Genomic DNA, 56409 nt, shown 5'->3' on the forward strand with positions numbered 1-56409 from the left:
GGCGGCCAGCGCCGCGCCCTTCATCTCCAGCGCGTCGGTGATCACCGTGCCGGTGAAGCCGTACTCGACGCGCAGCAGGTCGTGCAGGACGGCCCGGCTGAACGTCGCCGGCCCGTCGGCGGTCAGCGCCGGCACCCGGATGTGCGCGGTCATCACGGCGCGCACTCCGGCGTCGATCACCGCGGCGAACGGCGGCAGGTCCCGCTCCCGCAGCACGGCCGGCGGCACGTCGACGGTGGGCAGCTCGTGATGCGAGTCGGCGACCGTGGCGCCGTGCCCGGGGAAGTGCTTCGCGCAGGCGGCCACGCCCACCGACTGGAGGCCGGCGACCGCGGCGGCCGAGTGGACCGCCACCCGCTTCGGGTCCGCGCCGAACGAGCGGGTGCCGATCACCGGGTTCTCGTCGGCGGTGTTCACGTCGACGGTGGGCGCCAGGTCGAGGGTGATGCCGACGGCGGCCAGTTCGGCGCCGATCGCCGCGTACACCGCACGGGTGAGGTCCGGGTCGTCGACCGCGCCGAGCGCGGCGTTGCCCGGGTACGGGCTGCCGGTGGCGTGGGCCAGCCGGGTGACGTCCCCGCCCTCCTCGTCGATCGCCAGGATCACGTCCGGGCGACCGGCGCGCAGCGCGGCGGTGGACGCCGCCAGCTGGGCCGGGTCGTGCACGTTGGTGCCGAACAGGGTGTGCCCGGCGAGGCCGTCGGCGAGCAGGTCGACCGCCCAGTCCGGCGGGACCGGGCCGGCGTACGCGGCCAGCAACGTGCCCAGCGCGAGCCGACGGAGTCCTGGATCCAACCCCACTTGTGCCCCTTTCCCTGCCGGATCGTCCGACCTCTCTCGGAACGGGGTGGCCGATACGCTAACGGCCACCCTTCGGCAGGCGTTTTATGGTTAGAAACCTTACTGAAAAATCGAGGACCTTGGCATGAGTGCGACCCGGCTGCCCGGCACCCCCCGACTCCTTCGGGCGCTCAACGACCGCGCGGCGCTGGAACTGCTGCTCGAGCGCGGGCCGCTGACCCGGGCCCGCATCGGCGAGCTGACCGGGCTGTCCAAGGTGACCGCCTCCCAGCTCGTCGAGCGGCTGGAGGAACGCGGCCTGGTCGCCCGGGTCGGCGAGCAGGCCGGCGGGCGGGGCCCGAACGCCCAGCTCTACGCGGTGCGCCCGAGCAGCGCGTACGTGGTCGGCGTGGACGTCGGCGCGGAGCGGGTGGTGGCCGCCTGCGCCGACATCACCGGCGCGGTCCTCGGCCGGGTCGAACAGTCCACCCGGGACACCGACGACCCGGTGGGCGTGGTGCACAACGCGGTGGTGCGGGCCGCCAGCAGCGCCGGGGCGGAGCTGTCCGCGGTCCGGCGCGTCGTGCTGGGCACGCCCGGCCTGGTCGACCCGCAGACCGGCGACATCACGTTCGCGTTCAACCTGCCGCGTTGGCACAGCGGCCTGCTCGCCGCGCTCCGCGAGGACCTGGACACCCCGGTCGTCTTCGAGAACGACGTGAACCTGGCCGCGGTGGCCGAGGCGCAGTCGGGCGCGGCCCGGGACACCGCCGACTTCGTGCTGGTCTGGGTGGACGCGGGCGTCGGCCTGGCCATCGTGCTGGGCGGCCGGCTGCACCACGGCAGCAGCGGCGCGGCCGGCGAGATCGGCTACCTGCCGGTGCCCGGGGTGCCCATCCCGCGCGACGTGTCCCGGCGCGCCAAGCCGGCGTTCCAGCAGCTCGCCGGCGCCGACGCGGTCCGCGCGGTGGCCGCGGAGCACGGATTCGCGACGCCGGACTCGGCCGAGCAGGGCGTCGCGGCGGCCCGGGCGGCCGAGGCGGTCGGTGCGGCCATCGCCGCCGGCGACGCCGGCGGCCCGGTGCTCGACGAGTTGGCCCGGCGGCTGGCTCTCGGTGTGGCGAGCACCTGCGTGGTGCTCGACCCGCCGCTGGTGGTGCTCGCCGGCGCGGTCGGCCGGGCCGGCGGGGCCGCGCTGGCCGAACGGGTGCAGCAGGAGGTCGCCGCGATCACGCTGGTCCGGCCGCGGGTGGTGAGCACCGGGCTGACCGAGGAGCCGATCCTGCGCGGCGCGCTGCGCACCGCGCTCGACGCGGTCCGCGACGAGGTGTTCGGCTCGACGGTCGGCTGAGTGCCCTGTCCACCCGGTCGCCATGTGAAGGAATTCTTCACCCTGTCGAACAGGACTGCAAGGAGTTGCCGGCGTGGCCCGCTCGCCCGGGCCGCGCCGGCACGCTCAGATCAGGTCACGCCGACGGAACACCGCGAACGCGGCCGCCACCAGCGCGCCGGTCAGCGCGACCAGGACCACCAGCCCCGACGGCCAGCCGAGCGTGTAGGAACCGTCACAGAACCCGGAGATCCCGGCGCCGCAGGCGCTGTCGTCCCAGAACCGCACCTCGCCGGCGAGCCACGCCCCCAGATAGCTGGAGAGCATGAACCGGTCCGGCCGGGCGACCTGGAGGATCTGGAACACCAGCCGCGCGCCCAGCTCCCACACCACCACGTACGCGGCCACCGTGCCCAGCGCCGCCGAGGTGTGCCGGCCCAGCGTGGCCATGGCGAACCCGAGCGCCGCGGCGAGCAGCACGAGCACCAGCCCGCGTACCCAGACCGCGCCGAGCGACGCCCAGAACTCGCCGCCCATCCGGCCGGTCAGGCCGGACGCCTGACCGATCAACCAGAACGCGCCCAGATAGGCCACCGACGCCAGCGCGGAGAGCCCGAGCACGCCGCCCAGCAACGTGCCGAGCTTCGCGGCGAACACGGTCGGCCGGCGCGGCCGCCACAGCAGCAGGTTGACCACCCCGCCCGAGTTCAGGTCCGCCCCGATGTAGGAGGCGCCGACCAGGAACCCGAACAGCGCCAGGAACGCGATCAGGAAGTAGAGCAGCGGCTCGGCCTCCTTCGCGAAGACGAAGACGCCGCTCAGATAGTCGGACGCGGTCGGCAACTGCTCCGACCGGGCCGGGTCGATCTGGGCGCAGTCACGCGGCACGTAGTCGTTCTCGTCCGGGGTGACCGTCCCCGCCTTGATCTGCACGCAGCGGTCGTGCGCCAGCTCCAGTCGCTGGACCTCCTGCGCGGCCTGCGACTGGGCCCGGCTCAGCTCGACCGCGCTGGGCCGGTGTGAACCACCGAGCGTGGTCACCACCGTCACCGCGAAGGCGACCGCCAGCAACACCACCATGAGCTGCACGAAGCGCCGGGCGGCCAACCGCTCCAGCTCGGCACGGACCAGGTTCACGCGTCCACCTCCCGGCCGTCGGAGACGTCCAGATCGATCACTCCGTCGTGTGCCGGCGCGCCGTCCACCTGGCGCGGCACCGCCACCGGCCCGTGGCCGCCGGTCAACTCCAGGAAGACGCTCTCCAGGTCGGGCCGGAGCGGGATCAGCTCACGCACCCACAGGCCCTGCTCGCCGAGCGTGCGGCTGATCGTCTCGGGATTCTCCACCCCGGTCACCACCAGGTGCTCGGCCTGCCCGGTCACCGACAGGCCGGCGCGGCCCAGCAACTGCGCGGCCCGCTCCGGCTCGGCCACCCGGACCTGCCACTGGTGCTGGTCGAAGCCGGCCAACACCTCGTCCACCCGCCCGTACGCGACCCGCCGGCCGCGGCTGACGATCGTCACGTGGTCGCAGATCAGCTGGATCTCGGCGAGGATGTGGCTGGAGAGCAGCACGGTCACCCCGGACGCGGCGAGCGACCGGGTCAGGTCCCGCATCTCCCGGATGCCGGCCGGGTCGAGCCCGTTCGCCGGCTCGTCGAGGATCAGCAGCTCCGGATTCTTCAACAGGGCCGAGGCCACCGCCAGCCGCTGCTTCATGCCCAACGAGTAACCCTTGACCCGCTCCTCGCCCCGCTCCCGCAGGCCGACCTGCTCCAGCACCTCGTCCACCCGGCCGGTGGGCACGCCGCCGGCCACGGCCAGCAGGCGCAGCGTCCGGTGGGCGGTGAAGTTGCCGAAGAACTGCGGGCTCTCCACGATCGCGCCGACCCGCCCGGCGACCTCGGGCAGCCGCTCCGGGGAATCCGCGCCCAGCACCCTCATCCGGCCGGAGTCGGCGCGCACCAGCCCGAGCAGGGCCCGCAGCGTGGTCGTCTTACCCGAGCCGTTCGGCCCGAGGAAGCCGTGCACCTGACCCGCCTCGACCAGCATGTCGAAACCGTCGACGGCGACGCGGCGCCCCTGACGCAGGGTGTGGAACGTCTTGCGGAGACCGGCGATCTCGATGACCGCGCTCATCCGCCCGCCTCCCGGCAGCGGTCGGGCATCTGACGTCCTTCCGAAGCGGTGACCAACGACACGGCGCCCCACCCTATGGCCGCGACGCCGCCCGTGGGGGGCGACGGGCCGGTGCGTGGTTGGATGGGGCGGTGACTGGTGACCTGATCCCCGGCGCCGCCGGCGCTCCCGCCCCCTCGACCGTGGACGCGGATCTGGTGGTCAGCCTCGACGGGGTCGGCGTCACGCGCTCCGGCACCGCGCTGGTGCGCGACGTCGACTGGCGGGTCGAGCTGGACGAACGGTGGGTGCTGCTCGGCCCGAACGGCGCCGGCAAGACCACCCTGCTCAACCTGGCCGCCGGCCGGCTGCACCCGAGCCACGGCGTCGCCCACGTGCTCGGCGAGCGCATCGGCCGCACCGACGTCAACGAGCTGCGGACCCGGATCGGCCTCTCCACCGCCACCCTCGCCGAGCGGATCCCCGCCGAGGAGCGCGTCACCGACGTGGTGGTCACCGCCGCCTGGTCGGTGGTCGGCCGCTGGCGGGAGAGCTACGACCGCACCGACGAGGCACGTGCCGCCGCGCTGCTCGGCCAGCTCGGCGTGGGCCACCTGGCCGACCGCGCGTACGGCACGCTCTCCGAGGGCGAGCGCAAGCGGGTGCAGATCGCGCGTGCCCTGATGACCGACCCGGAGCTGCTGCTGCTCGACGAGCCCGCCGCCGGGCTCGACCTGGGCGGGCGGGAGGACCTGGTCGCCCGGCTCGCCGAGCTGGCGTACGACCCGGACGCACCGGCCATGGTGCTGGTCACCCACCACGTGGAGGAGATCCCGCCCGGCTTCACCCACGCGTTGCTGCTGCGGGAGGGTGGCGTGGTGGCACAGGGTCTGCTCGCCGACGTGCTCACCGCCGACAACCTGTCCAAGACCTTCGGCCTGCCGCTGCTCGTCTCCCGCGCCGGCGACCGTTGGACCGCCCGCGCCGCCTGAGCCGACGGGACGCCCACCGTGCCGCAGACCCGAGTCGCCGTCGTCGGCAGCGCCAACATGGACCTGGTCGGGACCGCCACCGCGCTGCCCCGGCCGGGTGAGACGGTGCTCGGCACCGACTTCGTCATGCTCCCCGGCGGCAAGGGCGCCAACCAGGCCGTCGCCGCGGTCCGCGCCGGCGCGTCCTGCGTCTTCCTCGGCGCGATCGGGTCGGACGCGTTCGGCGTCACCCTCCGGGCCCGGATCACCGCCGCCGGCGTGGACACCGCCCACCTCCGGGTGGCGTACGGCCCGTCGGGCGTCGCCCTGATCATGGTCGGTGGCGCGGGGGAGAACGCCATCCTGGTCACCCCCGGCGCGAACGAGGCGTTCACCGGCCTGACCGAGGACGAGCTGGCCGCCGTACGCGAGGCGGACGTGCTGGTCGCGCAGCTGGAGGTGCCGGTCGAGACGGTGACCGAGGCGGCGCTGGCGGCCCGGTCGGCGGGCACCCGGGTGGTGCTCAACGCGGCGCCGGCGCGGTCGCTGCCGGCCGAGCTGCTGGCCGCGACCGACCTGCTGGTGGTCAACGAGCCGGAGGCACAGGCGCTGACCGGCCGTGGCCGGGACGAGCCGGCGGCGCTGCTCGACCTGGTGCCCCGCGCGGTGCTGACGCTCGGCGGCGACGGCGCCTGGTACGTCGACCGGGACCGGGCGCCGATGCACGTGCCCGCCGTGCCGGTGGACGTGGTCGACTCCACCGCGGCCGGGGACGCCTTCACCGCCGCGCTCGCCGTGGCCTGGGGTGAGGGGCGGGACCTGGCCGACGCGGTGCGCTGGGCCTCGGCGGCCGGGGCGGCCTGCGTCCGCAGGCTCGGCGCCTCGGTGGCGCTGCCGCACCGCGCCGAGATCGACGCGCTGTTCGCCCGGGGTTGAGCCGACCCTCGCTGTTAACAGGGGGCCCCGCCTCTACCGAATGCGTTAAGAGGGGGCCCCGCCTTACACCCCTTCGGCGCGCTCGCCGCGGCGGCGCAGCATGCCGAGGCCGGGGATGCCGGCCACCGCGAGCTTGAGGTCGCGGGTGACGTCCAGCAGGTCGTGCAGGTCCGGGCCGACCCGGTCCAGCGTGGCCAGGATCGGCAGCACGTCCGAGGTGAGGTGCTCCTTCAGCTTCGGCAGCTCGTCGACCAGCCGGATCGCGGCGGTCACCTCCTCCGGGCTGAGCTGCTCGACGAAGCGGGCCGCCATCGGCGCGGCCCGGCGCAGCGTCGCCTCGTACGCCGCCAGCAGCTCGGTCGCCGTGCCGGCCGCCACCTCGGCGGTGGCCACCGTGCCGGCGGCCCGCACCGCCACCGTGTCCGCCTCGGCGACCACGCCGGCCGCCGCCCGGGCCACCCGGTCGGCCTCGCCGACCACCGTGCCGGCGGCGGCGGAGACCCGTTCCGCCTCGCCGACCACCACCGCGGCCGCGGCGGCCACCTCGGTCGCGGTGTCGATCGCGGTGGTGGCGGCGGCGCTGATCACACCCACCTCGCGTACCGCGGTCTCCGCGTCGGTGAGCACCCGGTCGGTGCGGTCGAGCGTGCCCTCGATCCGGTCGACCACCCCGTTGATCCGCCGGACCAGCGCCTCCACCTCGTCGAGCACGGCGAAGGCGCGGGCGGGCACGGCGGCGAGCGCGGTGGCCGAACCGAACGCCTGGTCCAGGGCGGAACGGGTGAGGCCGACGACGGCGCCGGGCCGGGGAAGTGGGATCGCCATGCCCACCAGTGTGCGTCGTGCCGGCCAGCCGTGCCCGGCGGCGCACGTCCCGCCGGGCCTCCCGCGACACGGGCGCGCCGCGTAGGGTGCCGGCATGTCCGCCCCCGGCCCGGCCCCGCGGCGACTCCTCGCGTTCGGCGCGGTCGCCCTGCTCGTCGCCGTGCTCGGCGCCCTGCTGCTGGTCCGCGCGGACGCCGGCCTGGACACCCGGCGGGCGACCGTCGCCGGGGTGCCGCTCACCGAGGTACGCCACGCCGGGCAGAGCGGCGAGCTCCGACCAGGGGTGGTGATCGCGCACGGGTTCGCCGGCTCCGCCCGGCTGATGCGTCCGCTGGCCGACTCGGTGGCCCGGCACGGCGCGGTCGCGGTGCTGCTCGACTTCGCCGGGCACGGCGCGAACCCCGCCCGGCTGCCCGGGGCCGGCCGGGACGACGAGCGGGCCCGGGCGGTCCTCTCGCACGACCTGGACGTGGCGCTGGCCTGGCTGCGGAGCCGGCCCGGCGTCGACCCGGACCGGATCGTGCTGGTCGGGCACTCGATGGGCGCCGGCGCGGTCACCCGCTACGCGGTGGCCCACCCGGAGATCGCCCGGACGGTGGCCGTCTCCCTGCCCGACGCGGGCGACGTGCCGGCCGGCTGGGCCGGGAACCTGACGCTCGTGGTGGGCGGGCTGGAGTTCCCCGACTTCCGGCGGGCTGCCGAGGAGGCGGCGCGCGGCGGGCCACCGGGGGCGCGGGAGCGGGTGGTGGCGCCGGGCACCGAACACATCTCGGTGCTGTTCGCGCCGCGTACCCACGACGCGGTGGTCGCCGCCCTCCCGGGCCGGCCCGGCGGTCCGGCGCCGGCCCCGCTGACCCGCCCGGCCGCCACGGCACTGCTGCTGCTCGGGCTGGGGCTCGGCTTCGTGCCGCTGGCCGGGCTGCTGCTCCGCCGCCGGCCGGATCCGTCGACCGCCGCGACGCCGGGCGGCCCGGCGGTCAGGACGGCGGGCGGGCCCGCGGACCCGACCGGCGGGTAGCGTCCCCGGCCTGGGCGGTGGCTCGCGGTGGCGATGCCGGCGGCCGGGCTCGGCGCGGCGCTGGCCGCCCCACTGCCGACCGCCCGGCTGCCGCTCGCGGTCGGCGGACACGTCGCCGTGTTCCTCCTGCTCACCGGCGTGCTGCTGGCCGGCGCGCACCTGTTGTTCCGGCCGGGTCGACCACCGGCCGGCGACACCGTCGGGCCGTTGCGCGCCGCCGTGCCGGCGGTGGTGCTCCTCGGGTACGCGGCAGCGGCCGTCGCGCTGCCGCTGCACCTCGGGTTCACCTCGGCCGCGCCGGTCGGGGCCCGCTGGTGGCTGCTGCCCCTGGTGGCACTCTGCTGCCTGGCCTTCCTGCTCGGCGCCGAACTGGTCGCCGAGGGCCGGGGCGGGCGCTACGCGGCGATCGGCGGGATCGCCGTGGTGGTGCTGGCCGGGGCTGCGGTGACCGGCCTGGCGCCCGGGTTCGTGCTGCTGGTGGTGCCGCTCTTCGCGGCGCTGGTGGCCTGGCAGGCGGCCTGGGCCGGGGTGCTGCGCCGGCGGGGCGCGCCGTGGTGGCTGCCGGCGGCCGTCGGCGCGGTGCTGCTCGCCTGGCCGGTCGCCACCACGTTGCCGCTGACCTGAGCCGGGGCGGGCGCCTCGCCCCGGCCCGTGGCCTCAGCGCACGCCCTCGAAGACCACCTGCGGGTCGGTGCGGGCCGGGTCGCCCCAGACCGCGTCGTCGTAGGCGGTGTCGCCGGCCAGGTGCCGCAGGAACCACTCGGTGAGTAGCCGGCGGGTGAGCTGGAGCTGGGCGGGGCGGCTGATCGAGCCGCTGTCGCAGAAGAGCGAGCCGCTGTCCATGAAGCCGCAGTGCGAACCGCCCCTGATCGTCCGGAGCTGCTTGACCGGGGGCTTGGCGGCGTAGATGGGGCGCTGGTGATCGGCGGGGGGTGCGATGCCGTCCCGGTCCCCGGAGATCAGCTGCACCGGGACGGTGAGGGTGGCGGCGGCCGCGACGGCGGACGGGTTGGTCTCGGCGGCGGCCAGGTTCGCCACCGTCACCACGCGCGGGTTGCGGGCCGCGGCCAGGATGCTGGCCCCGCCGCCCATGGAGTGCCCGGACAGGCCCAGCCGGGCGACGTCCACGTGCCCGGCGAACCGGGAACCGCTCGTGGTGTCCTGCGCCACGGTCCAGGTCAGCGCCGCGTTGAGGTCGTCGGCGAAGGCGCTGTGGTTGGGCGACAACCCGCCCTGCGAGGTCGGGGCGACGACGATGAAGCCCCAGGTCGCCAGGTGCGACAGCGTCGAGGAGTACTTCGACACGGACTGCAGGAAGCCGTGGCCGAACGCGATCGTCGGGAACCGCCCGGCGGCGACCGGCTGTCCGTTGCCGGCGGCGGTGGCCGGGTAGGTGATCCGGGCCGAGAAGGAGCGCCCGGCGGCGCTGACGGTGGCGTCGACGTAGCCGGCCGCGTACCGGCCGGGGGCGGACGGGTCGGCCGAGGTCGTGGCGCCGGCCTGGGCCCCGGTCGCCGGCAGCGCCAGGCTGAGCGCCGCCGCGACCGCGACGGTGAGTCTCCGCAACATGTCACCCTCCTGCTGATCGATGGACATGAACGTCCACTCAGGAGAGCAAAGACGGGCGTCCGGGGTAACAACCCGATTGGTCCATCGCGGGGGCGTTATGACCTGGCGACCCGCAGCGCCCACCAGATCAGCGGGGCCTGCATCGGCACCCGGCCGTAGGCGATCGCCCGCTTCACCGGCCGGCGCCGGCGCCAGTCCCAGGCCATCTGCGCGTTCGCCGGCAGCACGGCGGCGAACAGCGCCGCCGCGGCGAGGCCACCGGACCGGCGGGTCGCCGGACGCGCCACCGCCGCGGCCACGGCCAGCTCGGCCACCCCGGAGGCGTACGTCCAGAAGCGGGCCGGCCCGGGCAGGACGCGCGGCACGATCGGGTCGTAGAAGCCGGGCCGGACGACGTGGGTGACGCCCGCGGCGGCGAGCAGCCCGGCGAGCGCGACGGCCTCGCCGCGACGGTGGGTCATCGTCGGTCTCCCTGTTGTTCGACGGCGCGTTGCACGGCCCGGTAGATCTGCCCGAACCGTAGCGCGTCGGGCGTGCGGACCAGCATCGTCTCCCGCCCGTGCACCTGCACCCACAGCTCATGCACCCGGTTGCCGCGCTCGTAGGAGCGGTCCAGCCAGCCGAGCGGCACCTCCAGGAACGGGGTGAGCGCCAGCCCGACCACCACGAACGCGGCCACGATGATCAGGGCCAGCTTCCAGTCGCCGCGGTCCTGCGCCGCCCAGGCCAGCGACAGTACGCAGACCAGCGCCACCAGCGGCGGCAGCGACAGCAGCAGGACCAGTACGCCCCGCCCGAGCACCCGGCCCCGTACCGCCGCCGTGGTCCGGCCCCGGGCGTGCCAGACGAAGGTGACGTCGGCGAGCGGGACGACCTGCCCACCGGCGTGGATGGCCTGCGAGGTGACCTGTACCGCGTCGTCCCGGTAATAGAGGGTCATAAATCAGCGTACCCACTCGGCGTGCGCGGGCGGAACCTGTCGGTAGCGTGGCCGGTATGGCGGACTCCGACGAGCGGGCGCGCAACATCGAGGTGGTCCGGCGTTACCTGCGGACCTTCGTCACGAAGGACCTCGCCGAGCTGGCCGAGGTGGTGGACGAGGACGTGGAGATCTACGGTTCCGGCGCGGCGGTGCGCGGCCGCCGCTACCCGGAGGCGGCCGTCTCGTCACCCGGCCTCACCGTGCTCGACCAGCAGATCGTGGAGATCTTCGCGGCCGGTGACCGGGTGGTGGTGTCGGTGGCGCAGACCTACCGGCGGGACGCGACCGGGGCGACCACGGTGCAGAGCGCGTGCAAGATGTACCGCCTGGCCGGCGGCCGGATCGTGCAGTTCTGGGGCGAGCAGGACACCTACGGCCTGCTGCGCGGGCTGGGCCTGCTGCCGGACGAGCCGATCGAGTTCTGAGCCGGCGCGGCGGCGGGCGCCCGCTCCATGGCCCGCTGCACCGCCCGGTAGATCTGGCCGAAGCGCAGCGCGTCGCCGGTGCTCAGCAGCCGCACCGGCCGCCCCTGCCAGGTCGCCCACATCTCCCACTCCCGGCTGCCCCGCACGTAGGAGCGGTCCAGGTGCTCGAAGAGCACGTCGGCGAGCGGCCCGACGGCGAGGCCGACCAGCACCGAGGCGCCGACGATGGCGATGGTGACGGTGAGCGAGCGGTGCAGCCAGACCGCGAGCGCGATGCCCAGCAGCGCGGCCACCAGCGGCCCGGCGAGTGCCGCGCCGATCGCGCCGCGGCCGGCGAGCACCCGCCACGAGCGGCTGCCCCGCCGGTGCCAGACCATGGTCAGCTCGGCCAGCGGCCAGCTGCGGTCGTCGACCCGCAGGGCGGTGGAGGTGACCCGGACCGACCGGTCGTCGTAGTAGGTGGTCATGGCCTCACTCCCGGTGTCCGGCGTCTACCGCACTGTCTACCCCAACGAGGCGGGTCGTAAGGTTGGCACGCGACTTCGACGAGGAAGTGAGGGCAGCGTGGGCGAGTTCGTCAGGCTGGAAGTGAAGGACGGCGTCGGCACCATCCGGTTGGAGCGACCGCCGATGAACGCGCTGAACACGCAGGTCCAGGAGGAGTTGCGCGCCGCCGCGGCGGCGGCCACCGCCGACGCCGAGGTCCGCGCCGTGATCGTGTACGGCGGGGAGAAGGTCTTCGCGGCCGGCGCGGACATCAAGGAGATGGCCGACATGTCCTACGTGGACATGGCGGAGCGGGCCGCCGACCTCTCCAGCGCGCTGGGCGCGATCGCCCGGATCCCCAAGCCGGTCGTCGCCGCGATCACCGGGTACGCGCTCGGCGGCGGCTGTGAGCTGGCGCTGGCCTGCGACTGGCGGATCGTGGCCACCGACGCGAAGCTCGGCCAGCCGGAGATCAAGCTGGGCGTGATCCCGGGCGCCGGCGGCACCCAGCGGTTGGCCCGGCTGGTCGGTCCGGCCCGCGCCAAGGATCTGATCATGACGGGCCGGATGGTGGACGCCGAGGAGGCGCTGCGCATCGGTCTGGCCGACCGGGTGGTTCCGGCCGCCGAGGTCTACGACGCCGCGCTGGCGTACGTGAAGCCGTTCCTGACCGGGCCGGTGCAGGCGCTGCGGGCGGCGAAGGTGGCCGTCGACGCGGGTCTGGACATGGATCTCACCTCCGGCCTGGCCTGGGAGAGCCAGCTCTTCGCGGCGCTGTTCGCCACCGACGACCGGCGCGAGGGCATGGCCGCGTTCGTGGAGAAGCGCAAGCCGGGCTTCACCGGGCGCTGACGCGAGGGCTGTTCACATCTCGTCTACCGGCCAGTAGCGTGTGACTCCGGTCGCGCGACGAAGGGGAGTGGCATGACGGAACACGTCGAGGGGCACGGCGGCGAGCTGGCGCTGGCGGCGCTGCGCGCGCACGGCGTACGGGAGATGTTCACGCTCTCCGGCGGGCACGTCTTCCCGCTCTACGACGCCGCGCACAAGGCCGGTTTTCCGCTCTACGACGTGCGGCACGAGCAGTCCGCCGTGTTCGCCGCCGAGGCGGTGGCCAAGCTCCAGCGCCGCCCCGGCCTGGCCGTGCTCACCGCCGGCCCCGGCGTCACCAACGGCGTCTCCGGGCTGACCAGCGCGTTCTTCAACGCCTCGCCGGTGCTGGTGATGGGCGGGCGGGCCCCGCAGTTCCGCTGGGGCTCGGGCAGCCTCCAGGAGATGGACCACCTGCCGCTGGTCGCGCCGGTGACCAAGCACGCCGAGACGGTGTTCAGCGCCGACGACATCCCACGGGCGGTCTCCGCGGCGCTGACCACCGCGCTCACCCCGCACCGCGGCCCGGTCTTCCTGGACTTCCCCCTCGAGGCGGTCTTCTCCGTCGGCGACGCCGACCTCCCGGCGGTCGCCGCCCCGGCGCCGATCGAGCCCGACCCGGACGAGGTGGCGAAGGCGGCCGGCCTGATCGCCGGCGCGTCCCGGCCGGTGATCATCGCCGGCTCCGACGTGTACGCCGGGGACGCGGTCGACGCGCTGCGCGCCGCCGCCGAGTCCCTCCAGGTGCCGGTGTTCACCAACGGGATGGGCCGGGGCGCGCTGCCGCCGACGCACCCGCTGTCGTTCGCCAAGGCCCGCCGGGTCGGGCTCAAGGGCGCCGACGTGGTGGTGGTGGTCGGCACGCCGCTCGACTTCCGGCTCTCCTTCGGCGACTTCGGCGACGCGACAGTCGTGCACGTGGTGGACGCGCCCAGCCAGCGCGCCGGGCACGTGCAGCCGGCCGCCGCGCCCGCCGGCGACCTGCGCCTGATCCTCGGGGCGTTCGCCGAGCACCGCGGCGACCGGGCTGACCACGCCGACTGGATCGCCGAGCTGCGCACCGCCGAGGACGCCGCGAAGGCCCGCGACGCCGAGGAGATGGGCGCCGAGACCGACCCGATCCGGCCGGCCCGGGTCTACGGCGAGCTGCGCAGGGTGCTCGCCCCGGACGCCATCACCATCGGCGACGGCGGCGACTTCGTCTCGTACGCCGGGAAGTACCTCGAACCGGCCCAGCCCGGCACCTGGCTCGACCCCGGCCCGTACGGCTGCCTCGGCACCGGCATGGGCTACGCGATGGGCGCCCGGGTCAGCCACCCGGACCGGCAGATCTGCGTGCTGATGGGCGACGGCGCGGCCGGCTTCTCGCTGATGGACGTGGAGTCGCTGGCCCGGCAGAACCTGCCGGTGGTGATCGTGGTCGGCAACAACGGCATCTGGGGGCTGGAGAAGCACCCGATGCGCGCCATGTACGGCTACGACGTGGCCGCCGACCTCCAGCCCGGGCTGCGCTACGACCGGGTGGTCGAGGCGCTCGGCGGCGCGGGCGAGACGGTGGAGAAGGCCGCCGACCTCGGCCCGGCGCTCGGCCGCGCGTTCGACGCCGGCGTGCCGTACCTGGTCAACGTGCTGACCGACCCGACCGACGCGTACCCCCGGTCGTCGAACCTGGCCTGACCGCGACGCCGCACGGCCGCTCGCCCGGGTGACCGGCGGCGGCCGTCGCGGCGCTCAGACCTCCGGGCGGTCCCGGTCGTCGGGTCGGTCGCGCAGCTCCTCCTCGCGGCGGCGCAGGTCGTCCTCCCAGCGCTGGAGGCGCTCCCGGTCCTCGTCGCGGGAGCGCTTGTCGAGCGAGGCGAGGAAGTCCGGGTCGTCGTCCGGCGCGACCGGGCGGCGGGCCGGTGCGGCGGGCCCGCCGGACGCGGCGACGCCGCCCGGCCCCGTGGCGCGCTCCCGCCCGGCCACGAACCAGGCGATCGAGCCGACCAGCGGGAAGAAGAGGATGACCAGCACCCAGACCAGCCGGGGCAGCACCTTGACCTGCTCGTCCTCGGCGGAGAGGCAGCTGATCAGCGCGCAGACGGCGAGCACGACCTGGACCAGGAACAGCAGTACGTAGAGGCGGGCCATGCCCCATGATGGCGCACCGGGCGTGCCTAGTGCACCCTCCCGAGCACGTGCGCCACACCGAGCAGGGCCAGGGCGGTCGCGCCGAGCGCGGTGAGCGGCATCGCGGCCCGCCCGAGCCGGCGCGGGCCGGCCCCGGTGGCGCGCCGCCAGGCGGCGGCGAGCACGACCAGCCAGACCACGACCGCTAGCCCCGCCAGCACCGCGTCGACGACGCGACCGGTGAACGCCGGCCGGAGCTGGAGCAGCAGCACCACGGTCAGGGTGAGCAGGGTGCGCCGCCAGGCCAGGCGGGTGCGTTCCGCGGGCAGCCCGGAGTCGGCGTTCACCGCGGACCTCGCGGCGTGGTCACCCGGCACCCCGGAGCAGCACGGCGCCCACCAGCAGCAGCGCGCCGACCGCGACGATCAGCGCCAGCACCGCCGGGAAGCGGGACGCCGGCAGTTCCTCGCCCAGCCGGATCGCGCGTTCGGTGCGGGCCCAGTGGTCCACCGCCCGGATCGACACGGTGGCGCCGAGCAGCAGCAGCCCGACGGCGAGCGCCTCGCGCAGATGGGCCAGGGGCAGCGGGGGCAGGAACTGCGCGGCGGCCAGCCCGCCCGCGACCAGCGCCAACCCGGTCCGCAGCCAGGCCAGGAACGTCCGTTCGTTGGCCAGCGAGAACCGGTAGTCCGGCGGGGTGCCGACGGAGCGTACGTCGCGCTGGTCGAACCAGTGCCTGATCGACTCCCTCACGGCGCCGATTATCCGCTTGGCTGCCGGCCTAGCCTGGGGGGATGACCGATCTTGACGCGCGTGCCCTGCGCGAGGCCTACGACAGCCAGATCCGCCCGGAGCTGCCGAACCCGGTGCCGGCCGGGGTGACCATCGAGCGGGACGGCCCGCTGTTCCGGGTGCTCGGCCTGGACCAGCGCGGCTTCCTCACCTACCGCACGCTGGACGGCCTGGCCGGCGCCGAGCTGGACGCGCTGATCGCCCGGCAGGTCGAGGTCTTCCGGGCCCGGGGCGAGGCGGTCGAGTGGAAGCTCGCCGGCCACGACGAGCCGGCCGACCTGGGCGACCGGTTGCGCGCCGCCGGCTTCGTCCCGGAGGACCAGGAGACCGTCGTGGTCGGCCCGGTGGCGCCGCTGGCCGCCGCCGTCCCGGTGCTCCCCGAGGGGGTACGCCTGCGTGAGGTCTCCAGCCGGGCCGACCTGGAGCGGATCGCCGCCATGGAGGAGGAGGTCTGGCACGACGACCGGAGTCACCTGGTGACCGGGCTGGCCCGCGAGATCGAGGCCGATCCCCAGTCCATCGTGATCGTGGTCGCCGAGGCCGGTGGGACGGTGGTCAGCGCCGGCTGGGTCCGCTTCGAGGGCGACACCGGCTTCGTCAGCCTCTGGGGCGGGTCGACGCTGCCGCAGTGGCGGAAGAAGGGGATCTACCGGGCGTTGGTGGGCCACCGGGCGCGGCTGGCGCAGCAGCGCGGCAAGACGTTGGTGCAGGTGGACTGCTCGCCGGACAGCCGGCCCATCCTGGAGCGGCTCGGTCTCGTTGCGGTCACCACCACCACGCCCTACGTCTACACTCCGTGATCATGGACCGGTTGACGGCGGACGAGCAGCTCACCCTCAAGACCGGCGCGTTCGGGGCGGTCTTCCTGGTCTCCAACGCGGTGCCGGGGGTGCTCGGCATGGTGCGGGAGAGCATCGCCGCGTCCGGGGCGCTGGCCGACGCCGGCGGCGTGGTCAAGGAGGCGCTCACCACCGGCCCGCTGCCGCAGCTGCCGCGCGACTCCGCGTTGGAGATCGAGTCGGTGGTGCTGCCGGCGCTGGGCCGGGCGGTGCAGATCCTGCGGGCCAAGTCGCCGGGGGACGTCGAGGCGTACCGGTCGGTGGTGCTGGCGGCGGCGGACCGGGTGGCGCAGGCGCACCGGGGGATGGAGCCGGCCGAGGCGGCGGCGATCGACAAGATCCGGGTGGCCCTGGCCGAGGCGGCCTGAGCGCCGCCGGGCTACGGTGAGTTGCGTCACTCCGGGCCCACGGGGAGTCGATGCTACTTGCGGGTAACATTGGCCCGTGGGCAAGTGCACAGCGTCCCGCGGTTGACCGAGCGTTAAGTCACGCGGGAGGCTGCGCCCGTGACCGGGCGAGTGATCGCTACACCAAACAGGAGGGTCGTCGAAGCGCGATGAACATCGTCGTACTCGTCAAGCAGGTGCCCGATTCGGGCGCGGACCGCAACCTGCGTCCTGACGACAACACCGTCGACCGCGGCTCGGCGAACAACGTCATCAACGAGATGGACGAGTACGCCATCGAAGAGGCGTTGAAGATCAAGGAAGCGCACGGCGGCGAGGTCACCATCCTGACCATGGGTCCGGACCGGGCGACCGAGTCGATCCGCAAGGCGCTCTCCATGGGGCCGGACAAGGCCGTCCACGTCGTCGACGACGCGCTGCACGGCTCCTGTGCGGTGGCCACCTCCAAGGTCCTCGCGGCCGCCCTCGGGCAGCTCAACGCCGACCTGGTCATCTGCGGCGCCGAGTCCACCGACGGTCGGGTGCAGGTCATGCCGCACATGATCGCCGAGCGGCTGGGCGTGGCCGCGCTGACCGGCGCGCGCAAGCTCACCGTGGACGGCGCGACCCTCACCGCCGAGCGGCAGACCGAGGAGGGCTACGAGGTGGTCACCGCCTCGACCCCGGCCGTGGTCTCCGTCTGGGACACCATCAACGAGCCGCGCTACCCGTCCTTCAAGGGCATCATGGCCGCGAAGAAGAAGCCGGTGCAGACGCTCTCCCTGGGCGACCTGGGCGTGGCCCCGACCGAGGTGGGCGTCGACGGCGCCACCAGCGCGGTGCTGGAGCACACCAAGCGTCCGCCGCGCTCCGGCGGCGAGAAGATCACCGACGAGGGCGAGGGCGGCGTCAAGCTGGTCGAGTTCCTCGCCACCGAGAAGTTCGTGTGAGAGGTCTGGACATGTCTGAGGTTCTCGTCGTCGTCGAAGCCACCCGGGAATTCGGCGTCAAGAAGGTCACCCTGGAGATGCTCACCCTCGCCCGCGAGCTGGGCACCGTCAGCGCGGTCGTGCTCGGCGGCGCCGGCGCCGCCGAGGCGCTCGGCGCCAAGCTGGGCGAGTACGGCGCGGAGAAGATCTACGCCGCCGAGGGCGAGGAGATCGACGGCTACCTGGTGGCCCCGAAGGCCACCGTCGTCGCCGAGCTGGTCAAGCGGGTGCAGCCGGCCGCCGTGCTGCTCGCCTCCTCGCAGGAGGGCAAGGAGATCGCCGCCCGCCTGGCGGTCAAGCTGGACAACGGCATCCTGACCGACGTGGTCGGCCTGGCCGCCGACGGCACCGCCACCCAGGTCGCGTTCGCCGGTTCCACCATCGTCAAGTCCAAGGTCACCAAGGGCCTGCCGCTGGTCACCGTCCGGCCGAACTCGCTCAACCCGAGCCCGGCGGCGGCCACCCCGGCCGTCGAGCAGCTCACCGTGTCGGTCACCGACGCGGACAAGCTGGCCAAGGTCGTCGAGCGGGTCGCCGAGCAGAAGGGCTCCCGCCCCGAGCTGACCGAGGCCTCGATCGTCGTCTCCGGCGGCCGCGGTGTCGGCAACGCCGACAACTTCAAGCTGGTCGAGGAGCTGGCCGACCTGCTCGGCGGGGCGGTCGGCGCGTCCCGCGCGGCGGTCGACTCCGGCTTCTACCCGCACCAGTTCCAGGTCGGTCAGACCGGCAAGACGGTCTCCCCGCAGCTCTACGTCGCGCTCGGCATCTCCGGCGCGATCCAGCACCGGGCCGGCATGCAGACCTCGAAGACCATCGTCGCGGTGAACAAGGACGGCGAGGCGCCGATCTTCGAGCTGGCCGACTACGGCGTGGTCGGCGACCTGTTCAAGATCGTCCCGCAGGCCGCCGAGGAGATCCGCAAGCGCAAGTGACGAGCGGTCGCGGAAAAAGGCCGCCGCCCGGTGATCCGGGCGGCGGCCTCTCCACGTGGGAGCTGATCGGCGGGCCGGGGAGCTGAGCCGGCCCGCCGATCAGCCCGTCAGGGTGCCCCTCAGCAAACTGTCGCCGGAGTGGGCGGGCTTGTTGTCGTACTGCTCGGCGCTGACGTCGACGACGGAGAAGGTGCTCAGGTCCACGTTGCGGGGGATCGGCAGCAACGCGTCCCCCGATCCGTTGCTCAACGTGCCCACCGAGAACATCTCCATCGTCTTCGGGTCGATCAGCCAGACCTCGTAGTACCCCGGAACGCTCGGGAGATTCGCCACATGCAGATGCAGTTGGTTGTCACCGAGCACCCGGGCGTCGCCCGAGGCGTCCTTCGGGGTCGAACCGAACGCGGCCAGCGGCGCGCTGGCCAGCACCGTCGGCTGTGGTGCGGACTCGTCCCCGCCGGTGCCGAGCACCACGGCGGTGCCCACCACCCCGATGATCGCGGCGGCGGTCGCGGTGACCGCGGTGCTCGCCCAGCGGGGCCACCGGCGGCCGCGGCGCGGACGGGTCGCGACGGCCGGCTCACCGACCACGTCGCCGTCGCGCGGTGGCCGGCGACCGTTCAACGTGGGCAGTTCCTCGGCGGCCCGGACCTCGGCGACGATGCCCTGCCAGAGGTGCTCCGGCGGATCGGGCAGCTCGGTCAGGCCCTGGGTGCCGGCGCCGAGCCCGGCGACGTGCTGAAGCGTCTCCAGCTCGCCCCGGCAGTGTGCGCAGGTGTCGAGGTGGGTGGATTCCCCGTCGGCCGCCTCGCTCTCACCGAGCGCCAGAAAGACCAGCCGGTCGTGGTCCAGGTGCTGCACCGTCCACCTCCCATCTGCGTTTCAGGCTCTGCATGCCGCGTCGGATGTGGCTCTTGACCGTGCCGAGCGGCACACCTGTCACGGCCGAGATCTGTTGGTGTGTCAGGTCGTCGTAGAACGCCAGCTCCAGCATCCGCCGTTGCTCGTCGGGCAGCCGGGCCAGCTCGTCGGCGACCACCAGCCGGTCGACCACGGTGTCGGGGTCGGGGCCGGTGTCCACCGGCTCGGGCAGTTGCTTGACCGTCTCGACCACCCGGTTCTCCCGGGCGGAGGCCCGGATCCGGTCGACCACCTTGCGCCGCCCGATCCCGAGCAGCCAGCCGATCAGTGAGCCCTTCGTCGGGTCGAACGTCTCCCGACCGAGCCAGGCGGCGACGAACGTCGCCTGGGTCACGTCCTCCGCGTCGCTCCGGTTCGCCAGCGTCGAGGCGGCCAGGTGCAGCACCGCGCGGCCGAACCGGTCGTACGCCTCTCGCAGGGCGACCTCGTCGCCGGCTCGGAACCGCATCGCCAGATCGTCGTCTTTCGGCGGCTCGGGTCCCTGCCTCGCCGCCGTCACCGGGCGGCTCGCCATCCGTGGGGCATGCCGAACTGTAACTCCCACCGCCCCCGCCCCACTCTCCCGGTGTGTGCCGTGCAACGCCCGTCACCTCCTCTTCGTCGCCGGAGGGCCGGCCGGATGCGTCCGGCGACGGAAAAAGAAAACGGATCCGGAGCGCATCCGGCGGCGTCCGGGCCGGCGTAACCCGTTCTGCAAGCCAGGCCTGACGAATCAGCACCAATCACCAGGAGGCAGACAATGCAGCTCGCCATGTTCCGTCGGGTCGCCGCGGGCGGCGCGGTGGCCGCCCTCACCTTCGCCGGCGTCGGCGCCGCCACCATGAGCCCGGCCTACGCCGCCTCGTCGAAGGTCTCCGTGGTCCACGGCATCCCGGACACCCCGGTCGACGTCTACGTCAACGGCAAGAAGACGTTGAACAACTTCAAGCCCGGCGACGTGGCCGGCCCGCTCACCCTCCCCGAGGGCGAGTACGACATCGCGCTGACCAAGCCCGGTGAGGCGATCGACAAGGCGATCCTCAAGGTCGACGACGCCGAGGTGCCGGGTGGGGCGAACATCAGCCTCGCCGCCCACCTGAGCGCCGACGGCAAGCCGCAGATCACCCCGTTCGTCAACGACGTGTCCAAGGTGGGTGCCGGCAAGGCCCGGCTGATCGTGCGGCACACCGCCGCCGCGCCGGCCGTCGACGTGCGGGCCGGTGGCAAGCCGGTCTTCGAGGGCCTGACCAACCCGAAGGAGGCCAAGGCGGACGTGGCCGCCGGCACCGTGAAGGCGGACGTGGTGCTCGCCGGCACCGACACCGTCGCGATCGGCCCGGCCGACCTGAACCTGAAGGAAGGCACCGCCACCATCGTCTACGCGATCGGCTCCGCCGACGCCAAGAACCTGGACCTGGTCGCGCAGACCATCAGCGGTCTGCACTCGGCGCCGGGCGGCGTGCCCAGCGGCACCGGCGGCCAGGCCGGCACCGGCGTGGACACCTGGTGGTACGTGCTGGCCGGTGCCGGCGTGCTGCTGCTGGTCGGCGGCGGGGCGCGGGCGGCCACCGCCCGGGCCGGTCGCCGGTGACGGTGCGCAACCGCGGGGCGCTGGCGGCGATGACCGCCGGCGCCGCCGCGCTCACCGTGGCGGCGCTGGTGGCGTGCGGATCCCAGCCCGCGGAGGACGTCGGCGGCGACGAGGCGGCGGCGCTGGCCAGTGCCACCCCCAGCGCGACGCCGGCGGCGACCACGACCGGGGACGCGTCGGTGCCGGTGAACGCCGGCACACTGCCGGCGGACGCCACGATCGTGCCACCGGTACGGCTGAGCATCCCGCCGATCAAGGTCACCGCCTCGGTCGACCCGGTCGGCATCAACGACCGCACCAACGAGTTCGAGGTGCCGCCCAGCGTGGACCAGGTCGGCTGGTACCGCTACGGGCCGGGCCTGGAGGCCGGTGCCGGCTCGGTGGTGATCGCCGGGCACGTGGACAGCGCCGAGCAGGGCAAGGGGGCGTTCTTCCGGCTCCGTGAGTTGGGTCGGGGGGACACCCTGACCGCCACCGGCTCGGACGGCATGGAACGCCGCTACCGGGTGGTGGCCCGGGAGGAGTACACCAAGACCAAGATCCCGCTGGAGCGGTACTTCGCCCGCGACGGCAAGCCGCGCCTGACCTTGATCACCTGCGGCGGGCCGTTCGACCCGAAGACCCGGCACTACCGGGACAACATCGTGGTCACCGCGGTTCCCGCGTGAGGTGCTCGACCGCCCGTCCCGCCCCGGTGCGGGACGGGCGGTCCGGCCAGCGGTGGGCAGTCCTGCGGCCGTTAGGCTGAACGGTGATGGCATACCTGGATCACGCGGCGACGACCCCGATGCTGGACGAGGCACTCGAGGCGTACGTCGCCACCGCCCGCGAGGTGGGCAACGCGTCGTCGCTGCACGCGGCGGGTCGCCGTGCCCGGCGTCGGGTGGAGGAGTCCCGCGAGCGGGTGGCCGCCGCGCTCGGCGCCCGCCCGTCCGAAGTGATCTTCACCGGCGGCGGCACGGAGAGCGACAACCTCGCCGTGAAGGGCATCTTCTGGGCCCGCCGCGACGCCCGGGCCGAGCGGGTCCGGGTGGTCTCCAGCGCGGTCGAGCACCACGCCGTGCTGGACTCGGTGGACTGGCTGGTCGAGCACGAGGGCGCGCAGGTCGGCTGGCTGCCGGTCGACGAGACCGGCCGGCTCGACCCGGAGCTGCTCCGCGCCGAGCTGGCCGGAGACGGCGACCGGGTGGCGGTGGTGACCGCGATGTGGGCCAACAACGAGGTCGGCACCGTCCAGCCGGTGGCCGAGCTGGCGGCGGTCGCCGCCGAGCACGGGGTGCCGTTCCACACCGACGCGATCCAGGCGGTCGGCCAGGTGCCCGTCGACTTCGCCGCGAGCGGGGTGTCCGCGCTCACCGTGACCGGCCACAAGCTCGGCGGGCCGACCGGCGTGGGGGCGCTGCTGCTGGCCCGCGACGTCGCCGCGACGCCGCTGCTGCACGGCGGCGGCCAGGAGCGCGACGTCCGCTCCGGCACGCTGGACACCGCCGGCATCGTCGCGTTCGCGGTGGCCGTCGAGGCCGCGGTGAAGGGCCAGCAGGAGTACGCGGCCCGCGTCGCCGCGCTCCGCGACGAACTGGTCGAGCGCGTCCGGCGGGCGGTGCCCGAGGTGGTCTTCAACGGCGACCCGGCGGACCGGCTCCCCGGCAACGCGCACTTCTCCTTTCCCGGCTGCGAGGGGGACGCGCTGCTGCTGCTCCTGGACGCGCAGGGCATCGCCTGCTCGACCGGGTCGGCCTGTTCGGCGGGTGTGGCCCAGCCCTCGCACGTGCTGATGGCGATGGGCGCGGACGACGACCGGGCCCGCTCCTCGCTGCGCTTCACGCTCGGGCACACCAGCACCGGCGCGGACGTCGACGCGCTCATCGCCGCGCTGCCGGCCGCCGTGGAGCGGGCCCGGCGCGCGGCCGCCCTCCGTACTCCCCGCTGAGCCGGATACCCTCGGTGTCGAGGACGAGGGGAGTCGGCTGGTGAGGGTTCTGGCGGCGATGTCGGGCGGGGTGGACTCCGCCGTCGCGGCGGCGCGGGCGGTGGAGGCCGGGCACGACGTGACCGGGGTGCACCTGGCGCTGGCGCGCAACCCGCAGACCTACCGCACCGGCGCCCGGGGCTGCTGCACGCTCGAGGACTCCCGCGACGCCCGGCGCGCCGCCGACGTGCTGGGCATCCCGTTCTACGTGTGGGACATGGCGGACCGGTTCCACGACGACGTGGTCGACGACTTCGTCGCCGAGTACGCCGCCGGGCGTACCCCGAACCCGTGCCTGCGCTGCAACGAGAAGATCAAGTTCACCGCGGTGCTGGACCGCGCGGTCGCCCTGGGCTTCGACGCGGTGGTGACCGGCCACCACGCCCGGCTCGGCCCCGACGGCCTGTTGCGGCGCAGCGTCGACCCGGCCAAGGACCAGTCGTACGTGCTGGCGGTGCTGACCCGCGCCCAGCTCGACCGGTCGATCTTCCCGCTCGGTGACTCCACCAAGGCCGAGGTGCGCGCGGAGGCCGCCCGGCGCGGCCTGGCGGTGGCCGACAAGCCGGACTCGCACGACATCTGCTTCATCGCCGACGGCGACACCCGGGGTTTCCTGGCCGAGCGGCTCGGCGAGGCGCCGGGTGAGGTGGTGGACGCGCTCACCGGCGCGGTCGTGGGCAACCACAGCGGCGCCTACCAGTACACCGTCGGGCAGCGGCGCGGGCTGCACCTGGACCGTCCCGCGGCGGACGGCCGGCCCCGCTACGTGCTCTCCATCACGCCGAAGACCAACACCGTGACGGTCGGTCCGGCCGAGGCGCTGGAGGTCTCCTCGGTGCGGGCGACCCGCCCGGTCTGGACCGGCGGGCCGCGACCGGACGGGCCGATCGAGTGCGAGGTCCAGCTGCGGGCGCACGGCGACGTGGTGCCGGCCGCCGTCGCGGTGGACGCCGACGCGCTGCACGCCGCGCTGCGCCGCCCGCTGCGCGGCGTCGCCGCCGGTCAGGCGATCGTGGCGTACCGGCCGGACCCGGCCGGCGACGTGGTCCTCGGCTCCGCCACCATCACCGCCTGACGCTCCGCCGCGTGCCCGCGCCGCTTCGTGCCCGCGCCTAAGGGTTCCGCTACCGGAGGTGCTCGGGGCCGATCTGCCGAAACGGCGGAGACGGACCCCGCCCGCGAGTGCCTACAAACTTGATGGCGCGGATGACTCACCCGACGAACGACGGTCGCACCTCCGTCGCCGTGAACCCGCGCCTGGACCGTTTCCCGCCGAGTCATCCACGCCATCAAGTTTGTAGGCACTTGGTGGGTCGATGCCGCTGCCTCCACGGTGTCGGTCATCCGCCCAAACCTCGCGCTGCCCGCGCTGCCCGCGCTGCCCGCGCTGCCCGCGCAGACGTTGCCGCCCGTGCCGCGGGCGTCGCTCGTGCCGTGCCGTGCCGGCTGGGCGGGTCGGCACGGCGGATAGGCTGCGGCGGTGACTGATCAGCAGTGGCCCTGGCCGGCCGGCGCGGCGACCGGGATCGGTTCGCTGCCCGGCACCGACATCGCCGAGGCGCAGCGGATCGTGCTCGGCGAGCTGCCCGCCCTGCCGCACCTGCCGGAGCTGCCCGCCCGAGGCCCCGGCGCGGACCTCGTCGGTCGCACCGCCGGCCTGCTGGTCGAGCTGCCGGTCGAGCTGTACGCGGCCCGGTGGCGGATCGCCCCACGTCCCGGGCGGGACCTGCGCCGCGCGCGCGACCTCATGGAACGTGACCTCGACCAGCTCGCCGAGCAGGCCGAGGAGTACGCCGGCCCGGTCAAGGTCCAGGCCGCCGGTCCGTTCACCCTGGCCGCCACGCTGGAACTACCGATCGGTGGCCGGATGCTGCGCGACCCGGGCGCGGTGCGCGACCTCGCCGGGTCGCTCGGCGAAGGGTTGCGGGGGCACGTGGCGGCGGTGACCCGACGGCTGCCCCGCGCCTCGGTGCTGCTCCAGCTCGACGAGCCGTCGCTGCCGGCGGTGCTGGCCGGCCGGGTGCCCACCGAGAGCGGCTTCGGCACCCACCGCGCGGTGGAGCCGGAGGTGGCCCGTGCGCTGCTGCGCGACGTGCTCGACGCGGCCGGGGTCCCCACGCTCGTGCACTGCTGCGCGCCGGACGTGCCGCTGGAACTGGTCCGCTCCGCCGGCGCCGCCGGTGTCGCCCTCGACCTCTCCCTGGTCACCGACCTGGACCCGCTCGGCGAGGCGATCGACGCCGGGTTCGGGCTGCTGGCCGGCGCCGCGCCGACGCAGCCGTCGGCGTCCGGCCGGGCGCCGACGTCGGCCGAGGTCGCCGACCGGGTGAGCCGGGTCTGGGACCGGCTCGGCTTCCCCCGGCGCCGGCTGGCCGAGCAGGTGGTGGTCACGCCCGCGTGCGGCCTGGCCGGGGCCACCCCGGCGTACGCCCGGGCGGTGCTGGCCGCCTGCCGCGATGCCGGCCGGCGGCTCGCCGAGGCGTGACGTTTCCTGTCGCACTCCGGGGGCAGGATGACTCACATGATCGGACGACTGCGTTCCACCGTGATCGACTGCCCCGATCCGCGCGCGCTGGCCGGCTTCTACGCGGAGCTGCTCGGCCTGCCACTGATCGAGGAGAGTTCCGAGGGCGACGACTGGGTGGTGCTCGGCGGTCCGCCGGGGCACCAGCCGCGGCTGGCCTTCCAGAAGGCGCTCGACCTGCGCGCGCCCGCCTGGCCCGACCCGGAACGGCCGCAGCAGTTCCACCTGGACGTGACGGTGGACGACATCGAGGCGGCCGAGAAGGCGGCGCTGGCCCTCGGTGCCCGGCGGCTGCCCGGTGAAGGCGACGGCTGGCGGGTCTACGCCGACCCGGCCGGCCACCCGTTCTGCCTCTGCTGGGACTGAACGCGCGCCGGTTGCGCGGCGGGTGCATGATCACCACCGTGATCCCCTCGACCGACCGTCGCGCCGCCGGCTCGCTCTTCGGGCTGGCCTACGGCGACGCCCTGGGCAAGCCGACCGAGTTCCTCACCGTCGCCGAGATCGTCCGGCGCTACGGCCCGAGCGGCCCGCGCGAGCTGGAGGGCGACCCGGCGCAGGTCACCGACGACACCCAGATGGCGCTGGCCGTGGCGTGGGCGCTGCACGACGCGCCCGCGCTCACGGCGGAGGCGGTCGAGCCGCTGCTGCGGCAGCGCTTCGTCGACTGGTCGGTCAGCCCGGAGAACAACCGTGCGCCGGGCATGACCTGCCTGCGCGCCTGCGCCGAGCTGGGCCGGGGTGCCCGGTGGCAGGAGGCCACGGTCGCCGACTCGAAGGGCTGCGGCGCGAACATGCGGGTCACCCCGGTCGGGCTGCTCGACGTCGACCTCGACACGCTGGCCGGGCTGGCCCAGCTCCAGGCCGGCCTCACCCACGGCCACCCGACCGGGCTGGCGGCGAGCGAGCTGACCGCGTACGCGGTCCGGCTGTTGCGCGACGGCGCGGCGCTGCCGGAGCTGCCCGGCCTGCTCACCGCGCGGGCCCACGAGCAGCGCACCGTCTACCGGGGCGACTGGCTCGGTGACCTGTGGCGGCGACCCGGAGTGCCCACCGCCGCCGAGTTCATCGCCGAGGGCTGGGACGACTGCCTGCGGGTGTTCGGCCGGCTCGACGCCGCACTGGCCCGCCCGGACGACGGCGGCGACCCGTGCCGGCTCACCGGCGAGGGGTGGATCGCCGAGGAGGCGCTCGCGACCGCGCTGCTCTGCGCGCTGCGGCACCCGGACGACCCGGTCGCCGCGCTGGCCCGGGGCGCCACCACCGCCGGCGACTCCGACTCCATCGCGGCGCTGGCCGGCGCGTTCGTCGGGGCCGCGCACGGCATGACCGCCTGGCCGGCGGCCTGGTCCGGCCGGATCGAGTACGCCGACCAGCTCACCGCCCTGGCCGCCGCGCTGGACTGAGCGCCCGCGCCGCTAGGCGGTGAGGTGGGGCAGGCGGCGCACGCCGCGCCACACGCCGGCGTCGCAGTCGCCGGCCTTGTCCGCGAACGCGGTCAACGCCACCGGGATCGGCTCGCTGACGTCCAGCCAGCTGTCGTGCTCGGCGTCGGCGTCCCAGCTCCGGGTGGGGATGGACACATGGTCGTCCCGGTCCGACTTGTCCTGACTGGTGATCTTCAGGACCTCGGCGTCGGCCCCGTCGACCCGCAGCACCAGGCAGGGACGCACCTTCGAGCCGGTGCCGTCGGCGTAGGGCACGTCGGCCCACCAGATCTCGCCCGGTCGCGGGCGGTCCCGGTCCGGCCGCCCGGCGTCGCGCGGCCGGGGCGGGGCGCTGGTCCGGCCGCCGGCGGACCGGCCACCGCTGGTCCGGCCGCCACGGGGCCCGCTCCCGGGTCGGTCGCCGCCGGCCCCCGGCCGCCGGCGGTCCCCGGCGCGCCCGGGCCGGCCGGCCTCGGACGATCGGTCGGCGGACCGGCGGCGCCACTCGCTCCACAACCAGCCCGCCGCCACGCAGGCCACGATCACCAGCGCCCAGATCAGCCCGTCGCGCATCCGTACCCCGCCTTCCGTCCGTTTCGGCCCACCGCCGCCGCCGCGATCGTCGCACGGCCGGGGCTCGCGCGCTCTGCCGGCGCGGGACGCGCCGCTCCGCCGCCGGGCCGCTGCTCAGTGCAGGTGGCCGGACGGGTGTCACAGCCGACCGCTACGGTTCGGGGGTAGCGCGAGCACGGGAGGTCGACAGCGGTGTCCGAAGGCGGCGTGTCCGAAGAAGCGGTTCCCCAGACGGTCGACGCCGCCCAGGAGGCGGCGGCCGGCGCCGAGCCGCCCCCCGAAGCCCGGGAGCGGCACGCCACGTTGAGCCAGGAGCTCACCGAGCACCAATACCGCTACTACGTGCTGGACGCGCCGACGATCGCCGACGCCGAGTTCGACCGGCAACTGCGTGAGCTGGAGGCACTGGAGGCGGAATACCCGGCGCTGCGCACCCCCGACTCGCCCACCCAGCGGGTCGGCGGCACGTTCTCCACCGACTTCACCACGGTCACCCACGCCGAGCGGATGCTCTCGCTCGACAACGCGTTCGCCGACGAGGAGTTGGCCGCCTGGGCCGAGCGGGTCGAGCGGGACGCCGGCGGCCCGGTGCCCTACCTGTGCGAGCTGAAGGTCGACGGGCTGGCCATCAACCTGACCTATGAGAAGGGCCGGCTGGTGCGGGCGGCCACCCGCGGCGACGGCCGCACCGGGGAGGACGTCACCGCCAACGTGCGCAGCATCCGGGGCGTGCCGGCGCGACTCACCCCGACCGACGACTTCCCCGACGTGCCGGAGCTGCTCGAGGTGCGCGGCGAGATCTACTTCCCGGTGGCCGGGTTCGCCGACCTCAACGCCAGCCTGGTCGAGCAGGGCAAGGAGCCGTTCGCCAACCCGCGCAACGCCGCCGCCGGCAGCCTCCGGCAGAAGGACCCGCGGGTCACCGCCTCCCGGCCGCTGCGCATGGTCGTGCACGGCATCGGCGCCCGCAAGGGCTACCGGCCGGCCGCGCAGTCCGCGGCCTACGCCGCGCTCAAGGCGTGGGGGCTGCCCACCAGCGACCGCTGGAGGGTGGTGGACGACCTGGCCGGGGTGGCGGAATACATCGCCTGGTACGGCGAGCACCGTCACGACGTCGAGCACGAGATCGACGGCGTGGTGGTCAAGGTGGACCCGGTCTCCATCCAGGGCCGCCTCGGCTCGACCAGCCGCGCGCCGCGCTGGGCGATCGCCTTCAAATACCCGCCGGAGGAGGTCAACACCAAGCTGCTCGACATCGACGTCAATGTCGGGCGCACCGGCCGGGTCACCCCGTTCGCGGTCCTGGAGCCGGTCCGGGTGGCCGGTTCCACCGTCGCGCTCGCCACCCTGCACAACGCCCGCGAGGTGGAGCGCAAGGGCGTGTTGATCGGCGACACCGTGGTGCTGCGCAAGGCCGGCGACGTCATCCCCGAGGTGCTCGGCCCGGTGGTGGAGCTGCGGCCGGCCGACGCCCGGGCGTTCGTCATGCCGTCCACCTGCCCGGCCTGCGGCACCCCGCTGGCGCCGGCCAAGGAGAGCGACGTCGACATCCGCTGCCCCAACTCGCGCAGTTGCCCGGCGCAGTTGCGGGAGCGGGTCTTCCACCTGGCCGGCCGGGGCGCCTTCGACATCGAGGTGCTCGGCTACAAGGGCGCCGCCGCGCTGCTGGACGCCGGCATCATCACCGACGAGGGTGACCTGTTCGCCCTCGACGCCGAGCGGTTGAGCCGGTCGCCGTTCTTCGTCAACAAGGACGGCACGCTCGGCAGCAACGCCACCAAGCTGCTCGACAACCTGGCCGTGGCCAAGGAACGCGACCTGTGGCAGGTGCTGGTGGCGCTCTCCATCCGGCACGTCGGCCCGACCGCGGCCCAGGCGCTGGCCCGGCACTTCCGGTCGATCACCGCGATCGAGGAGGCCACCGGGGAGGAGCTGTCCTCGGTGGACGGCGTCGGCCCGACCATCGCCACCAGCATCAAGGAGTGGTTCGCCGTCGACTGGCACCGCGACGTGGTGCGCAAGTGGGCCGAGGCGGGCGTCCGGATGGTCGAGGAGGCCGGCGACGAGGGGCCCCGGCCGCTCGACGGGGTCACCGTCGTGGTCACCGGCACGCTGGCCGGGTTCAGCCGTGACCAGGCCGCCGAGGAGATCCAGAACCGGGGCGGGAAGGTCACCGGGTCGGTCTCCAAGAAGACCGGCTTCGTGGTGGTCGGCGACAATCCCGGCTCGAAGGCCGACAAGGCGGCGACGCTGAAGCTGCCGATCCTCGACGAGGACGGGTTCCGGGTGCTGCTGGATTCCGGTCCGGAGGCCGCCCGGGCGGTGGCCCGGGTGGAGGGCTGAGAGCCGCACGCGGCGTATACCAACTTAATTACGACTACGACCGATTCGTGGCTGTCGTGTCGGGGAAAGTGGCTGGGAGGGCGTTTCATTGGCGTACGGCGTGTGACGGCGCGCGCCACGACCGCTCCCGGGAGGTGCGATGGCGACCGGCGACCCACGCAACTCCGTCCCGCCCGGGCGGGCCCGGCCGTTCTTCGGCTTCGTCGGTGCGGTCGGTGCGGTCGCCGTACTCGTCGCGGCCGGGCCGCTGGCCGCGCTCCCGGACCGACTGACCGAGCTGCCGGTCGCGTTCTGGACCATGGCGGCGCTCGCCGTCGCCTGCGACGCCCGTCCGTTCGTCCCGCCGGGGCGGCGGCAGACCTCGGCGCTCTTCCCGTCCACCTGCTTCACGTTCGCCATCCTGCTCGGCTGGGGTCTCGGCCCGGCCGTGGCGGTGCAGGCCGTGGCGGTGGCCGTGTCCGGCTGGCGGCTCGGGTACGCCGCCTGGCGCACCGGCTTCAACGCCGCCCAGTACGCGTGCGCGCTCGCCGCCGCGTACGCGGTCAGCCGGCTCGGTGCCGGCGAGCTGTTCGGCGGCGGCCGGTTGCACTGGACCGACGTGGCGGCGTTGGGCGGTGCCACGGTGGCCTGGTTCGCGGTCAACTACGGCCTGGTCAACTCCGCCATCCGGCTGCGGTTCGGCGACCGGTGGTGGCCCAGCGTCCGGCTCGGGTTGGCCTACGAGCTGCTCTCCACCGGGTCGCTGCTGTTGCTCGCGCCGGTGCTGGTGGCCGCCGCCCGGGTCAGCGCGGCGCTGATCCCGCTGGTGCTGGTGCCGCTCTTCGCGGTCTACCGGATGGCCCGGCTCTCCGCCGAACGGGAGCAGCTCGCCGACGTCGACCCGCTCACCGGGCTGCCCAACCGCAAGGCGCTGCTCACCGAGGTCGCCGAGCAGGTGCACCTGCACGGCGAGCGGGCCGCCCGGGGCGAGCCGGACGCCCACCTGGCCCTGCTGTTGCTCGACCTCGACCGGTTCAAGCACGTCAACGACGCGCTCGGGCACGCGGTGGGCGACCGGCTGCTGGTCGAGGTGAGCGCCCGGCTGATCGACGTGGCCGACGAGGGCGAGCTGGTGGCGCGGCTCGGCGGTGACGAGTTCGCCATCGTCGTACCCCGGTTGGCCGGTGTCGAGGAGGCCCGCGAGCGGGCCGACCGGGTCGTCGCCGCGCTCGCCGAGCCGGTGCCGCTGGACGGGCTGCCGCTGGACGTCGGCGGGTCCATCGGCGTCGCGCTCTTCCCCGACCACGGCGAGGACTTCGCCACCCTGATGCGGCACGCCGACGTCGCCATGTACGACGCCAAGCACCGCAACGACACCGTGGCGGTCTACGCGCCGGAGTCCGACCACAACTCGGCCGAGCGGCTGAGTCTCCTGGCCGACCTGCGTCGGGTGCTGGAGTCCCCGCACCCGACGCCGGCCGGCGAGCCGGCGGGCGTACGCGGGGGCGATGGTGCCGTGCTGGCGCCGAGCCTGCCCGCCGCCCGGCCGGCCCACGACGAGCGTCGGGCCCACGAGGAGCGGCCGGCACGCGACGACGGCCCCGGCGGGGTGCGGCCCGGTGGCGGGCCGGCCCGGTGGCGGCTGCGACGTCGCCGGGAGCGTGTCGACGCGCGACCCGACGACGATCTGATCGAGCGGATCCTCACCGGCGCCGACCCGATCCGTCGCCGGGCCGCCCGCGGCGGCGCGCCCACCGGCTCGGCCGGCTCGGGAAGCGTCGACACCGCGCCGAGCGAGGTCGTCGCGCCGGCTGCCCATCCGGCCCGGTCCGCACCGGCCGTGGCCGCTGCTACGGCCGCGCCGGCCGTACCCGTGGACACCGTGCCGGTCACGGCGGCGCCGGCGGCCGACGGTGCGGAGGCCGGCGGGTGGACGGGCGGCGAGCCGACCGCACCCGGCGTCGTGCCCGCGGTGACCGGCGCCCGACCCGGCCCGCACGACCTGGACGACCCGGCCGGCGACCCGGGCGAGATCACCATGTACTACCAGCCGCAGATCGCCATCGCGACCGGCGAGGTGGTCGGCGTGGAGGCGCTGTTGCGCTGGCGGCACCCGCGCCGGGGCATGGTCGACCCGGGGGAGCTGATCCAGGTCGCCGAGCAGAGCGCGGTGATGCGGCTGCTCACCCGCCGGGTGGTGGACGACGTGGTGGAGCAGCTCGCCAAGTGGTCGGCGGCCGGCCTGACGCTGCGCGCCGCGCTCAACGTGAGCGTGCGGGACCTGCACACCGGTGAGATCGCCGACCAGATCGCCGACCGGTTGACCCAGTACGGTGTGCCGCCGGAGCGGCTCCAGGTGGAGATCACCGAGGGCGCGTTGATGGCCGACCCGAGGCGGGTGCTGGCCAGCATCACCCAGTTGCACCGGATCGGGGTGGGTATCGCGCTCGACGACTTCGGCACCGGCTACTCCTCCCTGCAACACCTGCGCCGGCTGCCGCTGTCCGAGGTGAAGGTGGACCGGTCGTTCGTGCTGGGCATGGCGGACGACCCGGACGACGCGGCGATCGTCCGCTCGATGATCGAGCTGGCCGGCGCGCTCGGGTTGCGGGTGGTGGCCGAGGGCGTGGAGGACGAGCGCACCTGGCGGCTGCTGCACGCCGCCGGCTGCGACGTGGCACAGGGCTGGTTCCACGCCCGGCCGATGCCGGCGGAGGACCTCGTCACCTGGCTGTCGCGGTACCGCCCGGTCCGCCCGGTGGCGGCGGAGGCCGACGGTCGGGACGCCCCGGCGGCGGAGGGGGAGTCGAAGGCGTCGTCGTGACGGCGGGACAATAGACTCGCACCGGTCACCGCGCGTCATCGTTCACCGTCGCGCGCGGCCGGCACGCCGAAGACGTCTCAGGACAGCCACGAAGGGGGCACCCGATGGCCGCCATCTCCCGCGAGGAGGTCGCGCACCTCGCGCGACTGTCGCGGCTCGCCGTCACCGAGGAGGAGTTGGACACCTTCGCCGGTCAGCTGGACGTGATCCTCCAGTCGGTCGCGCAGGTCGGCGAGGTCGCCGCGGCGGACATCCCGCCGACGTCCCACTCGGTGCCGTTGACCAACGTGCTCCGCGAGGACGTGGTGACGCCGAGCCTGACCCCGCAGGAGGCGCTGTCGGGTGCGCCCGACGCCGAGGAGCAGCGGTTCCGCGTCCCGCGGATCCTGGACGAGGATGTGGCCTCATGACCGATGTGACAAAGCTCAGCGCCGTCGAGATCGCCGGGCTCGTCGCCAACGGTGACGCCTCCGCGGTCGAGGTCACCCGCGCCCACCTCGACCGGATCGGCGCCGTCGACGACCGGGTGCACGCGTTCCTGCACGTCGACACCGACGGCGCGCTGGCCGCCGCGAAGGCGGTGGACGAGCGTCGGGCCGCCGGCGAGGAGTTGGGCCCGCTGGCCGGCGTGCCGGTCGCGGTCAAGGACGTGCTCGCCACCAAGGGCGTGCCGACCACCGTCGGGTCGAAGATCCTCGAAGGCTGGCGTCCGCCGTACGACTCGACGATCGTCGAGCGGCTGCGGGCCGCCGGCACGGTGATGCTCGGCAAGACGAACATGGACGAGTTCGCGATGGGCTCCTCCACCGAATACTCCGCGTACGGGCCGACCCGCAACCCGTGGGACACCGAGCGCATCCCCGGCGGCTCCGGCGGCGGCAGCGCCGCGGCGCTGGCCGCGTACGAGGCGCCGCTGTCGATCGGGTCGGACACCGGCGGCTCGATCCGCCAGCCCGGCGCGGTCACCGGCACCGTCGGCGCGAAGCCCACCTACGGCGGCACCTCCCGCTACGGTCTGGTGGCGTTCTCCTCGTCGCTGGACACGCCCGGCCCGTGCGCGCGCAACGTGCTGGACGCCGCGCTGCTGCACCAGGTGATCGGTGGCCACGACCCGCGCGACTCCACCTCGATCCCGGCCCCGGTGCCGGACGTGGTGGGCGCCGCGAGGCTCGGCGCGAGCGGCGACCTGACCGGCGTGAAGCTCGGTGTGGTCACCGAGTTCACCGGCGAGGGCGCCGAGCCGGGCGTGATGGCCGCGTTCCGGGAGTCGGTCGAGGCGCTGGCGAAGCTGGGCGCCGAGATCGTCGAGATCTCCTGCCCGCACTTCAAGTACGCGCTGCCGGCCTACTACCTGATCGCGCCGAGCGAGTGCTCCTCCAACCTGGCCCGCTTCGACGGCGTCCGGTTCGGCCTGCGGGTCGGCGACGACGGCAACCGGTCACTGGAGGAGGTCATGTCGCTGACCCGCGAGGCCGGCTTCGGCCCCGAGGTGAAGCGCCGCATCATGATCGGCACGTACGCGCTCTCGTCGGGCTACTACGACGCCTACTACGGCCAGGCGCAGAAGGTCCGCACGCTGATCACCCGCGACTTCACCAGCGCGTTCGAGCAGGTGGACGCGCTGATCTCGCCGACCACCCCGTTCGTGGCGTTCCCGATCGGCGCGCGCACCTCGGATCCCTACCAGATGTACCTGGCGGACCTCTTCACCATCCCGACGAACCTCTACGGCGGCCCGGCCATCTCGGTGCCGTGCGGGTTGTCCGAGGGGCTCCCGGTCGGCCTGCAGATCATGGCCCCGACCATGGCCGACGACCGGATGTACCGGGTCGCCGCCGCGCTGGAGTCGAGCGTCGGCACGTTCACCCCGCCGGCTCTCTGAGTCCACCACCGATCGGCGTCGACGGATCTCCGTCGGCGCCGGTCGGCGTCTGCGGCTGTACCGGCGCCGCGTCGAGGTAGCGGCGGGCCTCCCGGACGCCGCGCCACCGAACCCACGCCAGGCTCGACCAGCACACGGCGAGCACGCCGGCGGTCAGCCGGCTGGCCCACCGGTCGGCGCCGGCGACCACCGACACCTGGAATGCCGCCAGCACCGCGTAGAGCCACACGTACCAGCGCTGACCGAGCCGGCGGCGGGCCTCCCGGCGGGCGGCGACGTCGACGGCCGGATCGGTCGCTCGACCCGCGCGCAGGGCGTCCCGCGCCGCGGCGGTCGGGCTTCCGGCGGAGGTACGCATCCGCGGCACCAGCCGCCGGCCGAGCAGCAGCGCCGCCCCGGCGCCGACGACGGCGGGTAGTGCCGTGAGGGCGACCATGGCGAGCACGTCCTGGAAGTCGTACCCGCCGTCCGCCACCCAGATCCCGGTCAGCAGCGCGGGCAGGCCGAGCGCCACCGCCCCGGCCACGACCACCACGCCGGTCGTCACCGGCCCACTGCTCACCGGCCCCTCTCCGCCTCGGTGCATCGGGCTCACCGTCGGTTCCGCGACCGACGCGTCACCGCCAGGGCGACGGTGATCGCGATCAGGCCGGGCACCACGGTGCCGACCGCCATCGCGACCAGGTTGTCAGGATCGCGGTCGTCACCAGCCACCCAGTACCCCCAGCTGAGCAGCATGGCCAGCAGCCACACCGCCGCGACCGCCAGCACCACGACACCGGTCCGCTTCGCCCGCGACGGGTCGTCCGGCCGTACCGTCGAGTCGTCCCCCGTATTCGTCATGGTCGACACGTACCCCCGGGTCGTTTTTTCCATGCTGGCGCGGCGCGCCTCCGCGCGGCGATCTCGAAGCCCGGCAGCGGGGTGGCCGGAGCACCCGATTAGGCTGGAACGGTTCTGTCCGGATCGCGCCTGGAGCTCAGATGACGACGACACTGCCCGCGTACGACGAGGTCGTCGCGCGCTACGAACCGGTGATCGGCCTGGAGACCCACGTCGAGCTGGGCACGAACACCAAGATGTGGTGCGGCTGCCCGACCGACTTCGGCGGCGAGCCGAACACCCGGGTCTGCCCGGTCTGCCTGGGCCTGCCCGGTTCGCTGCCGGTGGCCAACAAGGCGGCGATCGAGGCGACGATCCGGATCGGCCTGGCGCTGAACTGCTCCATCGCCGAGTGGTGCCGGTTCGCCCGGAAGAACTACTTCTACCCGGACATGCCGAAGAACTTCCAGATCAGCCAGTACGACGAGCCGCTCTGCTTCGACGGCTACCTGGACGTCGAGGTGAACGGCGAGCTGGTGCGCATCGGCATCGAGCGGGTGCACCTGGAGGAGGACACCGGCAAGACGCTGCACGTCGGCGGCGCCACCGGCCGTATCCACGGCGCCACCGAGTCGCTCGTCGACTACAACCGGGCCGGCATCCCGCTGGTGGAGATCGTCACCAAGCCGATCCCCGGCACCGGCGCGCTCGCCCCGGAGATCGCCCGGGCGTACGTGGCGGAGCTGCGCGACGTGGTCCGCTCGCTGGGCGTCTCGGACGTGCGGATGGAGGAGGGCTCGCTGCGCTGCGACGTCAACACCTCGCTGAACCTGCCGGGCGAGGAGTGGGGCACCCGCACCGAGACCAAGAACGTCAACTCGCTGCGCTCGGTGGAGCGGGCGGTCCGCTCGGAGATGCTGCGCCAGGCGTCCGTGCTCGACGCGGGCGGCCGGATCGTGCAGGAGACCCGGCACTTCCACGAGGACACCGGCGACACCACCTCGGGCCGGTCCAAGGAGACCGCCACCGACTACCGCTACTTCCCGGAGCCGGACCTGGTGCCGCTCGCGCCGGACACCGCCTGGGTGGCCGAGCTGAAGGCCGCCCTGCCGGAGCTGCCGCGGCTGCGCCGCAAGCGGATCCAGCAGGACTGGGGCCTGTCCGACCTGGACATGGAGTCGGTGGTCAACGCCGGCGCGGTCGAGCTGATCGAGGCGACCGTGGCCGCCGGGGCCACCCCGGCCGCGGCCCGCAAGTGGTGGCTGGGCGAGCTGTCCCGCCGGGCCAACGAGACCGGCGTGGAGCTGGCCGACGTGGGCGCCACCCCGGCGCAGGTCGCCGAACTGCAGGGCCTGGTCGACGCCGGCAAGCTCAACGACAAGCTGGCCCGGGCCGTGCTGGAGGGCGTGGTGGCCGGTGAGGGCTCGCCGACCGAGATCATGACCAACCGCAACCTGGAGGTCGTCTCCGACACCGGCGCGCTCACCGCCGCCGTGGACGAGGCGATCGCCGCCAACCCCGACATCGCCGACAAGATCCGCAGCGGCAAGGTCGCGGCGGCCGGCGCGCTGGTGGGCGCGGTCATGAAGACCACCCGCGGCCAGGCGGACGCGAAGACCGTCCGCGAGCTGATCCTGGAGCGCCTCGGCGCCGCCTGACATGTGTTAATAGGGGCCCCCGCCTATGCAGAATGCGTTAAGCGGGGGCCCCGCCTTACCCCCACCCCTACAGGGCGTCAACGGCGACGCCTCGGATGGAGCAAGCGTGAACGACGACGTCCTCGACGAGATCCAGCGCCGGGTGCTCTGGCTCGCCACCCGCATCGTCGACGCGGCCAACCACGACCGGGACACCGGCGACGGCGTGAAGGTCGGCGGCCACCAGGCCTCCAGTGCCTCGCTCGTCACCGCGATGACCGCGCTCTGGTTCCAGCACCTCGACGCCGAGGACCGGGTCGCGGTGAAGCCGCACGCCTCCCCGGTGTTCCACGCCATCCAGTACCTGCTCGGTAACCTGGACCGGTCCTACCTGCCGACGCTGCGGGCCCGCGGCGGCCTCCAGTCGTACCCGTCGCGCACCAAGGACCCGGACCAGGTGGACTTCTCCACCGGCTCGGTCGGTCTGGGCGCCGCCGCGCCGCTGTTCGCCGCCGTCACCCGCCGCTACGTCGACGCGCACTTCGGCGAGCGGCCGCACTCCCGGTTCGTCGCGCTGATCGGCGACGCCGAGCTGGACGAGGGCAACATCTGGGAGGCGGTCGCCGACCCGGCCACCACCGGGCTGGGCAACGTGATGTGGCTCGTCGACTTCAACCGGCAGTCGCTGGACCGGGTCGTCCCCGGCATCCGGATCAACCAGTGGCGTGGGCAGTTCGAGGCCGCCGGTTGGCACGTCGTCGAGGTCAAGTACGGCCGCAAGCTCGCCGAGGCGTACGCCCGGCCGGGCGGGACGGCGTTGCGCGACTGGATCGACCTGATGCCGAACGAGCAGTACCAGTCGCTGTTCGGCCTCGCCGGGCCGGCCCTGCGCAAGCAGTTCCTGGACGGCGCGCCGGCCGAGGTGGCCGCGTTCGTCGCCGACATCGCCGACGACGAGCTGGGCCCGCTCGTCACCGATCTGGGCGGGCACGACGCGCAGGCGATGCTCGACGCGTACGCCCAGTGCGACGCGGTCACCGACCGGCCCAGCGTGGTCTTCGCCTACACGGTCAAGGGCTGGGGCCTGCCGATCGCCGGCAACCCGCGCAACCACTCGGCGCTGCTCAGCACCGAGCAGGTGGACGCGCTGCGGGCGGCGAACGGCCTGACCGCGCAGACCGAGTGGGACCGCCTGGACCCGGCGTCGCCGGCCGGCATCCGGGCCGGCGAGCGTCGGGAGGCGCTGTCCCGCGCGCCGCGCGAGCGGGCGCTGGGCGTCACCGTCCCGGAAACCACCCGGGTACGCGCCAACAAGCCGGTCTCCACCCAGGAGGTCTTCGGCCGGGTGCTGGTCGACCTGGCCCGGGATCCGCAAGTGGCGCCCTACCTGGTGACCACCGCGCCGGACGTGGCCACCTCGACCAACCTGGCCGGGTTCATCAACAAGACCGGCGTGTTCGCCCCGACCGAGCAGCGGTCCTGGACCGAGGACCGGATGCTGCGCTGGACGGAGAGCCCCGCCGGGCAGCACATCGAGCTGGGCATCTCGGAGATGAACCTGTTCCTGCTGCTGGGCCAGCTCGGCCTGTCGTGGGACCTGTCCGGCCAGCCGCTGCTGCCGGTCGGCACGGTCTACGACCCGTTCGTGCTGCGGGGGCTGGACGCGTTCCTCTACGGCACCTACTCGGGCTCCCGGTTCGTGGTGGCCGGCACGCCGTCCGGCATCACGCTGGCGCCCGAGGGCGGCGCGCACCAGTCCACCATCACCGCCTCGGTCGGCCTGGAGCTGCCCGGCGTGACGTTCCTGGAGCCCGCGTACGCCGGCAGCCTCGACTGGCTGCTCTGCGACGCGCTCGGGCAGATCGCCGGCGGCGGCGCGCCGGCCGCCACCGCCGCGCCGGCCGAGGACGGGGCGTACTACTTCCGGCTCAGCACCCGGCCGATCGACCAGGCGCCGTTCGAGGCGGCCCGGGCCCGGCTCGGTGACGCGGTGCTGCGCCGGCAGGTGGTGGCCGGGGCGTACCGGCTGGTCGACGCGCACCAGGCGTACCCCGAGTTGGCGGACGCCCCGGTGGTGCAGCTCGCCGCGTCCGGCGCGGTGCTGCCCGAGGCCCTGGCCGCCGCCGCGGAGCTGGCGGAGGAGGGCGTCGCCGCGCACGTGGTCGACGTGACCAGCCTGGACCGGCTCTACCGGGCGTGGCAGCGGACGCTGCGCCAGGGCGTGCGGACCGCCACCGTGCCGAGCGTGCCCGGCGCGCTGCGGTCGGCCTTCGCCGACCGGGTGCCGGTGGTGACCGTGCACGACGCGGCGTCGCACGCGATGGCCTGGTTGGGTTCGGCGGTGGGGGCGCCGGCGGTGCCGCTCGGGGTGGACGAGTTCGGCCAGTCCGGCACCGTCCGGGAGCTGTACGAGCTGCACGACCTGCTGCCCGGCAGCATCGTCAACGCCGCGCTGGCCGCGCTCGCCCTGCGCTGAGTCAGCTGGGCGTCGGCGCCGGGGTCGCGCTCGTCGAGGGCGACTCCGGCGCCCCGCGCGTCGGTGTCGGGGTGACCGGCACCTCGTCGCCCTTGGCCGGGTCCCGGATCACGTGCCGTTCCAGGTTGACCTGCGACTGGCCGGTGCCGCCCACGGTGATCTCGTCGTAGGCCTGGAGCAGCTTCTGCTGGTCGAGGTAGAGCACCGTCATGGTCAACGGGGTGGGTTTCTCGCCCTCCAGCCCGCGCAGCCCGGCCCCGCCGGTCGAGCCCTCCACCATCAACGTCGTCGGCTGCTCACCCGGCACCTGCGGCAGCTTCGACACCTGCCGGGCGTGGGTGTGCCCGGAGAGCACCAGCGGGCAGGTGCCGGAGAGCGGCCCGGCCGACGCCGGGTCGTGCACCAGCGCGATGTCGACCTTCTTCGGTGACTTCTCGACCGTGCCGGCCAACTGCTCGCCGGCGCCGATCACCTGGTCGGCGACGGCGGAGGTGAGGCCGCTGCCGGCCGGTGAGGTCTCCTTGTCCGGGGTGAACCGGGGGTCGCCGATGCCCGCGATGGTCAGCCCGGCCACGGTCGTGGTCGAGTTGTTCAGCACCACGGCGTTCGGCTGCTGGGCCACCACCGACGCCGTACGCGGCGAGTCGTGGTTGCCCCGGATGTACACGTACGGCTTCTTGAGCAGGCCGATCGAGCCGACGTAGGACGCCTCCGGCTCGCTGCCCCAGTCGGTGAGGTCACCGGTGTCGATCACCACGTCGATGCCGAACTGCTCGACCACCGTGCGGATCAACTGCCACCCGGTCGGGTTGAGGTGCATGTCGGAGACGTGCAGCACCCGGGTGGTGCCGGGGGACGGTTGCACCACCGGCAGCGCGGAGACCGTGGTGTAGAGCTTGCTGACGTTGCCGACCAGCCGCTGCAACTGCTCGGCGTACTTGGTGTAGTCGTTGGCGATCCGCCGCGCGTCGCCCACGATCGCGGGCGCGTTGACCAGCAGGCCCTCGTACCTCGGTTCCTCGATCGCCTGCGGGCGCACGGTGGCGGCGGCCAGGCCGAGACTGCCGGCGGTGATCACCAGCGCCAGGCCACCCGCCCAGGCGGTGCGCCGCACGTCGCGGAAGACCAGCCCGGCCAGGAGCAGGGTGGCCAGCACCGCCGAGGCGAGCGTCTTCAGGCCGAGGCGCACCACGCCGCTGCGGACGTCGGCCACCGCCGACTGGCTGGCCCGGCTGATGCTCGCCGGGTCGTCGATCAGCGCCTCGGTGCGCCCCTGGTCCAGCGAGCCCACCTCGACGGTCAGGTACGCCGGCCCGTCGTGGCTGTCCAGCAGCAGCGCGCCCAACGGCGGGATGTCGACGGTGGTGCCGCCGGTCAGCGACGGGCTGAGTTTGAGTTCCGCCCGGAACGGCCCGATGTCGGTGCCGACGTGCCCGCCGGCGTACGTGCCGACGACGATGCCGCCCAGCGTGACCGCGAGCAGCGCCAGCACCACGCCCACCCGGCGTAGCCGCCGGCCGGGCCGCCACGCGGCGACGCGGCGGACGCGCCCGGTCTCCGGGGACGTCGGGTCCCCGGCGCGCTGCTCTTCGTTCTCCTGGCCGTCCATGCTGAGATTCTGACCTGCCCAGTGTGTGATCTTGGCAAACCCGCCGGAAGTGGATCAGCTCCGGCCGGCGCCGCCGTCCGCGAAGACCAGCCGCAGGATCCGGTCGTCCTCGGCGGCCGGCTTGCCCCGGCCGTCCCGGTTCGAGGTGCTCACCCAGATCGAGCCGTCCGGCGCCACGGCGGCGGCGCGCAGCCGACCGTAGCGGCCGGTGAGCAGCTCGCGCGGCTGGCCGAGGACGGTCCCGTTGCCGGCCAGCTCGACCAGCCACAGCCGCTGCCCGCGCAGGCAGGCGGTGACCAGCAGCCGGTCCACCGCCGCCAGACCGGAGCAGGAGGCGTCGGAGGTGCGCCACTGCACGATCGGGTTCACGTAGCGCTTGTCGTCGCCGCGCCCCTCGACCTGCGGCCAACCGTAGTTGCCGCCCTGGTTGATCTGGTTGATCTCGTCCCAGGTGTTCTGGCCGAACTCCACGGCGTACATCCGCTTCTGCGGCGTCCAGGCGAAGCCCTGCACGTTGCGGTGCCCCGACGACCACACCGGGGAACCGGCGGTCGGGTTGCCCGGTGCCGGCTTGCCGTCCGGTGTGATCCGCAGGATCTTGCCGCCGAGGCTCTTCGGGTCCTGCGCGTTCGCGGTCTGCCCGGCGTCGCCGGTGCTCACGTAGAGGAAACCGTCCGGGCCGAAGCCCAATCCGCCGCCGTCGTGGTTGCCGGCCCGGGGGATGCCGGTCAGGATCGGTGTCGGAGTCTGGCCGAGCCGCAGCTTCGCGACCCGGTTGTCGTCCTGGGCGGTGTAGTAGACGAAGACCGTGCGGTCGCGCGCGTAGGCCGGGGAGACGGCGATGCCGAGCAGGCCGCCCTCGCCGCCGGACGCCACGCCCGGCACCGTCTGCACCGGTCGCACCGCGAGCCCGTCCGCCCCGGACTCCGGGCCGACCTGGAGGATCCGCCCGCTGTCCCGCTCGGTGACCAGTGCCGCGCCGTCGGGCAGGAACGCGATGGCCCACGGCACCTCCAGACCCTTCGCCAGCACCGTGGCCACCACCTGTTGACCGGCCCCGCCGGGGCTGGCCGTGTTCGACGGCGACGGCAGGTTGGGCGGCTCGCCGGCCGGGTCCGGCTCGGGCTCGCCGAGGGCGCAGCCGGCGGTGCCCAGCAGCAGCGCCGCGCAGGACGCCGCCAGCGCCGTCCGGAGGCGGCGGGCGCGGGGGTACGACAGACGCGGGCTCACCCGGCCCAGCCTAGCCGGACACGACGGCGAACCGGCCGGCTCGGCGGTGCGGCGCGTTCAGCCGGACGGAGCGGCGAGCCGGATGTGTCGGGGTGCGGCGCGTTCAGCCGGCGCGCAGGGCGAGCACGGCGACGTCGTCCTCCCGGCGGTCCGCGGCGGTGAGCAGCCGGTCGCAGAGGGCGGCCAGCGGGACGGCGGGCCCGGCCGCGGCGATCCGCTCCAGCAGCTCCGCCTGGCCCTCGTCGATCGGCTGGTCCCGGCGTTCGATCAGCCCGTCGGTGTGCAGCAGCAGCGTGTCGCCCGGGGCGAGGGTCAGCGTCCGGCCGGTGCGCCGGGGCGTGCGGGTCAGGCCGAGCAGCGGGCCCCGTCCCCGCGCCACCGCCACCGTGCCGTCGGCGCGGAGCAGCAACGGCGGTGGGTGCCCGGCGTTGCACCAGTGCACCCGCAGCCCGCCGTCGTCCGGGCGGACCCGGGCCAGCACGGCGGTGGCGACCGTGGGCACCCGCAGCCCGCCGATGGCCCGGTCGAGGTTCGCCACCAGCTCCTCGACCGGGTCGTCCCGCCCGTACGCGTTGCCGCGGACCAGGTTGCGCAGCTGGCCCATGGTGGCCGCGGCCTCGATGTCGTGCCCGGCGACGTCACCGATCGCGGCGACCAGCTCGCCGTCGGGCTGGACGAAGGCGTCGTACCAGTCGCCGCCGACCTCGACCCGGTCCGCGGCCGGCAGGTACCGGGCGGCCAACTCGATCCCGGGGACCGCCGGCAGCGCCGGCAGCATGCTGTGCTGGAGCACCTCCGCGACGTGCCGCTGCTCGCCGTAGAGCCGGCTGTTGCCGACCGCCTGGCCGGCCCGTACGCCGATGTCCTGCGCGGTCCGCAGGTCGCTCGCGTCGAAGCCACGGCGGCCGGGCCGGTTGACGAGCGTGACCGCGCCGATCACCCGGTCGCCGACGGCGGCGGTGATCGGCACGGTCAGGTGGGAGCTGATGCCGAGGCGGTCCGCCAGCGGCACCAGATCCGGGCGGGTGGTGCCGCGCGCGACGTCCTCGATCCCGGCGGCGCCACGCATCACCGGCCGCCCGGTGCGCAGCACCGACCGGATCAGCGACTCCGGGCCGAGCCCGGTGACCAGCAGTTGGGCGAAGCGCGCCAGGTCGGCGTCGCGTTCGGGGTCCCGGTGCGCGCCGGAGACCCCGCGCGGCCGGCCGGCCGGGTCGACCAGCGTGATCAGGCACCAGTCGGCGAGCAACGGCACCATGGCGTGGGCGAGGCGGTCGACAGCGGTGCTCACGTCGAGCGTGCCGCCGAGCATCTCGCTCATCCCGGCCAGCATGGCGAGCCGGTCGTGCGCCTCCTCGGCACGGCGGCGGGCCTGCTCGGCGCTGCGTACCGCGATCCGCAGCCGCAGCTCCGAGGAGCAGGCGGCGGCCAGGTCGGCGAGCGTCCGCAGCTGTTCCCTGGTCCAGGCGCGGGGCTTGCTGTCGATCGCGCAGAGCGAGCCGAGCACCCGCCCGTCCAGGTCGGTCAGCGGCATTCCGGCGTACGCCACCACGCCCAGGTCCTCGATGGCGAGGTTCAGCCGCACCCGGGGGTAGAGCCGGGCGTCGGGCAGCACCATCGGTGCCTCGATGTCGACGACGTGCTGGCAGAACGAGTGGCTGAGCGGGGTCTCCCGGCGGCCCGCCCAGGGCTGCGGCAGCCCGGTCTCGCCGGGGAAGAACTGGCGGTCCGCGTCGACCAGGGAGACCAGCGCGACCGGCACGTCGAGCAGGTCACTGACCAGGCGCGCGAACCGGTCGAACGCCTCGTCCGGCACCGCGTCGAGGCGGGTCTCGTCGAGGGAGCGCAGCCGGTCGGGATCGGTCAGCGCCGGGATCGGCGCCGCCTTCCGCTCCGGGTCGTCCTCGCTCATCGCCACCCGTCCTCAGCACCGGCGGACGCCGGCCGGCGTCCCGCTCCCGATTAAACCCTGTCGCACGTGTGTCCGACCCGCGGCGGGGCGTTCGTCACGGTCGACGCGCCGCCGACCTGCGGGTACGGATATCGTCGGCGGTCGTGAAGGCATGGATCCCGCACTCCGCCGGCCGCCGGCTCCTCGGCGAGCTTCCCCCCGACGTCACCGTGGAGCTGCTGGCGGACCCGGCCCGGCTCCCGTCCGACCCGACCGGGGTGCGGTTCTGGGTGCCGCCGTTCCTGTCCGGCCCGGATGCCGGCGCGCTCCTGGCCGAGCTGCCGGACATCGAGGTGGTGCAGCTCCTCTCCGCCGGCGCGGACGCGTGGGCGGGACGCGTCCCGGCGGGCGTGACGCTCTGCGACGCCCGGGGCGTGCACGACTCGGCCACCGCCGAGTGGGTGGTCGCCGCGATCCTGTCGGCGCTGCGCGGGTTCGCGCCGCTGGCCCGCGCCCAGGCCCGCCGGGAGTGGGCGTACGACGAGGTCGCGCCGACCGACGAGCTGGCCGGGAAGCGGGTGCTGATCGTCGGCGCCGGGTCGATCGGCGCGGCGGTGCGGGCCCGGCTCGCCCCGTTCGAGGTGAGCTTCACCCTGGTCGCCCGCACGCCGCGCCCGGGCGAGGGGGTGCACGGGGTGGCGGAGCTGCCGGCGCTGCTGCCGGCGGCGGACGTGGTGGTGCTGCTGGTGCCGCTCACCGAGCAGACCCGGGGCCTGGTCGACGAGCGTTTCCTCGCCGCGATGCCGGACGGCGCGCTGCTGGTGAACGCCGCGCGGGGGCCGGTGGCCCGCACCCCGGCACTGGTCGCCGAGCTGGAGTCGGGGCGGCTGCGAGCCGCGCTGGACGTCACCGACCCGGAGCCGCTGCCGGCCGACCATCCCCTGTGGGGGCTGCCGAACGTGCTGCTCACGCCGCACGTCGCCGGCTCGGTACGCGGCCTGCTGCCGCGCGCGTACCGGCTGGTGGGGGAGCAGCTGCGCCGCTTCGTGGCCGGCGAGGAGCTGGCGAACCGGGTGACCGACGGCTACTGACCCTCGTCGGGCCGCGCCGGACCGGTGCCGTACCCGGGCAGATCCTGCCCGGTGGCGGCGACCAGCCGGGGCAGGTCGGTGGCGCGTACCGCCGGCAGTGCCAGCACCTGACCGTCGTCGAGCCGGGCGACCGCCCGGCCGCGGGGATCACCGCCCAGCTCCACCACCCGGGTCCAGGGCACCCGGCGCTGCCCGGCGAGCGCGCGCAGCCGCAGTTCCCGGGGATCGGCGTCGGTGCCGGCCCGCCAGGTCCAGACCCCGACCGCGAGCGGGACGAGCAGCACCCAGAGGAGCCACCAGCGGGCGGTGGCCAGCGGTAGCGCGCCGATGAAGGCGACGATCGCGGCGGCGAGGATGGCCTGGTTGTGGCGGAAACGGACGGTGTCGGCGCGGCTCACCCTCCGATGATCGCATCCGGCCTGGTCAAGCTCCCCTCCGGGCGACCCCGGTCGGGTCGCCCGTGTCGTCGCTGCCGGGCTCGGGCAGCGGAATCCCGAGATCGTGGGTACCGGACGGCGTCTCCGGGGAGGGGTGTGTGACGCACGTCACTAGTCGTGTTGCGTAACCGGTTGCTTCCGGGATCGTTCTTAGGCATGGCCGCAGCGATCCCCGCCGATGCGACCGTGACGCACCGACGACCCCGCGCCGCAACCGCAACGCCCCGTGCCCCCTCACGAAGGCGACCGCCGTGCCCGTCACCCCTCCCACCGGTCCCCGCCGGTGGCTCGCACCGCCCGACCTCGCCGTCTCGCTCGCCGGCGCGCTCTTCCTGCTGGCCGGCGTCGCCGGGCTCGTGCCCGGCCCCGCTGCCGCAGCGCTCGCCGTCGCCGGTGGCTGCGCCCTCGCCTGCGTCCGGCTCGCCTGGCTGGCCGGCGTCCCACCCGCGCCGTCCCCGACGCCGCACGCCGCCCCGGCCGCGGAGCGGTCCGCCCCGACGCCGCACGCCGCCCCGGCCGCGGAGCGGTCCGCCCCGACGCCGCACGCCGCCCCGGCCCCGGGGCGGTCCGCCCCGACGCCGCACGCCGCCCCGGCCCCGGGGCGGTCCGCCCCGACGCCGCACGCCGCCCCAGCCGCGGAGCGGTCCGCGCCCGCCCCTACGCCGCACGCCGTCTCGGCCCCGGAGTGCGCCGGGGCGGCCCCGGAGCGCCCGGCGTCGTCGTCGACGCCCCGCCCGCCCTCGGGGCGCCCGGCGCCCTCCCCGACGCCTCGCGCCGGTTCCGGGCCGGGCCGCCGTGCGCCGGACGCGCCGCCCGACCGGGCGGGTGGGGGCGCGACCGGGCGGCAGGCCCGGCGGGTGGCGTTGTCCCGCCGGGTCGCCGCGATCCTCGACGGCGCAGTCCTGGTCGCCGGCCTCACCGTCGCGGTGTTGCCGCTCAGCGATCCGGCGCACCGGCTGCCGGTCGCGCTGGGCGGGCTGGGCCTGGCCGGGTCACTGCACGCCGCGGCCCTGCTCCGCCTGCCCGGCCGGTCCCGGCTGCCCGGGCGGGAGCGGCTGCGCCGCACCGTCGACGTGCTCGCGCTCGGCGTCAGCCTGGTCTTCGCCGGCTGGATGCTGCTGCCCGCCGGCCCGGTGCCACCGGCCGCGCTGATCGCCAGCGTGGGCGGGGCGGTGACGCTGGCCGTGCTCACGATGGCGGCGCTCGCCGAGCGCCACCGGCGGCCGGGAGCGGCGCGCTGCCACGCCGGGGCCGGCCTCACGCTGGGCGGGTTGGCGTTGCTCGTGGTGCTGCTGTCCTACCACGCACCGGATCGGGCGCTGTCGGCCGTCGCGCCGCCGGTGCTGGCCGGTGCGCTGCTCACCGCGGCCGGCGCGCGGCGTACCTCGGCCGGGGAGCGACCGCACCACGGCGCCGCGCCGGCCGCCTGGCCGCGTCTCACCGCGCCCGCCGGGATCGCCGCCGTGGCCGCCGGGGTGCATCTGGGTACGGCGGGGGAGTTCAGCCCGGCGGCGATGGCCCTCGGGCTGTCGGTCATCCCGCCGATCATGGTGGGGGAGCTGCTCGCCGCCGCCGACCAGCGTCGCCGGGTCGAGCGGCTGGTCGCCAGCGAGGCGTGGTTGCGGCGCGTCGTCGGCGCGGACGGCGAGACCGGTGAGCCGGCGCCGCTGACCCGGGCCGAACTGGTCCGGGCGCTGCCCCTGCGCAGCGGCGGCGCGCTGCTCGTGGTGGACCTGCACGGCGACGACGCGACGGCACCGGACGGGCCGGTGCCGGCCGAGGTGCAGCGGCGGCTGCGTGTCGGCTGCGGGCCGCACGACCTGGTCGCCCGGTTCAACGACACCGGGTACGCGGTGCTCACCGACGTCGGGCCGGTGCCCGCGTACGCACTGGGCATCCGGTTGCTGGCGGCGCTGGCCGAGCCGTACCCCCGGCCGGGCGGGGTGACCCGGCTCCGGGTGAGCATCGGGCTGGCCGAGACCACCGGTGGTGATCCGGAGGACGTGCTGCGCCAGGCCGACCTGGCCCGGCGGCGGGCGGTGCAGCTCGGCCGGGACCGGGTCGAGTGGTACGACGCCTACCTGGAGGAGCAACTGGTCCGCCGGCTCGACCTGGAGCGGGAGTTGCCCGGCGCGGTGGCGCGCGGCGAGCTGGATCTCGTCTACCAGCCGGTGGTGGCGCTGGCCGACCGGATGCCGGCGGGCACCGAGGCGCTGCTGCGCTGGCGCAGCCCGGTGCTGGGCACGGTGCTGCCGGCGGAACTGCTGCCGGTGGCGACCGACCTCGATCTGCTGGGGGAGGTCGGGTGGTGGGTGGTGGACCGGGCCTGCCGGCAGCTCGCCGCCTGGTCGGAAGGGGGCCGCGAGCTGTGGATGGCGGTCAACGTCACCCCGCGGGAGCTGACCGCGAAGGACTTCGTGGCGCGGACCGCGACCGCGCTGGCGGCGTACGACGTGCCGCCGGAGCGGCTGGTGGTGGAGGTGGCCGAGCCGGCGGTCGGGGCGGAGCTGTCCACCGTGGTGGCTCGCCTCGCCGGCCTGCGGTCGCTCGGCGTCCGGACCGCGCTGGACGACTTCCGGGCCGAGCACGCCTCCCTCGCCCAGCTCCGCCGGTTGCCGATCGATCTGCTCAAGGTGGGCCCGAACCTGGTGGCGCCCGGCGCCGACGGGCAACGCCCGCTGATCGACGTGGTGGCGAACCTGGGCGACCGGCTGGGCGTGGAGGTGGTGGTGGAGGGGCTGGAGTCGGACGGTCAGGTGGCCGGGGCGCGGCGGGCCGGCTGCCGGTACGGGCAGGGCTTCGCGCTGGCCCGGCCGGCGACCGCGGAGCGGGTCGAGGCGTGGTTCGAGGAGTTCCCCTCGGCGTCGAGGTGAGTCGGTGCCTTAACCGGTTCAGTTGACCCGTGGCGGGGCGGTGCTGCCCCGCGGCGTGAGGTGGGCGGTCTCGTCCTGCACGCCGGTCACCTCCTCGCCGGCGATCACCGCGAGGAGTTGCCGGGCGGCGTGTGCGCCGTACGCCGGGATGTCCCGGCCCAGCGCGGTCAGCGGCGGGTGCACGAGCTGGCAGAGCGGCGAGTCGTCCCACGCCACGATGGACAGGTCGCCGGGGACGGCGAGCCCCATCTCCTGGGCCACCGAGAGACCGGCGATCGCCATCACGTCGTTGTCGTAGATCACCGCGGTCGGCCGCCGGGCGGAGCTGAGCAGCCGGCGGGTGGCCCGCGCCCCCTCCTCGCCGGTGTAGTCGGACCAGACCGTGCTCGCCTCGTCCAGCCCGAGTCGCCGGCACACGTCGGTGAACGCGTCGGTGCGGATCTCGGTGTGCAGCAGCGAGGGCAGCCCGCCGACCCGGGCGATCCGCCGGTGCCCGAGCGCGACCAGGTACTCCACCGTCTCGACCAGGGCCGCCGCGTCGTCGGACCAGACGCTGGCCAGGCCGCCGGTGTGCCCGGGACCGCCGATGACCACCGCGGGCAGTTGCAGTTCCTCCAGCGCGGGCACCCGCCGGTCGTCGGTGCGCAGGTCGCAGACGAAGACGCCGTCTACCCGGCGCTCGGCCCACCAGCGTCGGTAGACCGCGATCTCGGCCTCCTGGTCGGTGACCACCTGGAGGGTCAGCGCGTACGAGCGGGCCGACAGCTCGGACTCGACGCCGCTGATCAGCTCCATGAAGAACGGCTCGATGCCCAGTATCCGGGCGGGCCGGCACAGCGCCAGCCCGACCGCCTTGGCGGTGGCGCCGGAGAGCGCCCGGGCGGCGCTGCTCGGGCTGAACCCGATCTCGGCGGCGATCGCGAGGATGCGCTGGCGGGTCGCCTCGGAGACGCCGGGTTGTCCGTTCAGCGCGTACGACACCGCGCCCTTGGAGACCCCGGCGCGCCGGGCGACGTCGGCGATGGTCGGCCGCTTCACCGAAGGGTTCCTCCACTGTGTCCGGCCCTCGCGGGCGCTGCTCGGCCGCCGGGGTGTCGGCGGTGAGTGACGCTACTGCACCCGCCCCGCCGCGCGGTCGGCGCGGCGGGTGCGGAGGAACTGAACCGCACAGTTCGTCACTGGTGCGGTTCAGCGTACGGGGAACCCGGTTCCTGTCCAGTGCCCGCCCGCTCCCGATTCTGCTCAGGAAAGCGCTCCACCACGCATGGTCGCGCTCCCAGAGGTGTTCCGAGGTTACCGGACGGCCTCGCTGTTAACCGGCCGTTGACAGTGCAGGGGGTGAACCGTACGGTGGCCTCACTTATCCGGTTCAGTCAACGTCTCTCGATCTCGGGAGCGTTCCCATTCGGCGCGGAGGATGACATGAAACGGTCCTGGACGCACTGGGCGCGCACGGCCGCCGTCGGTGCCGTCAGCCTGGTCATGATCGCCGCCTGCAGCGGCAGAAGCACCACCGGCGGCTCGGACGCGGCCGACGGTCAGGTCACATTGAAGATCAATTTCTGGGGCGACTTCGGCCTGCAGGACCTCAAGACGAAGTACGAGGCCGAGCACAAGAACGTCAAGATCCAGCTCAACTCGGGCGAGTACAACGCCCAGCACGAGGACCTGCAGAAGAAGCTCGTCGCCGGCAACGGCGCGCCGGACATCGCGGCGATCGACGAGGGCTTCATGGTCCAGTTCCGCAGCCAGTCCGACAAGTTCGTCAACCTGCTCGACAAGGGCGCCGGCTCCTACGAGAGCAAGTACCTGCCCTGGAAGTGGAAGCAGTCGCTGTCGGCCGACGGCAAGACGCAGATCGGCCTCGGCACCGACGTCGGTGGCCTGGCCATGTGCTACCGCACCGACCTGTTCAAGGCCGCCGGCCTGCCCACCGAGCGCGACCAGGTCTCCGCGCTCTGGCCCACCTGGGACAAGTTCCTCGAGGTCGGCCAGCAGTACACCGGCAAGACCAAGAAGAAGTTCATCGACGCCGGCACCAACCTGTTCAACCCGATCCTCGGGCAGCAGCAGGTCGGCTTCTACGACGACCAGGAAAAGCTCCAGATGCAGCAGGGCCCGAAGGTCGCCTTCGACTACACGGTCAAGGCCGTCGACGAGGGGTTGTCCGCCAACCTGATCAGCTTCCAGGCCGACTGGGACAAGGGCTTCACCAGCGGCGCGTTCGCCGTGCTCGCCTGCCCGGCCTGGATGCTCGGCCACATCAAGGACACCGCGCCCGGCACCCAGGGCAAGTGGGACATCGCCGCGGTTCCCGGCGGCGGCGGCAACTGGGGCGGCTCGTTCCTGACCATCCCCAAGCAGGGCAAGAACGTCGACGAGGCGTACAAGCTGCTGGAGTGGCTGGTGGCGCCGGAGCAGCAGATCGAGATCTTCAAGAAGGTCGGCAACCTGCCGTCCCAGCCGGCGCTCTACGCCGACCCGGCCATCGCCGACTTCAAGAACCCGTTCTTCAACAACGCCCCGGTCGGCCAGATCTTCCCGAAGATGGCGCAGGGCCTCACCCCGCAGTACCTGGGCAAGAAGAACGGCCCCACCCGCGTCGCCGTGGAGAACGTGATCCGGCGGGTGGAGAACAAGTCGCTGAAGCCGGACGCCGCCTGGAACGAGGCGGTCAAGGAGGCCGACAAGGCCGCCAAGTCCTGACGCACCCCAGGTGCCGGAGCGGGACCCGAACCGCTCCGGCACCGCCGTACCCGCCCACCCTCCTCGGCTCTGGAGTGAACCGATGTCCAGCACCCGTGCCGCGCCCGCGCCGCCGAGCCGCCGACCCGCGCCGGAGCGCGGCCGTTCCGGGGCCGACGAACGGCGGCTGACCTGGCGCAACCGGCTGTACCGCTTCGACATGCGCTACATGCCGTACCTCATGATCGCGCCGTTCTTCCTGCTCTTCCTCGTGTTCGGGCTCTTCCCGCTGCTGTTCAACGCGGTGGTCTCGCTGCGCAACTACCGGCTCGACGACCCGACGCTGCCCTACTGGGCGGGCGTCGAGAACTTCAGCCGGCTCGTCGCCGACGAGGACTTCTGGAACGCGCTCTACAACACCTTCGGCATCTTCCTGCTCTCCACCGTGCCGCAGCTGCTGCTCGCCCTGCTGGTCGCCTCGCTGCTCAACCGGCAACTGCGCGCGCAGACCTGGTGGCGGGTCGGCGTGCTGCTGCCCTACGTGACGCCGATCGTGGCCTCGACCATGGTGTTCAGCGTCTTCTTCTCCCGCGACTTCGGCATGGCCAACTGGGTGCTCGGCCTGTTCGGCATCGGCGGCGCGGACGACCCGATCGACTGGCGGGCCGACAAGATGCACGCCTGGATCGCCATCGCCACCATGGTCAACTGGAAGTGGATCGGCTACAACGCGCTGCTCTACCTGGCCGCCATGCAGTCCATCCCGCGCGACGTCTACGAGGCGGCCGCGATCGACGGCGCCGGCCAGTGGAAGCAGCTCTGGCGCATCACCGTGCCGATGATCCAGCCGGTGGTGCTGTTCACCGTGATCCTCTCCACCATCGGCGGGTTGCAGCTGTTCACCGAGCCGATGCTCTTCGACCCCAACGCCCAGGCCGCCACCGGCGGACCGAACGGCGAGTGGCAGACCATCGCCCAGCTCATCTACAAGGTCGGCTGGAAGGACCTCAACCTCGGCTACGCCGCCGCCATGTCCTGGGCCCTGTTCCTGATCATCCTGGTCGTCGCCGGCCTGAACTACGTGCTGACGAACCGACTGTCCGGAGGCCGCAAATGAGCGCCATCGCCGCCCCGCCCGCCCGGCGCAAGCGACGCCCGATGGCCCGGGCCCCGCAGGACACCCCGGCCGGGCTCTGGACCTACCTGCTGCTCGCGGTCAGCATGCTGTTCGCCGCGTTCCCGCTCTACTGGATGTTCGTCATCGCCACCAGCAACGACGAGGCGCTGGCGAAGCTCCCGCCGGCGATCATCCCGGGCGACCGGTTCCTGACCAACGTCGACGAGGTCTTCTCCCTCCAGGACGTCTACTTCGCCGCCTCGCTGGTCAACAGCGTGATCGTGTCGACAGTGGTGACCGCCTCGGTGCTGTTCTTCTGCTCGCTGGCCGGCTTCGCGTTCGCCAAGCTGCGGTTCAAGGGCAGCAACGCGCTGATGGTCTTCGTGGTGCTCACGCTCACCGTGCCCAACCAGCTCGGCATCGTCGCGCTCTACATCGTGATGGGCAAGCTCGGCTGGAACGGGACCCTGCTCGCGGTCATCGCACCCGGCCTGGTCACCGCGTTCGGCGTGTTCTACATGCGGCAGTTCATCGTGAACACCGTCCCGGACGAGCTGGTCGAGTCGGCCCGGGTCGACGGCGCCACGACCATGCGGGTGTACGCCACCATCGTGCTGCCCGCGATCCGCCCGGCCCTCGCGGTACTCGGCCTGCTCACGTTCGTGTCCACCTGGAACGAGTTCCAGTGGCCGCTGATCACGCTGAGCGGCACCGACTTCCCCACCTCCATGGTCGCGGTCTCCGACCTGGCCAGCGGCAACTACGTGATCTACCGGCGGGTGCTGGCCGGCGCGTTCATCGCCACCATCCCCCTGCTGCTCATGCTGTTCATCGGTGGACGCCAGATCGTCCGCGGAATCATGGAAGGCGCGGTGAAGTCGTGAGCCGTTCCACGCTGCTGCACGAGGGTTGGACGCTGCGGGCCGAGCCCGGCCCGCAGGTGCCGCCGGAGATCGCCGGGATCGAGGTGCCGGCGACCGTGCCCGGTTGCGTGCACACCGACCTGCTCGCCGCCGGCCTCATCCCCGACCCGTACCTCGACGACAACGAGAACCGGCTCACCTGGATCGGTCGCACCGACTGGGTCTACCGGACCACGTTCGACTGGCGACCCGGCGACGGCGACGACCGGGTGGACCTGGCCTGCGCCGGCCTGGACACGGTCGCCACCATCACCCTCAACGGCGTCGAGGTGGGCCGCACCGAGAACCAGCACCGGGGGTACCGGTTCGACGTCCGGTCGCTGTTGCTGCCGGGCGAGAACACCCTGGCCGTACGCTTCGACTCGCCCTACCGCTACGCGGAGGCGCACCGGGACCGGCTCGGCGACCGGCCCAACGCGTACCCGGAGCCGTTCCACTTCATCCGCAAGACCGCCTGCAACTTCGGCTGGGACTGGGGACCGACGGTGGTCACCGCCGGCATCTGGCAGCGGATCGGCCTGCACGCCTGGTCCACCGCCCGGCTCGCGTCGGTCCGACCGCTGGTCACCGCGACCGACGGCGTCGGCCGGGTGGAGCTGCACGTGGCCGTGGAGCGGGCCGGCGACGAGCCGCTGACCGTACGCGCCACGGTCGCCGGGGTCGCCGCCGACGTCACCGTGCCGGCGGGGGAGCGGGCCGCCGTGCTCACGCTCACCGTGCCCGACCCGGCGCTGTGGTGGCCGGTCGGCTACGGCGAACAGCCGCTGCACGACCTCGACGTCACCCTGCACGCCGCCGACGGGCGGGAACTGGACGCCGCCGCCCGCCGGATCGGGTTCCGCTCGGTCCGCCTCGACACCACGCCCGACGCCCACGGCACCCCGTTCACGCTGCACGTCAACGACGTGCCGATCTTCGTCAAGGGGGTCAACTGGATCCCCGACGACGCGTTTCCCAACCGGGTCACCCGGGCCCGCCTCGCCGAACGGTTCGGCCAGGCGGTCGGGGCGAACATCAACCTGCTGCGGATCTGGGGCGGCGGCCGCTACGAGTCGGACGACTTCTACGAGCTGGCCGACGAGCTGGGGCTGCTGGTGCAGCAGGACTTCCTGTTCGCCTGCGCGGCCTACCCGGAGGAGGAGCCGTTCCGCACCGAGGTCGAGGCCGAGGCGCGCGAACAGGTGACCCGCCTCGCCGGCCACCCGTCGCTGGTGCTCTGGACCGGCAACAACGAGAACATCTGGGGCTGGCACGACTGGGACTGGCAGGAGCCGCTCGCCGGCCGCACCTGGGGGCGCGGCTACTACCTGGACCTGCTGCCCGCGACCGTCGGTGAACTCGACCCGACCGTGCCCTACTGGCCGGGCAGCCCGTGGTCCGGCCGCGAGGACCTCCACCCCAACGACCCGGCGCACGGCACCATGCACATCTGGGACGTCTGGAACGACGACGACTACACGAAGTACCGGGAGTACGTGCCCCGCTTCGTCGCCGAGTTCGGCTACCAGGCGCCACCCGCGTACGCGACGCTGCGCCGGTCCATCTCGGACGAACCGCTGGCGCACGACTCGCCCGGCATGGCCCACCACCAGAAGGCGATGGACGGGGACCGCAAACTCCAGCGCGGGCTCGACGCCCACCTGCCGCCACCCGCCGATTTCGACGACTGGCACTACTACACGCAGCTCAACCAGGCCCGCGCCATCCAGCTCGGCGTCGAGCACTTCCGCTCGCACCGGCCGGTCTGCACCGGCACCATCGTCTGGCAGCTCAACGACTGCTGGCCGGTCACCTCCTGGGCCGCGGTCGACGGCGACGGCCGGCGCAAACCCCTGTGGTACGCGCTGCGCCGCGCCTACGCCGACCGGCTGCTCACCGTGCAGCCGCGCGACGGTGGGCTGGCGCTGGTCGCGGTGAACGAGACCGCCGAGGCGTGGACCGCGCCGTCCACCGTCACCCGGCTCACCCTCGCCGGGGAGCCGAGGGCGAAGACCTCGGTCGACCTCGACGTCCCGGCGTACTCCTCGGTGGTGCTGGCGCTGCCGGCGGAGCTGGCGCGCCCGGACGAGGCCCGGCGGGAGCTGCTGGTCGCGGAGGCCGGCGACACCGCGGAGCGGGCGCTGTGGTTCTTCGCCGAGGACCGCGACATCGAGTGGCCGGCGGCGGAGTGGGACGCGACGGTCGAGCCGGCCGACGGCGGCCAGCGGGTGCGGGTGACGGCGCGCACGGTGCTGCGCGACCTGACACTCTTCCCCGACCGGCTGGACCCGTCCGCGCAGGTCGACGCGGCGCTGGTGACGCTGCTGCCGGGCGAGAGCGCGGTGTTCACGGTGCACGCCTCGGCTCCGCTCGACGCCGCGGCGCTGACGCGCCGCCCCGTGCTCCGCTGCGTGAACATGTAAGGCGGGGCCCCCGCTTAACGCATTCTGCATAGGCGGGGGCCCCTGTTAACACTCCGGTTCGGGTGGAACGGGGCGGGTATCAGCTACGGCATGACTGATCCGGTGGAGCTTTCCGAAGAACACGCCGGGGGCGCCGACCCCGAGCACGTGACGCCCGAGGACCCGGACGCCCCGCAGGCGTGGCCGGCGGAGGCAGGCCTGCCCGCCGACGGCAGGGACCCGGCCGGCGGGCCGGGCGACGACGGCTAGTTGGGCAGGGCGGCGAGCCCGGCCAGCAACTCCCAGCGTTCGGCCTCGGTGAGCACCGCGTACGCCGGCTCGTCGCGGCGGTCGGTGTCGGCCTCGATCGCGGCGCGCTCCGGCCCCTCGGGCAGCGCGCGGACCCCGTCGGCGGTCAGCCCGGCGGCACGCCAGGCGGCCCGGTGCGCGTCCGCGCGGTGGTGCCGCAGCGAGCCCAGCCGGGTGACCAGCAGCAGCGCGGGGGACGCGTCCTCCGGCTCGTACGGCGGGGACATGGCGTGGAACGCCGGCCCGCCGCTGGCCTGCCCGTGCGCCAGGACCCGGCCGACCAGGTCCGCCAGCCGGGGCACGATGGCCAGGCCGGGCAGCACCCCGGGCAGCATCGCCCACTTCTCCTCGGCGGCCTCGCCGGTGGCCCGCTGCGCGAACAGCGTCAACTCCCGGCCCAGCTCGGTCAGGTGCCACGCGCCCTCGTCGTCGCGGACGAAGATGCCCTGCTTCAGCTCCCGGCTCATGTCACCGTCGGTGTAGACCAGGCCGTCGACGAGCGCCTCGGCGGGGATCGGCCGGGCCAGCACGCCGGAGAAGAAGCTGTTCTCGGCGCCGAG

Annotated in this window: 54 protein-coding genes (2 of these 54 cut by a window edge); 32 read left to right on the top strand and 22 right to left on the bottom strand. The window is 74.2% G+C overall.

Annotated elements, in window-relative coordinates; translation table 11 throughout:
- A protein-coding gene (locus tag GA0070213_RS15750; protein WP_091063734.1) for a glycoside hydrolase family 3 N-terminal domain-containing protein crosses the window boundary here: on the bottom strand, positions 1–801 show its 5' portion. It extends 654 nt beyond the left edge of the window; only the first 801 of its 1455 coding nucleotides appear in the window; its start codon is at positions 799–801; its stop codon lies off the left edge, out of view.
- A 124-nt stretch (positions 802–925) separates the two neighbouring features.
- On the opposite strand from GA0070213_RS15750, the gene GA0070213_RS15755 reads away from it, so the two are divergent.
- On the top strand, positions 926–2131 hold the full coding sequence (locus GA0070213_RS15755) for an ROK family transcriptional regulator (protein WP_091063738.1): 1206 nt from the start codon (positions 926–928) through the stop codon (positions 2129–2131).
- A 105-nt stretch (positions 2132–2236) separates the two neighbouring features.
- Here GA0070213_RS15755 and GA0070213_RS15760 read toward each other — a convergent pair whose 3' ends face one another.
- On the bottom strand, positions 2237–3247 hold the full coding sequence (locus GA0070213_RS15760) for an ABC transporter permease subunit (RefSeq protein ID WP_091063741.1): 1011 nt from the start codon (positions 3245–3247) through the stop codon (positions 2237–2239).
- Positions 3244–4248 (bottom strand): ATP-binding cassette domain-containing protein, encoded by a 1005-nt coding sequence (locus GA0070213_RS15765; protein WP_091063744.1) that lies wholly within the window; start codon positions 4246–4248, stop codon positions 3244–3246. The genes GA0070213_RS15760 and GA0070213_RS15765 overlap by 4 nt, the downstream gene beginning before the upstream one ends.
- A 131-nt stretch (positions 4249–4379) precedes the next feature.
- Between GA0070213_RS15765 and GA0070213_RS15770 the strand changes: the two genes are divergently transcribed.
- The gene (locus GA0070213_RS15770; protein ID WP_091063748.1) at positions 4380–5219 is read left to right on the top strand and encodes an ABC transporter ATP-binding protein; all 840 of its coding nucleotides are present in this window, start codon (positions 4380–4382) and stop codon (positions 5217–5219) included.
- An 18-nt stretch (positions 5220–5237) separates the two neighbouring features.
- A complete protein-coding gene (locus GA0070213_RS15775; RefSeq protein ID WP_091063751.1) occupies positions 5238–6134 on the top strand; it encodes a ribokinase in 897 nt (298 codons plus the stop codon).
- Between the two features lie 63 nt (positions 6135–6197).
- Here the strand turns inward: GA0070213_RS15775 and GA0070213_RS15780 are convergent, their stop codons facing one another.
- Complete coding sequence (locus tag GA0070213_RS15780; protein ID WP_091063754.1) at positions 6198–6959, bottom strand: hypothetical protein; 762 nt, start codon at positions 6957–6959, stop codon at positions 6198–6200.
- Positions 6960–7053: 94 nt separating this feature from the next.
- On the opposite strand from GA0070213_RS15780, the gene GA0070213_RS32205 reads away from it, so the two are divergent.
- Both GA0070213_RS32205 and GA0070213_RS32210 read left to right on the top strand, forming a co-directional pair.
- Entirely contained in the window at positions 7054–7977 is a 924-nt protein-coding gene (locus GA0070213_RS32205; protein ID WP_245716413.1) for an alpha/beta fold hydrolase, read from the top strand.
- Between the two features lie 27 nt (positions 7978–8004).
- Positions 8005–8601, top strand: coding sequence for a hypothetical protein (locus GA0070213_RS32210; RefSeq protein ID WP_245716414.1), 597 nt, complete (start codon positions 8005–8007; stop codon positions 8599–8601).
- A 33-nt stretch (positions 8602–8634) separates the two neighbouring features.
- Here GA0070213_RS32210 and GA0070213_RS15790 read toward each other — a convergent pair whose 3' ends face one another.
- The 3 genes from GA0070213_RS15790 to GA0070213_RS15800 form a co-directional block, all read right to left on the bottom strand.
- Positions 8635–9546, bottom strand: a complete 912-nt coding sequence (locus tag GA0070213_RS15790; RefSeq protein WP_091064430.1) for an alpha/beta hydrolase family protein — start codon at positions 9544–9546, stop codon at positions 8635–8637.
- Positions 9547–9641: 95 nt separating this feature from the next.
- Positions 9642–10007: a DoxX family protein gene (locus tag GA0070213_RS15795; RefSeq protein WP_091063757.1), complete on the bottom strand. Its 366-nt coding sequence runs from the start codon at positions 10005–10007 to the stop codon at positions 9642–9644.
- Complete coding sequence (locus tag GA0070213_RS15800) at positions 10004–10486, bottom strand: DUF6232 family protein (protein WP_091063759.1); 483 nt, start codon at positions 10484–10486, stop codon at positions 10004–10006. Before GA0070213_RS15800 ends, GA0070213_RS15795 begins: the two co-directional genes overlap by 4 nt.
- Before the next feature lie 56 nt (positions 10487–10542).
- On the opposite strand from GA0070213_RS15800, the gene GA0070213_RS15805 reads away from it, so the two are divergent.
- Positions 10543–10953 carry a nuclear transport factor 2 family protein gene (locus GA0070213_RS15805; protein ID WP_091063763.1) on the top strand — a complete coding sequence of 137 codons (411 nt, stop codon included), beginning with the start codon at positions 10543–10545 and terminating at the stop codon, positions 10951–10953.
- Here GA0070213_RS15805 and GA0070213_RS15810 read toward each other — a convergent pair.
- On the bottom strand, positions 10899–11420 hold the full coding sequence (locus GA0070213_RS15810) for a DUF6232 family protein (RefSeq protein ID WP_091063767.1): 522 nt from the start codon (positions 11418–11420) through the stop codon (positions 10899–10901). The genes GA0070213_RS15805 and GA0070213_RS15810 overlap by 55 nt on opposite strands.
- A gap of 97 nt (positions 11421–11517) precedes the next feature.
- On the opposite strand from GA0070213_RS15810, the gene GA0070213_RS15815 reads away from it, so the two are divergent.
- Together GA0070213_RS15815 and GA0070213_RS15820 are read left to right on the top strand one after the other, a co-directional pair.
- Positions 11518–12291 carry an enoyl-CoA hydratase-related protein gene (locus GA0070213_RS15815; RefSeq protein WP_091063770.1) on the top strand — a complete coding sequence of 258 codons (774 nt, stop codon included), beginning with the start codon at positions 11518–11520 and terminating at the stop codon, positions 12289–12291.
- 72 nt (positions 12292–12363) lie between these two features.
- Positions 12364–13986, top strand: a complete 1623-nt coding sequence (locus GA0070213_RS15820) for an acetolactate synthase (protein WP_091063773.1) — start codon at positions 12364–12366, stop codon at positions 13984–13986.
- A gap of 54 nt (positions 13987–14040) precedes the next feature.
- Here GA0070213_RS15820 and GA0070213_RS15825 read toward each other — a convergent pair whose 3' ends face one another.
- From GA0070213_RS15825 to GA0070213_RS15835, 3 genes are read right to left on the bottom strand one after another with little or no spacing between them, the layout of a single operon-like run.
- Positions 14041–14439 carry a PLD nuclease N-terminal domain-containing protein gene (locus tag GA0070213_RS15825; protein ID WP_091063777.1) on the bottom strand — a complete coding sequence of 133 codons (399 nt, stop codon included), beginning with the start codon at positions 14437–14439 and terminating at the stop codon, positions 14041–14043.
- Positions 14440–14465: 26 nt separating this feature from the next.
- Positions 14466–14765: a DUF202 domain-containing protein gene (locus tag GA0070213_RS15830; RefSeq protein ID WP_091064435.1), complete on the bottom strand. Its 300-nt coding sequence runs from the start codon at positions 14763–14765 to the stop codon at positions 14466–14468.
- Positions 14766–14784: 19 nt separating this feature from the next.
- A complete protein-coding gene (locus GA0070213_RS15835; RefSeq protein WP_091063780.1) occupies positions 14785–15171 on the bottom strand; it encodes a YidH family protein in 387 nt (128 codons plus the stop codon).
- A 41-nt stretch (positions 15172–15212) separates the two neighbouring features.
- On the opposite strand from GA0070213_RS15835, the gene GA0070213_RS15840 reads away from it, so the two are divergent.
- The 4 genes from GA0070213_RS15840 (at position 15213) to GA0070213_RS15855 (ending at position 18356) form a co-directional block, all read left to right on the top strand.
- Positions 15213–16010: a GNAT family N-acetyltransferase gene (locus GA0070213_RS15840; RefSeq protein ID WP_091063784.1), complete on the top strand. Its 798-nt coding sequence runs from the start codon at positions 15213–15215 to the stop codon at positions 16008–16010.
- Positions 16011–16012: 2 nt separating this feature from the next.
- The gene (locus GA0070213_RS15845; RefSeq protein WP_091063787.1) at positions 16013–16417 is read left to right on the top strand and encodes a hypothetical protein; all 405 of its coding nucleotides are present in this window, start codon (positions 16013–16015) and stop codon (positions 16415–16417) included.
- Between the two features lie 188 nt (positions 16418–16605).
- On the top strand, positions 16606–17385 hold the full coding sequence (locus GA0070213_RS15850) for an electron transfer flavoprotein subunit beta/FixA family protein (protein ID WP_091063790.1): 780 nt from the start codon (positions 16606–16608) through the stop codon (positions 17383–17385).
- A gap of 11 nt (positions 17386–17396) precedes the next feature.
- A complete protein-coding gene (locus tag GA0070213_RS15855) occupies positions 17397–18356 on the top strand; it encodes an electron transfer flavoprotein subunit alpha/FixB family protein (protein ID WP_091063793.1) in 960 nt (319 codons plus the stop codon).
- A 99-nt stretch (positions 18357–18455) separates the two neighbouring features.
- Here the strand turns inward: GA0070213_RS15855 and GA0070213_RS15860 are convergent, their stop codons facing one another.
- Entirely contained in the window at positions 18456–19217 is a 762-nt protein-coding gene (locus GA0070213_RS15860) for an anti-sigma factor (RefSeq protein ID WP_091063797.1), read from the bottom strand.
- Complete coding sequence (locus GA0070213_RS15865; RefSeq protein WP_091063801.1) at positions 19171–19776, bottom strand: RNA polymerase sigma factor; 606 nt, start codon at positions 19774–19776, stop codon at positions 19171–19173. Before GA0070213_RS15865 ends, GA0070213_RS15860 begins: the two co-directional genes overlap by 47 nt.
- Before the next feature lie 240 nt (positions 19777–20016).
- Here GA0070213_RS15865 and GA0070213_RS15870 point away from each other — a divergent pair, with 240 nt between their 5' ends.
- The 7 genes from GA0070213_RS15870 to GA0070213_RS15900 all read left to right on the top strand — a co-directional run bounded on the left by GA0070213_RS15870 (position 20017) and on the right by GA0070213_RS15900 (position 26746).
- Complete coding sequence (locus tag GA0070213_RS15870; protein WP_091063805.1) at positions 20017–20847, top strand: DUF4397 domain-containing protein; 831 nt, start codon at positions 20017–20019, stop codon at positions 20845–20847.
- Positions 20844–21515 carry a class F sortase gene (locus tag GA0070213_RS15875; RefSeq protein ID WP_091063808.1) on the top strand — a complete coding sequence of 224 codons (672 nt, stop codon included), beginning with the start codon at positions 20844–20846 and terminating at the stop codon, positions 21513–21515. The genes GA0070213_RS15870 and GA0070213_RS15875 overlap by 4 nt, the downstream gene beginning before the upstream one ends.
- An 86-nt stretch (positions 21516–21601) precedes the next feature.
- A complete protein-coding gene (locus GA0070213_RS15880; RefSeq protein ID WP_091063812.1) occupies positions 21602–22777 on the top strand; it encodes a cysteine desulfurase family protein in 1176 nt (391 codons plus the stop codon).
- 40 nt (positions 22778–22817) lie between these two features.
- Positions 22818–23891, top strand: a complete 1074-nt coding sequence (mnmA, locus tag GA0070213_RS15885) for a tRNA 2-thiouridine(34) synthase MnmA (protein ID WP_091063815.1) — start codon at positions 22818–22820, stop codon at positions 23889–23891.
- 405 nt (positions 23892–24296) lie between these two features.
- Positions 24297–25301 (top strand): methionine synthase, encoded by a 1005-nt coding sequence (locus tag GA0070213_RS15890; RefSeq protein ID WP_091063818.1) that lies wholly within the window; start codon positions 24297–24299, stop codon positions 25299–25301.
- A gap of 36 nt (positions 25302–25337) precedes the next feature.
- A complete protein-coding gene (locus GA0070213_RS15895; protein WP_175441354.1) occupies positions 25338–25706 on the top strand; it encodes a VOC family protein in 369 nt (122 codons plus the stop codon).
- A 26-nt stretch (positions 25707–25732) separates the two neighbouring features.
- Positions 25733–26746: an ADP-ribosylglycohydrolase family protein gene (locus GA0070213_RS15900; RefSeq protein WP_091063826.1), complete on the top strand. Its 1014-nt coding sequence runs from the start codon at positions 25733–25735 to the stop codon at positions 26744–26746.
- Between the two features lie 12 nt (positions 26747–26758).
- Here the strand turns inward: GA0070213_RS15900 and GA0070213_RS15905 are convergent, their stop codons facing one another.
- Positions 26759–27340, bottom strand: coding sequence for a type II toxin-antitoxin system PemK/MazF family toxin (locus GA0070213_RS15905; RefSeq protein WP_091063829.1), 582 nt, complete (start codon positions 27338–27340; stop codon positions 26759–26761).
- 207 nt (positions 27341–27547) lie between these two features.
- Here GA0070213_RS15905 and ligA point away from each other — a divergent pair, with 207 nt between their 5' ends.
- From ligA to gatA, 4 genes are all read left to right on the top strand, one after another.
- Entirely contained in the window at positions 27548–29683 is a 2136-nt protein-coding gene (ligA, locus tag GA0070213_RS15910) for an NAD-dependent DNA ligase LigA (protein WP_091063831.1), read from the top strand.
- A gap of 139 nt (positions 29684–29822) precedes the next feature.
- Positions 29823–32486 (top strand): putative bifunctional diguanylate cyclase/phosphodiesterase, encoded by a 2664-nt coding sequence (locus GA0070213_RS15915; RefSeq protein WP_091063834.1) that lies wholly within the window; start codon positions 29823–29825, stop codon positions 32484–32486.
- 104 nt (positions 32487–32590) lie between these two features.
- Entirely contained in the window at positions 32591–32896 is a 306-nt protein-coding gene (gene gatC / locus GA0070213_RS15920) for an Asp-tRNA(Asn)/Glu-tRNA(Gln) amidotransferase subunit GatC (RefSeq protein ID WP_091063838.1), read from the top strand.
- Entirely contained in the window at positions 32893–34368 is a 1476-nt protein-coding gene (gene gatA, locus GA0070213_RS15925; RefSeq protein ID WP_091063842.1) for an Asp-tRNA(Asn)/Glu-tRNA(Gln) amidotransferase subunit GatA, read from the top strand. Before gatC ends, gatA begins: the two co-directional genes overlap by 4 nt.
- Here the strand turns inward: gatA and GA0070213_RS15930 are convergent.
- On the bottom strand, positions 34349–34930 hold the full coding sequence (locus tag GA0070213_RS15930) for a hypothetical protein (RefSeq protein ID WP_139128682.1): 582 nt from the start codon (positions 34928–34930) through the stop codon (positions 34349–34351). The genes gatA and GA0070213_RS15930 overlap by 20 nt on opposite strands.
- A 29-nt stretch (positions 34931–34959) precedes the next feature.
- Positions 34960–35211 (bottom strand): hypothetical protein, encoded by a 252-nt coding sequence (locus GA0070213_RS15935; RefSeq protein WP_091063848.1) that lies wholly within the window; start codon positions 35209–35211, stop codon positions 34960–34962.
- 140 nt (positions 35212–35351) lie between these two features.
- Here GA0070213_RS15935 and gatB point away from each other — a divergent pair, with 140 nt between their 5' ends.
- Positions 35352–36848, top strand: a complete 1497-nt coding sequence (gene gatB, locus GA0070213_RS15940; protein WP_091063851.1) for an Asp-tRNA(Asn)/Glu-tRNA(Gln) amidotransferase subunit GatB — start codon at positions 35352–35354, stop codon at positions 36846–36848.
- 106 nt (positions 36849–36954) lie between these two features.
- Positions 36955–39303 carry a transketolase-like TK C-terminal-containing protein gene (locus GA0070213_RS15945; RefSeq protein WP_091063854.1) on the top strand — a complete coding sequence of 783 codons (2349 nt, stop codon included), beginning with the start codon at positions 36955–36957 and terminating at the stop codon, positions 39301–39303.
- Position 39304: 1 nt separating this feature from the next.
- On the opposite strand, the gene GA0070213_RS15950 is transcribed toward GA0070213_RS15945, so the two are convergent.
- From GA0070213_RS15950 to GA0070213_RS15960, 3 genes are all read right to left on the bottom strand, one after another.
- Entirely contained in the window at positions 39305–40912 is a 1608-nt protein-coding gene (locus tag GA0070213_RS15950; protein WP_091063857.1) for a metallophosphoesterase family protein, read from the bottom strand.
- 54 nt (positions 40913–40966) lie between these two features.
- Positions 40967–42142: a PQQ-dependent sugar dehydrogenase gene (locus tag GA0070213_RS15955; RefSeq protein WP_091063860.1), complete on the bottom strand. Its 1176-nt coding sequence runs from the start codon at positions 42140–42142 to the stop codon at positions 40967–40969.
- A 103-nt stretch (positions 42143–42245) separates the two neighbouring features.
- Entirely contained in the window at positions 42246–44054 is a 1809-nt protein-coding gene (locus GA0070213_RS15960) for a SpoIIE family protein phosphatase (protein ID WP_091063864.1), read from the bottom strand.
- A gap of 143 nt (positions 44055–44197) precedes the next feature.
- On the opposite strand from GA0070213_RS15960, the gene GA0070213_RS15965 reads away from it, so the two are divergent.
- Positions 44198–45124 (top strand): 2-hydroxyacid dehydrogenase, encoded by a 927-nt coding sequence (locus GA0070213_RS15965; protein WP_091063867.1) that lies wholly within the window; start codon positions 44198–44200, stop codon positions 45122–45124.
- On the opposite strand, the gene GA0070213_RS15970 is transcribed toward GA0070213_RS15965, so the two are convergent.
- Positions 45118–45522 (bottom strand): PH domain-containing protein, encoded by a 405-nt coding sequence (locus GA0070213_RS15970; RefSeq protein WP_091063870.1) that lies wholly within the window; start codon positions 45520–45522, stop codon positions 45118–45120. The two genes, GA0070213_RS15965 and GA0070213_RS15970, sit on opposite strands and share 7 nt — an antisense overlap.
- A gap of 290 nt (positions 45523–45812) precedes the next feature.
- Here GA0070213_RS15970 and GA0070213_RS32215 point away from each other — a divergent pair, with 290 nt between their 5' ends.
- A complete protein-coding gene (locus GA0070213_RS32215) occupies positions 45813–48434 on the top strand; it encodes a putative bifunctional diguanylate cyclase/phosphodiesterase (protein ID WP_245716415.1) in 2622 nt (873 codons plus the stop codon).
- Between the two features lie 18 nt (positions 48435–48452).
- Here GA0070213_RS32215 and GA0070213_RS15980 read toward each other — a convergent pair whose 3' ends face one another.
- Positions 48453–49472 (bottom strand): LacI family DNA-binding transcriptional regulator, encoded by a 1020-nt coding sequence (locus tag GA0070213_RS15980; RefSeq protein WP_091063873.1) that lies wholly within the window; start codon positions 49470–49472, stop codon positions 48453–48455.
- A 384-nt stretch (positions 49473–49856) separates the two neighbouring features.
- Between GA0070213_RS15980 and GA0070213_RS15985 the strand changes: the two genes are divergently transcribed.
- The 5 genes from GA0070213_RS15985 (at position 49857) to GA0070213_RS31540 (ending at position 55810) form a co-directional block, all read left to right on the top strand.
- On the top strand, positions 49857–51140 hold the full coding sequence (locus GA0070213_RS15985) for an ABC transporter substrate-binding protein (RefSeq protein WP_091063877.1): 1284 nt from the start codon (positions 49857–49859) through the stop codon (positions 51138–51140).
- Between the two features lie 82 nt (positions 51141–51222).
- The gene (locus GA0070213_RS15990; RefSeq protein WP_091063881.1) at positions 51223–52236 is read left to right on the top strand and encodes a carbohydrate ABC transporter permease; all 1014 of its coding nucleotides are present in this window, start codon (positions 51223–51225) and stop codon (positions 52234–52236) included.
- A gap of 41 nt (positions 52237–52277) precedes the next feature.
- A complete protein-coding gene (locus tag GA0070213_RS15995; RefSeq protein WP_175441367.1) occupies positions 52278–53120 on the top strand; it encodes a carbohydrate ABC transporter permease in 843 nt (280 codons plus the stop codon).
- A complete protein-coding gene (locus GA0070213_RS16000) occupies positions 53117–55561 on the top strand; it encodes a glycoside hydrolase family 2 protein (protein WP_091063886.1) in 2445 nt (814 codons plus the stop codon). Before GA0070213_RS15995 ends, GA0070213_RS16000 begins: the two co-directional genes overlap by 4 nt.
- Positions 55562–55651: 90 nt before the next feature.
- Positions 55652–55810: a hypothetical protein gene (locus tag GA0070213_RS31540; RefSeq protein WP_175441355.1), complete on the top strand. Its 159-nt coding sequence runs from the start codon at positions 55652–55654 to the stop codon at positions 55808–55810.
- Here the strand turns inward: GA0070213_RS31540 and GA0070213_RS16005 are convergent.
- Positions 55807–56409: the 3' portion of a hypothetical protein gene (locus GA0070213_RS16005; protein WP_091063889.1), read on the bottom strand. 120 nt of this gene lie beyond the right edge of the window; only the last 603 of its 723 coding nucleotides appear in the window; its start codon lies off the right edge, out of view — the gene reads right to left on this strand; its stop codon occupies positions 55807–55809. The genes GA0070213_RS31540 and GA0070213_RS16005 overlap by 4 nt on opposite strands.

It is taken from the genome of Micromonospora humi (assembly GCF_900090105.1).
In the GTDB taxonomy this organism is placed as follows: Bacteria; Actinomycetota; Actinomycetes; order Mycobacteriales; family Micromonosporaceae; genus Micromonospora; species Micromonospora humi.

Excerpts from the sequence above, each read along its gene's own strand:
- GA0070213_RS15845 (WP_091063787.1), top strand. The coding sequence starts at position 16,013 with ATGGACCGGTTGACGGCGGACGAGCAGCTCACCCTCAAGACCGGCGCG.
- GA0070213_RS15855 (WP_091063793.1), top strand. The coding sequence starts at position 17,397 with ATGTCTGAGGTTCTCGTCGTCGTCGAAGCCACCCGGGAATTCGGCGTC.
- GA0070213_RS15935 (WP_091063848.1), bottom strand. The coding sequence starts at position 35,211 with ATGACGAATACGGGGGACGACTCGACGGTACGGCCGGACGACCCGTCG.
- gatB (WP_091063851.1), top strand. The coding sequence starts at position 35,352 with ATGACGACGACACTGCCCGCGTACGACGAGGTCGTCGCGCGCTACGAA.
- GA0070213_RS15825 (WP_091063777.1), bottom strand. The coding sequence starts at position 14,439 with ATGGCCCGCCTCTACGTACTGCTGTTCCTGGTCCAGGTCGTGCTCGCC.
- GA0070213_RS15755 (WP_091063738.1), top strand. The coding sequence starts at position 926 with ATGAGTGCGACCCGGCTGCCCGGCACCCCCCGACTCCTTCGGGCGCTC.
- GA0070213_RS15990 (WP_091063881.1), top strand. The coding sequence starts at position 51,223 with ATGTCCAGCACCCGTGCCGCGCCCGCGCCGCCGAGCCGCCGACCCGCG.
- GA0070213_RS15805 (WP_091063763.1), top strand. The coding sequence starts at position 10,543 with ATGGCGGACTCCGACGAGCGGGCGCGCAACATCGAGGTGGTCCGGCGT.
- GA0070213_RS15850 (WP_091063790.1), top strand. The coding sequence starts at position 16,606 with ATGAACATCGTCGTACTCGTCAAGCAGGTGCCCGATTCGGGCGCGGAC.
- GA0070213_RS15810 (WP_091063767.1), bottom strand. The coding sequence starts at position 11,420 with ATGACCACCTACTACGACGACCGGTCGGTCCGGGTCACCTCCACCGCC.
- GA0070213_RS15905 (WP_091063829.1), bottom strand. The coding sequence starts at position 27,340 with ATGCGCGACGGGCTGATCTGGGCGCTGGTGATCGTGGCCTGCGTGGCG.
- GA0070213_RS15950 (WP_091063857.1), bottom strand. The coding sequence starts at position 40,912 with ATGGACGGCCAGGAGAACGAAGAGCAGCGCGCCGGGGACCCGACGTCC.
- GA0070213_RS15870 (WP_091063805.1), top strand. The coding sequence starts at position 20,017 with ATGCAGCTCGCCATGTTCCGTCGGGTCGCCGCGGGCGGCGCGGTGGCC.
- GA0070213_RS15900 (WP_091063826.1), top strand. The coding sequence starts at position 25,733 with ATGATCACCACCGTGATCCCCTCGACCGACCGTCGCGCCGCCGGCTCG.
- GA0070213_RS31540 (WP_175441355.1), top strand. The coding sequence starts at position 55,652 with ATGACTGATCCGGTGGAGCTTTCCGAAGAACACGCCGGGGGCGCCGAC.
- GA0070213_RS15780 (WP_091063754.1), bottom strand. The coding sequence starts at position 6,959 with ATGGCGATCCCACTTCCCCGGCCCGGCGCCGTCGTCGGCCTCACCCGT.
- gatC (WP_091063838.1), top strand. The coding sequence starts at position 32,591 with ATGGCCGCCATCTCCCGCGAGGAGGTCGCGCACCTCGCGCGACTGTCG.
- GA0070213_RS15915 (WP_091063834.1), top strand. The coding sequence starts at position 29,823 with ATGGCGACCGGCGACCCACGCAACTCCGTCCCGCCCGGGCGGGCCCGG.
- GA0070213_RS15790 (WP_091064430.1), bottom strand. The coding sequence starts at position 9,546 with ATGTTGCGGAGACTCACCGTCGCGGTCGCGGCGGCGCTCAGCCTGGCG.
- GA0070213_RS15795 (WP_091063757.1), bottom strand. The coding sequence starts at position 10,007 with ATGACCCACCGTCGCGGCGAGGCCGTCGCGCTCGCCGGGCTGCTCGCC.
- GA0070213_RS15880 (WP_091063812.1), top strand. The coding sequence starts at position 21,602 with ATGGCATACCTGGATCACGCGGCGACGACCCCGATGCTGGACGAGGCA.
- GA0070213_RS15995 (WP_175441367.1), top strand. The coding sequence starts at position 52,278 with ATGGCCCGGGCCCCGCAGGACACCCCGGCCGGGCTCTGGACCTACCTG.
- GA0070213_RS15765 (WP_091063744.1), bottom strand. The coding sequence starts at position 4,248 with ATGAGCGCGGTCATCGAGATCGCCGGTCTCCGCAAGACGTTCCACACC.
- GA0070213_RS15895 (WP_175441354.1), top strand. The coding sequence starts at position 25,338 with ATGATCGGACGACTGCGTTCCACCGTGATCGACTGCCCCGATCCGCGC.
- GA0070213_RS15840 (WP_091063784.1), top strand. The coding sequence starts at position 15,213 with ATGACCGATCTTGACGCGCGTGCCCTGCGCGAGGCCTACGACAGCCAG.
- GA0070213_RS15820 (WP_091063773.1), top strand. The coding sequence starts at position 12,364 with ATGACGGAACACGTCGAGGGGCACGGCGGCGAGCTGGCGCTGGCGGCG.
- GA0070213_RS15800 (WP_091063759.1), bottom strand. The coding sequence starts at position 10,486 with ATGACCCTCTATTACCGGGACGACGCGGTACAGGTCACCTCGCAGGCC.
- GA0070213_RS15985 (WP_091063877.1), top strand. The coding sequence starts at position 49,857 with ATGAAACGGTCCTGGACGCACTGGGCGCGCACGGCCGCCGTCGGTGCC.
- gatA (WP_091063842.1), top strand. The coding sequence starts at position 32,893 with ATGACCGATGTGACAAAGCTCAGCGCCGTCGAGATCGCCGGGCTCGTC.
- GA0070213_RS15960 (WP_091063864.1), bottom strand. The coding sequence starts at position 44,054 with ATGAGCGAGGACGACCCGGAGCGGAAGGCGGCGCCGATCCCGGCGCTG.
- GA0070213_RS32205 (WP_245716413.1), top strand. The coding sequence starts at position 7,054 with ATGTCCGCCCCCGGCCCGGCCCCGCGGCGACTCCTCGCGTTCGGCGCG.